Consider the following 56,397-nt stretch of genomic DNA (forward strand, 5'->3'; position numbering starts at 1 on the left):
TTGCATCTGTCTGGCATGGGCATAGCGTCCATGCTTGGTCAGGGCAGCTTTGGATAAGCGTCGATAGCTTTGACGAAGCTCGATACCCATGCCTTTGGCCATTCTCACCAGTGCACTTCGGGCTTTGTGGTAGAGCCTGGCGTCTGTCGGAAATGCGATGGCTTTGTCTTGTACGGTGGTGTCTACATTGACCACGGCAAGCGAGGCGAGGGATACGGCTTGGGTGGCAAGTCCTGTCCGGACAGTGAGGCCAAGCATGAATTCGCAGCCCGCCTCGCCAATCCGGTGCCGAAACCGGGTCATTTGGCTCGGGTCTATCGGCAGGGTGTGGCGGAAGTATTCTTCCCCGCAGAAGTGTTGCCAGTAGGGGTTCTCTACCCAGCGTGCCACAACCGTTTCATCCGATTCGTTGAAGGTGTGTTTGAGGTAGTGCAATCCAACCATGAGCCGGATGGGGATGCCGGGGCGACCTTCCTCTGCGTACAGTCCGCCAAAGCGGGTTTCTACTGTATTCCAGTCAATCTCGCCTGCTAACCGGTACAAGGCGTGACGCTGGTCCAGTATCTGCTCCAGGCGCAGGCGAAACAGGTCATCGCAGGCACTCGTCTCTTGCTTTTTAGGCTTCATGAATTCACCAGAAATCAGAGGGAAATAACTTCAATTCTGGCAATTTCCTCAGACCTTGTATACCCCTCAACGTTAATATCTGTAAGGCTTACGGACGTATTTCAGGGACGACTAATTAGCTATGGTGAGCAGGTGATGAGATCCGGCTGCAGCTAGGATGTAGAAGAACTCATGCGCCCTATTCCATTATTGATAACGTATTTTTATCAATAATAACTGACCGAGGGGTTTGTCCTAATTCATCACACATAAAACATGTTATGGTTATAAATAGATGCTTACAATCTAAAATTAGGCCAAGTGTTCAAACAGTCGCGCGACCGCCTCAGCACCTGGATCAGCGTGACCGACCAAATGCTTGGCATTGACATAGGAAGCGCGGCCCGCATTCGCCTTGCTCATGTGGGCAGTGCGATCGGCACCCGCACGCGCGGCTTTCGCCGCCTCGGGCAGGCTCTCTTCCAGGGCATCAAGGGCCGGCGCAAGGGCATCGACCATGGTGCGGTCACCCGGACGTGCCCCGCCGATCTCCTGCATTCTTCGCAACCCGGCCTGCAACGCTTCGCGCATTGGCAAGCCGCTTGAGGCGGCATCGCCCGCTGCGGCGAAGAAGATCGCGAGGAGCACACCGGACGAGCCTCCCATGGTTTGGGAAAGCTCCAAGCCAATGGCTCGATAGAGCTGGGTATGGTCGGCAAGCGGCAAGCGATCCACGGCACTGATCAGGGCGCGTGCCGCGCCGGCTAGCGTGCTGCCGGTGTCGCCATCGCCTGACTTCGCGTCGAGCGCGTTGAGGTCGTTCTCGGCGGCGATCAGAACCTCGCAGCAACTGGTCAGGAACTCCCTGGTCGGCTTGTGCATCGAGGGCATCGGAGCGACAGCCGTCAGGCCGTCCGGAAGCGCCTGAATCGCGACCTGGCCTAGCCGGGAGACCCGTGGCCATGCCGCCAGCGGCGTGTGCTGCTTGAGCAGGGCGATCTCGGCATCGTCGGCAGGATAGGCCGAAATCGAGAAGCCATGCATGTCGAGCGATGTCATCATGGTCGCCGGCCCGATGACGTGGGTTATCCGCTCGCCAATCGCTGACTGCCGGATTTCGTTGAGGATGATCGACATCTCGATGACCGACGTGCCGCCGAGATTGTTGACCATAGCGACATGCGGCTTTTCTTCCATTGCAGCTGACAGGCGCTCGACCATGGCAGCGACAGCTTCGCTCGCGTCCTTGAACTCGACCTGCTCGACCCCGGCTTCACCGTGGATGCCAAGCCCAAGCTCGGCCATTCCGGGCGGGATGCGATCCTCCTTTGGCGAACCTGGGATGGTGCAGGTGTTTAGCGACATGCCGATGCTTTTTGTCTTTGACACGACCTTGCGCGCGGCCGCGGCGACGTGCGCCAAGTCGGCACCATTCTCGGCCAACGCGCCGGCTATCTTGTGCACGAAAAGCGTGCCGGCCACGCCGCGGGCTTGGGGCAAGTCAGGCAACGCCACATCATCGTCGACGATGACTATCTCGACATTCAAGCCAAACTGGCGAGCACGTTCGGCCGCCAGCCCGAAATTCAATCGGTCACCGGTATAATTCTTGACGATGAGCAGGCAGCCGGACGATCCCGTCACGGCAAGGATGCCTGCCAGTACCGCGTCGACTGACGGCGAGGCGAAGATGTCGCCGCACACCGCAGCCGTCAGCATTTCTTCCCCGACGAAACCCACATGTGCCGGTTCGTGGCCCGATCCGCCTCCCGAGATCAACGCGACCTTGGACTTGTCCCAGTCATTGCGTACGACCACCCGTATATGCGGATAGCCGTCGAGCCGCGCCAGCTGACCGCCAGACGCCGCGACCAGACCATCGACGGCTTCGGTGACGATGCTTTCTTTGGTGTTGATGAACTGGGCCATGTTTTCGGCTCTGTTGCAAAAAATGATTTTTGATAAAAAGTGAATTTAAAAGTATTAAAAAATATTTAGTTAAAAATTAAAATATAGCTGTTTCTTATTTTTTGTAACAGAGCCCCTGCAGATACCGAATTGCCTTTCAATGAGCCAGATTTCTCCTGTGAGGCCTTGGCCCAATTTCCAAACGTCCAGCTGTCCTTTCTTAAGCATCCGCATGAGCTCGAAACCGTTGATGATGGCGTAGGCTGTTTTCATCGATTTAAAGCCGCGCACCGGGTTTATCAAGCGTTTGAGCTTGCCATGATCAGCTTCGATAATATTGTTCAAGTATTTGACCTGCCGGTGCACGGTATCCGGCGGACACTTTACTTCCGTTTTTAATTCGGCAATGGCGGACCTGTAAGCGGGCGCCTTGTCGGTATTGATAGCACCGAGGTGCGCCCAGGGTTTCATGGATTTCAGGGCTTTGCCCCAGAAAACGTTTGGCAGCTTGGGTATTGCGAGTAGCGGAGAGATAGAAATCAATCGTATGGCCTTTTTTATCAAGTGCCCGGTAGAGATACGTCCACTCCCCTTTTACTTTTACGTAGGTTTCATCCATCCGCCAACTGTAGCCCATGGGAGGTTTCCAATACCACCTCAGGCGCTTTTCCATTTCGGGCGCGTAATGCTGAACCCAACGGTAGAGCGTCGTATGATCTACATCAAGACCACGTTCCAGCATCATTTCCGCCAAATCACGATAGCTGATCCCGTATTTGCAATACCACCTGACACAACCCAGAATCAGCTCACCACGGAAATGACGCCACTTAAAATCTGACATTTGAGGATTGTCCTGAAAAATACAATGGTGCACCTCGCTTCTTATTTTTTGCAACAGAGCCGTAGCCGGGAGGCTACACAAATGGGGGTGGGAGGCAGTTGATAAAATATGTTATCAACGGTAAATAGTTATCACCTCAATGCTTGTTTTTATGTAGTTGACAGGCTACTTCATTTTTTATTGCAAAATTTAACCGAAATTTAATCGTTTTATTACAACCCATACTTTCCTTTTCACTGCAATTCGAAGGCTTGCAGCCTTAATAAACCATTTCACGTCAGGTCGCCCGTTGCTCTCGGGCAATCCCACGCGTGCTGAATAGGACCTACCTGTTACCGCTAGCCTTTTTTTCGTTTCGTTTTGCCATTTTGGGATTTCCAAGAGATCCGTCTAATCATCCTGATGATTTATGTAGGACTGCTCGCTATGGGTTTTAACAATTCCCTGCTGTTGTTAGAAGGATCGGCCCGGTTCACGGCTCTATCCACCCTCCATCAAGTGAAGGCGTCGCTAGGCAAAGAACGTGATTGCGCTATATGCGCCGCTTCCCCAATTGGTGTATCTATATCCAGCCAGCGCCACGCATGGCGCAGTTTTTGGCAGGCAATCTTCCAGCTTGGTGAGTCGCTGTGGCTTGCTTGTCGGCAAAGCTATTTATGAGTAGCCATCAGGCTCAATAGGATCAACCAGAGCGGACTTTCCAGGAGGGGAAATAAAACCCCAGCGCATCACGGAACCCTCGCAGCCTCTGTCAGTATCGCGCACGGAGAATATTTCCATGATCCGTGCTCGATCTCAACACTTACCTCGTGAGGAACAAAACCATCGCTGTCTTCGGTGTGACAGCTAAGCTGTCGCTCTCTCGTTAGGGCTAGCCCTAGTGAGAGATAGTTTACTCATCATAAACTATCTATTTCGCTGAGTAATGATTGCAGCTTTTCTATCTCGACCGGCTTGGTAAGGTGATAATTGAATCCAGCAATTAGCGCTCGTCGGCGGTCATCTTCGGATCCCCATCCGGTCAATGCTACAAGGATCAAGCCCTTCATGTTCGAATCAGAACGCAGTTGTTGTGCAACTTCATACCCGCTCAGGCCAGGAAGGCCAATGTCGAGGAACATTACGTTAGGTTGAAAGGTTTGAGCGGCCTTAAGAGCGTCCGGTCCAGTGTGAACCGTCTCTACCGTATGTCCGGACAACATAAGGAGCATGGCGAGTGTCTCAGCACCATCCACATTGTCGTCCACCACCAGAATGCGACGGGGAACAGATAAGCTACAGGAGTCACTTGCCCCAGCAACTTGCCTCTTGATTATTTGCGTTGCGGCAAGGGGAAAGCGGACAACGAACGTGCTGCCTTGCCCTAGGCCTTGGCTTTCCGCCGCGATGGATCCATTATGCATTTCAACAAGGCGCTTGACGAGGGCTAACCCGATGCCCAATCCTCCCTGTGAGCGATCCAGGGTTTTCCCGACCTGACTGAATAATTCAAATACCTCTGGCAGAGCCTCTGACGTAAGACCGGCTCCGTTATCCCGCACCCTGATGATCACTTCGCTGCCGTCTCTCTCGGCAGACAACTTAATTCGTCCTCCTTTGGAAGTGTACTTCGCCGCGTTATTCAGGAGGTTACTTACTACTTGGGCCATACGCGTTGGATCGGCGTCAAGCAGGAGCGACTCTTTAGGACTCGAAATGAACAGCCTGTGCTGGTTTTCCTCAATAAGGGGCCGACTTAGTTCAAGAGCTGCATCCAGTACTGTGCGAACCTCTACTCGCTCCTTCTTGAGTTGGATCTTTCCGCTGGTGATACGGGAAACGTCAAGCAGATCGTCGATGAGGCGGACCATATGTTCCACCTGTCGCTCCATGATCTCCCGGGTCCTCACCGTGGCCTCCATCGAAGGTGCCAGCTTGAGCACGGCAAGTCCGTTACGAACGGGGGCAAGAGGATTTCTCAGTTCATGAGCCAGCGTGGCGAGGAATTCATCCTTGCGTCGATCCTGCTCCCGCACCTGCTCATAAAGATAGGCGTTTTCGATCCCGGCAGAGGCAATCGCGGCAAGCTGTACCAGAATCGCTTCGTCCTCTTCGGTGAATTCGCCTTGAGCCTTGTCGGTGAGTTGGACCAAGCCGAGGTTTTTCCCTCCGTGGCCGATCAGCGGCACGGCGAGCCACCCCCTCATCGGCGGATGATCTTTGGCATGTTTTCCAAACCCTTTCCAAGCTGGGTGGGCTTCCAGCTCTTGTTGAGTCATCCGCATCGGACGATTGGTCCGACATACCTCCATGTAAATGCCCGATCCATCCATCTTCTCCGAATAGGTATGGTAGCCGGCATACTTGTCCGATAGTGATACCGCTCTAATCGCCTGTGTCCAGTTTTCTGAAATAGTCACGGAAGTCACCGCTTGATGGGCTCCAAGCATGGAGCAGGCTTCTTCAGTCAAAATCCGGACAATGCTGTCCACCGACCACTCCACGTTCATCGACTGGCTTGCATTGGCTACCCGTGCCAGAAGTGCAGCACGGCACTTCTCCATTCCCAGGAGAGCGGCCATTTCTTCTTCGGATTGCTTCCGCTCCGTGACATCCCGGTATGTGACGACCGCTCCAGCGGGTCGGCCATCGACCATTATTGGAGCAACAGAGTAGGTAACTGGTAGCGTGCTGCCATCCTTCCGCCAGAAGACATCGTCGTCCACGCGCGCCGGCACACTCTCACGCGCGGCTAAGGCAATAGGGCACTCACTGACCGCGTAATGACGGCCGTCCGGGCGTGTATGGTGAATGGTGTCGTGCAGGTGCCGACCAACGAGCTCTTGGGCCTGATAGCCAAGCATTGCCGCTCCAGCCGGATTCATGTAGGTGCAGCGGAAATCTGGCCCCATTACATAAAGACCATCACCGACGGATTCAAAGATGGCCCGCAAGTGCTCTCGGCTTTCCTGAAGATCCTTCTCGACCTGCTTGCGGTCGGTGATATCAAGCAGGTTTCCGGCATACCCGAGAAATTGGCCTTCAGGGGAGAAGCGAGGGCGGCCTGCGTCGATGATCCACCGGTACACGCCATCGGCCCGCCACAGCCGATACTCGATGGAAAAAGCTTCATTCCGCTCGTTTGCTAAAAGGAAATGTTTGCTTGCTGTCTCCCGATCTTCCGGATGCACGGCATTGAGCCACCCGAAACCCAGGCCTCCGTCCTCGCCTTGGCCGGTGAACTCGTACCACCCGTGAGAGAGGAAAGAGCAGAAACCGTCTGGCTCCGTCACCCAGAGCATGGCCGGAGCGGCGTTGGCAAAACCATGAAATCGCTCTTCGCTTTGCTGGAGAGCCTGCTCGGCCCGGCGCTGCTGCGAAACGACAGCCATCTGGTTGGCAGCAAGCTCCAGCAGCAGCCGGTCTTCCTCCGTTGGAAAGTCTGCGCGTTGGGAACCAGTGATTAAAACGTCATGCTCTTCCAAGCCGGATCGATTGAGAGTCATTCGCAGAGTGCCGGATCCAAACGGATCAGGCACTATAGCAACTGGAATCGAAGCAGCATCGGTCAAGAGCGAAGCGAGCCAGTCCCATGTTTCCGAAATGCAGCGGTCGGCATCAGGACGATGCTTGCTGCATATAGCCTCCGTAAAGCCAGAGCTTTTGGGCTGGAGAAGGCGGATGTAGACCAAGTCAAGATCAAGAGTACTTGAGAGAATCTTAGCGAGCCTCTTGGCAATATCCTCCGGTTCTAGACCAGTCCACGCCCCAGACAGGGTCGAGAGAGCTAGCAAATCCCGCATTGTTCGCCGCAAGCGGCGTACTGCATCAGTATCGTTTTCAGCTACATCCATCGAGTTGTTAGTCCTCCTGGTACATCTCCCGACGTATAGAGCGATTACTCTTCAGTGGTTCGTGCCCGACCCGCGAGAGCCAATTGAAGACGCGGGAGGGAAAGTGAGGAGAAGTTCTTTAAGCACTTTCTCAAAGGGAACATGGAAAAGATTCTCTGGACGCTGCCAATGATAACCATCGGGGGCGACAGGTAAAGACGTTCAATTATTTTACCAATAAGGACCCAGGGACTATTCCCTTATCCAGCGATCCGGCAATGAAAATAATGGGGTTCAAACCGTAAGGCGGCATGGGCCCTAAAAGACTACGCTCATGGCTGAGCTAATTCGTTTATCGGCGCTATCAGCTCTCTCGTATTGTTATTCGGATCGACTCGGTTCACTGCTCTATCTAATCTCCACCAAGTGAAGGCTTCGGTAGGCAGAGAGCGTGTTTGCGCGATATGCGCCGCTTCCTCAACCGGCGTATCGGGGTCCATCCAGCGCCACGCATCCTCCGGTTCCAGCACAACGGCCGGCGGTCATGTATAACCACCGTGCCGCCTTCACAGTCCTCGGTGACAATGACGAACCCGACTTCAACGTTTTGCTCGGTGTAGGGGCGGAAGTTGGTTAGCCCAGCTATGAAAATCGTCGCCTCGACCTTGCGGAACATGTGCCGGAAATAGCGCCCTGTCAGGGCTTTTTCTACACGCGCATTAATCCAGGGTTTTCTCTTCGCAGCAGCCTCGCTAGGTGTCCGATAGCCCCGGTTTTGCCGATGAATTCCACCTTGCGATTGCGCAACATGATCATCCAGGGGCACAGGCCGGGCGCGATGTTGTACGACGCGATATGATCGCCACCGGTCCACTCGCGATCATCGCTGGTATCCGCTCCTAGCGCCCGCGTGTAATACTTGCGCGTTCCAGATTGTTCAAAACGTCCCCCCGTATCTCATACTGCGCCCGGTCAACCGCTTTCGCAATTCGTTGCTTCAGTAAATACGTTGGCTGCGCGCGATTTACATTACCGATTTACTCGCAGTTTATCATCCATGGCACGCCGAATTGATCGATAAGCATGCCAAACCGGGCCGCCCAGAAAGTTTCCTGTAGCGGCATTCGCACTGTTCCATTTTCCGCTAATGCGTGGAAAATACGTTCTGCATCTGCCGGGGCCTCGACATTCAGCGCTACGGAAAAGCCTTTCATCTCCTCAAAGTGATCGGGTGGACTGTCGGAACCCATCAATACCGCGTCTCCCACCGTCAGGCGAGCATGCATGATCTTATTGCGCCATTCAGGTGGTCCTTGCTCCGCCATCGGCGAGCTTCCGTGGGTGAGCATTACCAGGATCTTTCCGCCGAGGCGCTCCTCATAGAATTTGAAAGCTGCCTCGCATTGACCATTGAAAACAAGATAAGGGTTCAGTTGCATGGCACGCTCCTTAAGGTGGTTGATGATTCGAGAAACCAGGCTGTATCGTGTAATATCCTAAATCCGGCAAGTGCCCGCCTCCGATTTTTATAGCTCTGCGTCGGCCATATGCATTATTCTGGCGGAGCGGTTCCGTCACGTTTCAGGTTCGCCCTTTCCCGCCAGTTGCGCTCGCATACGCTCCTCCTGCTCCCTCAGTTCGGGGGTGAACTCCGCACCGAAGTCGCTTGCTTCAAATACTTGGCGAATTTCTATCTCAGCCTCTCCCTCAAGGGGATTGGGACAGCGTTTAACCCATTCTATCGCCTCTTCCCTGGATTTTACCTGGAGCAGCCAAAAGCCGGCAATCAGCTCTTTCACCTCGGGAAAGGGTCCTTCAATTACGGTTCTCTTCCCATCCGAGAATTTCACGCGCGCCCCCTTCGAACTTGGGTGCAGCCCCTCGCCCGCAAGCAATACGCCAGCGTTAAGGAGCTCTTCGTTATACTTGCTCATATCGGTAAGGAGCTTTTCGCTTGGCATAACGCCCGCTTCAGTATTTTTATCGGCCTTGAGCAAGATCATGAATTGCATGGTTATTTCTCCATTTAATTTAGGTTTGGCGAATTCCGGGTTCAGTCTCTATACCGCGTGAGACTTAACGAGGGGTTAACTTAAGTTCAGCTTGGCGGCTCGACTCCGAATATTACTATGCTTGATGCGAGCAATCACTCGGCATTCTCCTGCCGAACGAGACCGAGACGTATTTTTACACATGCTCCATTCTCATTCTCCATTCTGCTTACCGTAACAGATTATCATAAGCATCCCATCCAGCTTATTTTTCCCCGCTTCCTTTTGTTCCCGCCAGAGTGAGTATGCATCCCATCAGTTGCCGGTCGTCGAGATGCGGAATTCGCGGACTGATTCCATTTCACGCATCACATCCGCAAGCGCTGAAGTTCCGCCGAGGTCTGTGGTTCGAATATCCATGCGGTATTCAAACAAGGCCTCCGAAGTGATGCGATAACTCATCGTCACAACTTCAAACCCGTGGTCCACCACGAGTTTTCGGATTTCGCTTTCCGACATGATGTTGCCGCGATCAAAGCTGACATGATATTGAGCATATAGCTGACGGGGGAGTCTGTCCTCAATCAAGCGGAACAAAGAGAGAATACCGAGCGTCAGGATAGTTCCAAGAATGCCGGGAATAAAAAATCCTATACCCATCAAAATGCCGATGCCTGCCGTGATCCAGATCGAAGCGGCGGTGGTCAAGCCGCGAACGCTCAAACCCTCCTTGAAAATCACGCCCGCACCCAGAAAACCTATCCCCGTCATAATTCCCTGAGCCATTCGGGTCGGGTCCATTCTGATGGCGTCGATCGGAACGTCCGGAAGCCATTTCCACTGGTATAGGGTGATCAGCATCAGCAAACTGGAGGCGAGACTGACGAGCGCATGCGTTCTGAAACCGGCAGGATGGCCGTGCAAGCTTCTTTCCATGCCGATGGCGCCCCCTGCCACCAACGCTGCGACAAGATGCATGGCGATTATCAGGAAATCGCCATCAATGTTCATAATGGACTCCACGATTATGATCCTTGACCCGGTCAACCAACTGAGCGAATAGTCACAGCCCTCAGCCTGTACCGGCAGGCATAATGACTGATGTCAATCCTAATGATGCGGATCAGGCCTTAAGTGCTTGAAATGGCTGTTTTGATGAAAACGGAATGAATAACACGATAACAGTTCATTGTATAAAAAAATTTCGACCCATTGCACTCGATCGACGTAACGCGGTCAAACTCAGTATAGGTGAAATTTTTTTGGCAAGGAGATCGCCATGAAAACAATGCATGAAATATTGATGGCCGCGGCGCCAACGCAAGTGACGCGGTGCAAAATTGCCATGCTGGAGATCGCGCATGGTCACTGGGCTGCCGCTGCGTCGACGATGGAAGATGCGGCATACGAATCGGAACCTGGAGAATGGGCCCTCGATTGCATGCAAATGAGGGACTTCTGCATGATGATGGATATGGTTAAATCCCATGGAATCAAGGGAATAGAGGAAGTTGCGATAACAGAAGTAGACCGGCTATTGATGTAAAGAGGTCGCGGTAGCGGTATTTGCAGTAGTGGTATCTGTATCTATAGGTAATTTCTTTACGCACGAGGGGGATTTTTTGGGAATCCTCTTTTTTTGCCTAGCCTGGTTAAGCGTACCCCTGCCGCGGAGGTCACGCAGCTCCGCCGCTGGCGCTGATATTCTGCCCCGTAACCCAGCCCGCTTCTTCGCTGACCAGAAAGAGTACCACGCGCGCAATGTCTTTCGGTTCGCCAATGCGACCCTGGAAGGACATTGCCGCCATCCGTTCGATCGTTTCCTTATTTTTTCCCGAATTAAACATTTCGGTATTGATCGGCCCTGGTGAAACGATATTGGCTGTCACGCCCCGTTCTCCCATCTCCTTCGCAAAGACGCGCGTCAATTGTTCTACAGCGCCCTTGCTTGCCGCATAAGCGCCATAGTTCGGCAGCATAAGCCGGGTAACGGTGCTGGAGAGGCTGACCACGCGTCCACCATCCGCCATCCACTTTGCGGCCTCCCGCAGGGCATAAAAAACGCCTTTTACGTTAATGCTCAGGACGCGGTCAAACTCTTCATCGCTGATGTCGGCAATTTGCCTGGATAGAAGCACGCCCGCATTATTGACGAGAATATCAAGGTGCTTGAAGCGTTCGATTGTGGCATCAAACAGCATTCGAACCTGAGCCGGGTCACTGACGTCTGCTTTAACCGCTAGCGATTCGCCGCCTGCTTCCGCTATCGCAGCGCATACCGCTTCGGCGGCACTCGGGTTCGCGGTAAAGTTAACCACCACCTTTGCGCCCGCGCCAGCCAGCGTACGAGCGATTTCCGCACCGATGCCCCTCGATGAGCCGGTGATAATGGCAACTTTATCCTGAAGCGGTTTTTTCATTTCCGTGTTTCCGTATGAATGCAAAGTGCGCGGTGTTCCGTGCGCGGAGCTTGTTTTCGCTACCTCTGCTATCTGTTGTCGCTTGCATCGGCGGCATCAAGTTAACGACTCATTCAGACGGGCTGGTCTTCGGCGAAGCTCAATTCTATTCCGTTCCCTGCCGGATCCTTGAAAAATAGCTGGGCTATGCCAAGAGAAGGTACTTTACTTCTCCGAAATTCGACATTGTGCTGCTTCAGGCGCTCCTCCATTTCCGGACGATCAGTACAGGTAAACGCCACGTGATCAAAAGTGGTGGCGATATGCGTAAGGCGCACTTCATCCGGGCGTGCCTGGCTCAAGTGGAGAACACATTGATCGCCGGCATAAAGCCAATACCCAGGACTCTCTAAAGATGGACGTTGACCTTGCGCAAGTCCCACTATCTCGCAATAAAAATCCTTGAGCTGATTCATGAGCTCGCGCGGAGCGCGCAAATTGTAATGATTGAATCCAACCGTGCTCATGTCACTCCTGTCAGTTACGGGTCAACTTTCGGAAGACCCGGTTATTTCGTCGCTCCGCCGGCTTTCAACACCTCAGCTATTTGGCCATGATTTTTGCTCAAAGCCCAATCCAATGCCGTTTTTCCCAACTCATTCCTGATATTGGGATCGGCGCCGTTTTTCAGGAGCACTTTTGCAGTATCCACATGATTGCCGCGAGCCGCCATCATTAATGCAGTTGATCCGTTGCTGGATATCGAATTGGCTTCCGCGCCCCCCTCCAGTAATAACTGGGCGATTTTCGCGTGACCGGCGGTTGCGGCATAAAGCAGTGGATTCCACCCCTTATGGTTGATTTCCGCTCCCTTTACATACAGTTTCTCGACGATATCCCCAAGCCCGTTATAGCTGGCGAGCATAATGGCGGTTTCGCCATATTTATTGCGCAAATTGAGCTTTGCGCCAGCCTTTATCAGCAAATCAACGAGCTCGGCATTTTTGTTGCGTACCGCAACCATCAAAAGCGTATTTCCCTGCGCATCCGAAGTGTTAGGGTCGGCGCCTTTGAGTAGCAACTGCCTTATGTCTGTAATGTTATTGTCCTCAGCGGCCCAACGTAGATCCTCATAGGCTCCTGCCAGCGCAACCGGCGGCTGGCACAGGTTGACAGCAAGCATCAGACCAGCCGTGAAAAAGAATTTTCCTGGTAAACTCATCATTCACGCCGCCTTGAATAAGTTGAAAAAATTTTCGGTCGTAGTTGTGCCTACTTCGTCGATGCTGATACCGCGCAATGCGGCTATTTCCCCCGCTACATGTCGCACAAAGGCAGGCTGATTCATTTTGCCGCGATGAGGCACCGGCGCGAGATATGGCGAATCTGTCTCTATGAGCATTCTTTCCAGTTTGATTCTCTTGGCCACATCCTTCAAGGCAATGGCATTCTTGAAAGTGACAATCCCGGAAAAAGAAATATAAAAATTCATTTCCATCGCTTGCTGGGCCACTTCCCAGCTTTCCGTGAAGCAATGCATCACCCCGCCGACCTTATCCGCGCCCTCGTCCGCCATGATACGCAAGGTATCGGCAGCAGCCTCGCGCGTGTGAATAATGAGCGGTTTACCGCACTGCCGGGCGGCACGAATATGCTGGCGGAAGCGTTCCCGCTGCCATTCCAGATCGCCCTTCAGGCGAAAGTAATCCAGCCCCGTCTCCCCGATGGCGACGATTCGCGGATGTTCAGCCAGGGATGCCAGTTGCGATGCTTGCGGCTCGGCCAGATTTTCATAATCAGGATGAACACCCACTGAGGCAAACAGGTTCGGATGGGTTTCCGCCAACGCAAGCACTCGGGGAAAGTCTTCCAGGTTAACGCTCACGCAGAGTGCATGGCTAACATCATTCGCCCGCATTTTCTCCAGCAACTCGTTGAGGTTGCTCGACAGATCAGGAAAATCAAGATGGCAATGAGAGTCAACAAACATGGCTATGGAACCTTTGAACAAGTACTTCCCGTGGACCATCGGCGGTAGTTGACCGCAACCCGGCGTGGAATTGCAAGCGTACGATGAAGGGGTAGCTTAGTCTACGATGCCGACGAGTGCAACGCATGGGGTGGATATTGCCCCAGTCCAAATCAAGCATGGCTCGCTTATGCTTCTACTTGAGATGAGGGTGATGCCGGTGATAGCGCAGCGACATAGGAAAACAGCAACTCTTCCAGGAATAATCGAGTATTGAGGGGATGGCTTGCCAGCAGCTGTGCGCCAGCCAGTGTCCGCGAGTACGTGGCCAGTGAACGCGGCTCAATCCCTGGCGCCAGCAATTCTATGGCGGCGAGTCTGTCAAGATGATAGCGGACCTTGCCGGTCGTGCGAAAGCTCATCAAGTCGTAGCACCATTTCTGCAGCCAGTTGACCACCGTGGACAAGTCTGATTTTTGCAACGCCTCCGCCAGCGCAATCGGGCTGAGTTCGGCGAGTACGCTGATCTGTTCGATGAAGTCGCCGTGCCGCTCCAGATAATCGTCATCGTTGAATTCCAGCGCCGACAATGGTGCATACCCAGCGGAAGCCAGGCATGTTTCCGGATCTTTGATCCCCTGCTGCTTAAGCCAGGCAATGGCGGTTGCAGGATCAGGCACGGGCATTGCAACTTGCAGGCACCGGCTGCGTATGGTCGGCAGCAAATACTGCGCGTGATGGGTAACGAGAATGAACAGCGTTCGGGGCGGCGGTTCTTCCAGATTCTTCAGTAGCGCATTGGCAGCGGCTGCATTCATGGTTTCTGCAGGATGGAGCAAGATGATCTTATATCCGTTCTGATGGCTGGATATATTGATGAAATCGGCCAGATCTCTTATTTGCGCGACACTGATCTGCTTGCTTGGTTTTTTCCTGGATTTTGCGTTGCTGGATTCCGTCGTGGCGCCCGAGACAGACCCAGGCGTGGAGCCCGGCCCGATATCGCTGCTTCCATCCTCCCTGTTATCATCGGGCGATCCTGACATGGCTTCTGGCTCGATCAGGCGATAATCCGGATGACTGCCTTGTTCAAACCAGCGGCAGCTGGCACAAGTTTGGCATGCCTCGCCCTCAGCAGATGGATTCTCGCAGAGCCTGGATTTGGCCAGGTAACGGCCGAATGCAAGCTTGCCCAAGCCCTTTCTGCCCCTCAGCAGCAAGGCATGGACTGATGACCTCCTGCTTCCTTGAACATCCTGGGCCAATCTCCGCCAGGCTTCTTTTTGCCATGAATAAATATTCTTCATCAACAAAAGGATAGGATGATTTTTTCAACTGATTCCTTAACTTCCTCGAGAGTCTGGTTTGCGTCTATTACAGAGATACGCCGCGGAAAACGGCGAGCTCTTTCCAGGTAGGCATTTCGTACTCTCCCGAAAAACTCATCCTGTTCCGCTTCGAACCGGTCAGCTGGCTTGATGGCATCTATTCGTTGCCTGCCCAATTCGACTGTTACGTCGAAATAAAGCGTGAGGTCAGGTTGAAATTCTCCTTGCACCCAATGCTCGAGCTTATCGAGTTTCTCCATTGCCAAACCCCTGCCACCGCCCTGATAGGCGAAGCTGGCATCGGTGAACCGATCTGAAAGCACCCAATCGCCGCGATCCAGCGCCGGCAGGATAATCTTGTCCAAGTGCTCCCGGCGCGCTGCGAACATAAGCAGAGCCTCGGTTTCTGGATGCATGGCCTGGTCACTGTCAAGCAGAAGCTCGCGCAATCCTTCGCCCAAACGGGTGCCGCCCGGCTCGCGTGTCACGACTACGCTTTTCCCCCTGCTACGCAAAAGGCTCGCAAGCCAGCCAAGGTGTGTACTCTTGCCTGCGCCGTCTATGCCTTCCAACGTAATGAATTTACTCATGGACGATCTGGAAACTGTCATTCTTGGGATTTCTGGTCAGGCGGACGATCGGTGTATTAGAGGCTGGTGTATTAGAAAACTGCTTTCCATTTTTGTCCCGCATCATTATTCACCACGAAGTTTAACTTATACTCGCATACGGTAATAGCCTTGACTGATATCCTGAGTTCATCGAACCCAAAGCCAAAACCAATCACTAAACGATAAGCACCAGAAATTGGAGTCCCGCGTTAAACAGGTATACCATCATATTCAACAAAACCAACATATCCAGGAGTTCATCCATGAAACGGCACATAAAGAGCTTATGGACGCAATACGCAGCCATGATTGCTTTGGCTTTGGGACTATCCTTGCCCAATGCTTTCGCAGGACAGGTGGAGCAGGAGTCGGCGGCAAATGATATGTCCGAGACAACTTCGCGCCCTATCGGTGAACCGCTGACCGATTTCGAGAAATTGGAGTTATACCACCGGCGATACAGTCACGCTGCCAATAGTATGGCTCAGTTATTCAAGCAACTGAATCAAAAAATCCAGGAGGTCTCGCTGGCAGTAAAAACTGTCGAAGCAAAAGATAATTCCCAAAACCGACGCCAGCTGGAAACAAAACTACGGCAACTGGAAAGCGCGCGGAGTACCTACAGTACTCAATATTCGCAGTTCCACTCCCAGATGCAGAATGAGTATCGCAACTATATGGCCATGAGCGCCAATCTCAAGGCCCAGCACCATACCGCCGATATTTCAAAGAATCCGCAGGATACAGCCGAAGGCCGTAAAGATGCAAAGACGCAGCCTGCGAAGAAGGCCAAGGCCTCGAAGGTGAAAGACCAGAAAGGAACCAAGGTAAAAACCAGAGAACCCGAAACGCAATATCTACAAGCCGACGACAACGCGGCTAAAGATCCCCGCATCATGGATTTGGATACCACGGAGCTCAGGGAGAGGCGCGATGGGAGCAGTCGTCCGAATACAGGCTTGACTCCGAACCCGGCATCCGGCCCAGCTTTGAACGCCGTGCACTAGCGTTCTGTGGACACCCCTAATAGAAACCCACTCGTCTGATCCCGCAAAGCAGGGTAGGAAAATGAGGGGAGAATTGCCCGTTATTCCAGGAATCCGGGAGGTAAAAGCTTGCGGGCACGCAGCGTGCAACCGAGCCTTTGAAGTGAGTCTAAAAAGTATAAGGCGACAATAAACATAGCGCAGTGCGGCGTGTGGGCATTTTCCTCGATACCTGCCCCTGACTATTTGCGAATACCCCATACCTGGGCTAGACGCGCATCACGGCCACAGCCGTTACGGTAATAAGAATAGCGGACCGGATTTTTTTTGTAATAATCCTGATGATATTCCTCTGCCGGGTAAAATTCCGTGGCGGGCAAAATCTCGGTCACGATAGGTTGCGTAAAACGACCAGAGGCTCCGAGCTCGGCTTTGGATGCCTCGGCCTGTCGCTTTTGATCGGCATTACGATAAAAGATTGCGCTGCGATATTGCGAGCCCTCGTCACAGAACTGCCCATTGGGAGTGAGGGGGTCGATCGTCGGCCAGAATGCAATCAGCAGCTTGGCGAAACTGGTCTTTTCAGGATCGAAGCGCACCTGCACTGCTTCAATGTGGCCAGTTTTTCCTGAAGACACCTGCTTATAAGTTGGGTTTGCCACCTTGCCACCGATATAGCCGGATGTGGTGGATATTACACCGTGGACCTTGTCGAAATCCGCTTCCGTACACCAGAAGCAACCGCCAGCGAAAATGGCGATGTCCGTAACGGAAGATCCGGCGGGCGAACCGGCATGCTGACTCGCTGATGGGCTGGCGGCCGAGGAGTTGATGTGCGCGCCCGGCTGTTCGCATGCGGCTGACATGATCAGCATCATGCCCATCACCATGGCCTCGAACACCCGGCGGAAAGGCTGGGCGCGAGGCATGGCGTAAAATGTAAATGGCTTGAACATAGTCTGGCTGGGGTAAATCAACCTCTGAGTGGCGGCAGCTGTTCACCCTTCAGCACGAACCGGAGCGCCAACCCGTTGTTGCACCAACGCTCTCCCCTGGGAAGGGGTCCATCTTTAAATACATGGCCCTGGTGACCTCCGCAACGCGCGCAATGGTACTCCGTGCGCGGCAGAATCATTTTGAAATCGCGCCTCGTTTCCATATGACCCGCAATGGGCTGGGTGAAACTGGGCCATCCCGTGCCGCTTTCATATTTGTTCGCACTATCGAACAGCGGCAGATAGCACGCGGCGCAAATAAAGGTACCTTCCCGGTCTTCACGATTTAGCGCGCTACTGCCCGGCGGCTCCGTATCTTCTTCAAACAATACCTTATAAGCGGCGGGCGAAACCAGGCCGCGCCAATCTTCATGCGGTTTGTTCAGAGGTTTTACCGTTATCGCAGTTGACGTATTTACCGAGGTTTTGCTGTTTGAGCATGCCGAAATCAACGGCAGCCCGGCCAGCGTGGCGAGACTTTGCAGTACAGCGCGTCGATTCATGGGATCCTCCTTCTCCTTCGGTCATTACAACCTTTGACCGTGTACCCACGGTTATGGTTCTTTGAGGGCCTGAGCAAGCTCTCCCGCTGCATTTCCCGAATAAAATCACGGATTAAAAAAATCGTTATTTCTCGATGGCGCCGATGATGGCATCCCTGCTGCTGTAACGCGGGCGCCATCCCGCGGCTTTCAGTTTTGCGTTACTCAAGGTCGCATCCACCAAAGCTGACCGGATCCAGGATGGGTGTACGGGTGAACCGAGATATTGCCAGCGAACGAATGTTATCAGGTGCGCCAGCCATAATGGGACGGTTATGGGCTTTGCACCGATAATTTCATAGACTTCACTGAGCCGGATGTTGCCGTCTGGAACAGCGTTAAAGACACCCGGCATATCGGCACGCACTGCTTGCCCAAAAGCCTCAGCCACATCCTCTTCATGCACAAATTGCGCGCGGGGATCGCGGCCCGGAAAATTTGCCGCGTTCTCGCGAAATCCCGCCACCGTAATGCGGTTGCGCGGGCCAATGATGTAGCTGAGGCGGAGCGAGGTCAATATGATCCCGGAAGGCTCCAGAATCTCCGTCAGTATCTTCTCCGCAATCGCCTTATTGTTCCAGTAATACATGGAGGAATCGCCTTTTCCGGTAGGAAATTCTTCTTTTACGTCATCTGTTCCTTGTACCAGGATGGGATCGTATGCCGAGATACTGCTGGCATAGATAACCTTTTGAGCATAGCTTTCGACCGCCGCTTGAGCCAGATTCCACGTGCCTCTTAAATTGATGTCATCGCGAACTGCCGCTGGCATTCTGGAGATCCACTGTACAAGGAACGCAGTGTGTACAACGACCTCATGCCCGGCCATTACGCTCGCCAGTTCAGGTGAACGGATATCCATCTTGACGAGATTTACTTTAGGCGAGAGAGGCGCCGGCGGCAATGTGTTGTTGATCAACCCGGTTATATGCTCGACCTCTGGCATATTTGCCAGATAAGCAACCAGCACATTTCCGAGATAACCGCCGGCTCCGGTGACAAAGACTTTCAAGCCCATAGGCAGGCCTTGGGACAACAGTTCTGGTGCCTGGAACAGGCTTTCGTACCTCGAGGGCTGAAAACCTGGTCATATCGATCTCCCCGTCCGGCAATTCGGCCTGCTGCCGGGAATTGACGGGAAAGAGCGTGTTTGCCAAGCCAGCTCATACCTTTGCCCGAGAGGCCGATCGCAGTGGAGGTCGCAGCAGGTTGAGACCGGGCATAGGCTGGGTTGGACGTGCCTAAGGGAAAAAAATAACCCGCTTCGAGCACAAGTTTTATTCGAGCATTGGTTTCGCACTGGTTTCGGCGCTTCATTCGCTTCATTATGAAACAAGTTGCGCAAGAACTCCATGGAAGCTATCGAAATTGCCTTTCGAAAAGTAACCGGATTGAAATTTCACAAAGCTTTTACAGTAAAACAACAATTTCATCACACAGGCTATGTTAAATGAGAACTAGCCTCTCATCCCGGAAAAGGCTGGCCCCAAGCGGTCAAGGGTAGTTTTACGCAGCGTCGATTCTATAAGCCGTAAGCTTTTCTTTTCAAGAGAAAAAAAGTAAGGGACAGAACGGGGTAGAGAAGGATAGAGAGGGAACAAACTAGCGTGGCATCGAGTTCTTATAATTATTTCAGGGGAAATATCATGCGACAAGTTCGATCCTTTTTGCCTTCACTCACAGCAGGGGTAGTAATATCTTTACTCTCTATCCCTGCCTGGGCTGTTCCATTCACGGCAACCGGTCTTGTGACCGATAATCAGGCGTTAAATCCCGCACAACTTACCGATCCCGGCCTCAAGAATGCATGGGGGATGGCATACGCGCCCAACGGTCCGTTCTGGGTCTCCTCGAATGGTGCTGGAACATCGCCTTTATATAGCGTGGACCCGGCAACACACGCTACTGCCAAGCTACAGTTGACAGTTTCGATCCCTGGCGGCGGTGTTACCGGGCAAGTGTTCAACAGCACCGCATCATTCAATGGCAATCGTTTTCTGTTCGTCAGTGAAAACGGCAGTGTTTCCGGTTGGCGCCCGGCGCTGGGTACAACCGGATTGATAAATGCCGAAACCATCGCCCCGGCCTCAACGGATAATATTTACAAGGGCGCAGCCATTGGTAGCGTTGCGGGACAGGATTATCTGTATGCAGCCAACTTCAAAGCCGGCACCGTGGATGTCTACAAGGGCACTACCTCAGCGCCAGCGTTGACAGGCTCATTCACGGACCCGAGCCTTCCCGCGGGATATGCTCCTTTCAATGTTCAAAATCTCAACGGCTCGCTCTATGTTACCTATGCCTTGCAGGATGTAGCGAAGGAGGATGAAGTCGCAGGCTTGGGACTGGGTTTTGTCGACAGATATAACCTGAATGGCGACTTTGCGGAGCGGGTTGCGTCAGGCGGAACATTAAACGCGCCATGGGCAGTAGCTACCGCGCCGTCATCGTTCGGCCCGATGGCAGGCGACCTGCTGGTGGGTAATTTCGGCGACGGCCACATAAACATTTACGACCCGAATACTCACGCGTTTCTTGGACAAGTGCTCGATGCCAGCAATAGACCGCTGGCGGTCGATGGATTATGGGCACTTTCCCCTGGAAACGATATGATGGCCGGGAGCAGCCACCTGTTGTATTTCACTGCTGGGCCCAATGAAGAAGCCCACGGGTTGTTTGGCGTTCTGACACCGGTTCCGGAGCCATCAACCTATGCAATGATGCTCGTTGGGCTTGGGGTATTAGGTCTGCTGATCCGGCGCCGCGCCTTGATTTAAAGAAGGGAAGAGACCTAATTTTTTCGGCTGATCGATACAAATCGACCTGTCCTGGTCTGATTTCTCTGATCGGGACAGGTCGCAAAAATACTTGACTTTATTTCTGATAGTTTTATCATGGAGCCGTTGGATAAGTGATCCCTCCTTTGTAAGCGGAAACTCTAAACCCGAACCCGGCCCGTCCGTTTTCGGGTTTTTTTATGACCGCTAAATTTACCCGAATTTAATCAATGACCTCGCGATGACTGCGGCCTGCAACCCGGGATCGCAGCACCCAAGAGATTGTCTATCAACGCCAACGCGACATAGCAACAATTACCGCTTTTTATTTCGTTATTTGTTGCGCCTGAGCACCAGTCCTGCTATTTCCATGGCGAGACCAAGCATGAAAAGAATGGCGCCGATCCAGATGTTTTCCGGCGCCAGGAACATCAGTATGCCGCCCACGATAAGCAGCAAAACAGATAAAACTCGTTTAGTGCGACGACTTCTGGACATGATTTAGAAACTTATCGCGGATAAGGTGATATATCACTATAGACCGCAGGCCGATAAATGCCATCATTCCAACGAACGCGGGAATCCAGGCGATTGCAACAAGCATACATTTCCACGGTTTTGTACAGCAAGCTCAAATGCCCGGGCATCATCTTCAGCTGACCGCACCTTGCTTGGCCTTCGCCTCCAGCTCCAGCTCAAAGCCCAGCGAATCATTAAGGGATAAAAGCTGCTCAATAACCTGATCAATTTGGGGAGCTATTGACGCCGGAACGATGTTCTGCGCCAGCGATGCCTTAAGTGCTTCCTGTAGGCGCAACGGCTTCTCCATCAACAAGCGGCCCAAGTCCGCCGGAAGCCCCTGGCGAAAAAGACCGTAGGTTACCGCGGGTAACAGCATCCGTTGAAATGACAATTGCGCATCCAGCCGCAAATAATTCAGCTGTTTAGGTGAAATGCCTGTTTTACCGCCCAGGAAATACAGATCCTCCTTCGTTAATTCGTGAATTGGCACGCTTTCAACCAGCGGTTGCAGCTCGGCAAGATATCGCTCGTACTCCGACGGTCCACGAAATTTTTCCAGGTCAACCTCAAGATCGACAGTTTGCTGCGGCGAAACGTTGAATATAATACCCGACACAGCGATTTCGTCCCCCTTCCCCTCTGGTTCGAATGCGCGAACGATCAGATCAGCTCGCACTTTTTCTGGCCGGCGCAGTTGGCCGGTGGTATAAGCAATCTCATAGAACCCTTGGGTATCGGCAATTGCCTGTCCAAGTAATGTCTCTGTCCGGATATCACGATCGAACGCCCGTACGATGACATCCGGCAAAGGGAAGCCATCCGTCTGCCGAACCGTACCTCGGACAATACGCAACTCCCCCCCGGGTTTCGGCAACGTAACCAGGATTTCCACCTCCTGGTTTCCAGGTAGAAGGTTTTCGATAAAGGTATCGGTATCGAGCGCTTGATCATCCTGATGAACCCGGAACAGAACCTCGACAGTATGTCCCGCACCGAAAAAATATTCATCAACCGGGATAAAAGTTACGCCGTCGGCATCTGTCGTGCCTGAGCGAATCAGTTGCTGGCCATTAATCTGGAATACGGCGTCAACCTGTACCCCTGGCAAAGAAGCATCTGTTGCATAGTTTTTAACCGCTATTGTCAGCGCATAAGTTTCAGGTGTGAAGTGGGGGACCGTGATGTCGAGGAATTCCTGGATAGCCGCTGCGGTTTTTCTACCTTCCGCAACGACATTTCCTTCCGGATCAAAGATGTGAACGAGTAGATTGGGCCCTTTTCTGCCGTCTGACTGCCAGGCAAAATCAATGCGATAATTTCCATTGGTCTGAAGCGCAACCGTATTTCCGCGTGGGACAATATTTGTTGGCGACAGCGCATCGAAAGCGCGCGCGGTAAAGCCGACGGTGCTGATCGGGGTGCCGTCTGCCTGGCTGACCTGGCCGCAAACGGTGTAAATATATGGCTGCGGGATGTCGGGTGCAATAACAACGGTAGCAATGGTCTCAAGCCGTTTTTTCAGGTCCTCGGCTTGATGGGTTGGAAGATTCTCAATAGTAAAACCGCGTTCCCAAAAAATTTCCGCAAAGTCGTTTTGTCGACGTCCGATTGGCATCACCAGCCCAAACAAGGTCCGTAATTCACCATTGGCGATCAGCAGGCGAATGGAACTGTCCGTGGCTATATAACTCGAATAGCCCAGTTTTATCAGCGCGTTTTTTAATATCTCCCGATCGTTTTTATTCAATTTGTCCAGTAATACGCCATGCGCCAGGATATGCTGCCGCAAATTACCGATACCTTGAATGATGCCCAGCAGTTTGGTGAGGATAGCCAGTTTCCTGTCCGGATGGATAAACTGAATGGCAGCCCGCATGTTGGATTTTTCCTGGATAAAAAATGAATGCCTTATATAAACATCGCTTCGCTTCGATAACGTCGACAAGACGGCACTCCATGCTCGGCCGGCTGATCTTTTCAGGTTGGCCTGGACAGTTCGGAAAGAATCGCCAGCTCATCGGAAATCAGGACCGACCTTTAGCAGCTCATCGAAGCGTAAATAGTTCGGTCATGCTACCTTATCTATAGTGGTTCAGGTAATTGGCATGCCAGTCGCCTCATCACAAGCCATTTGCCCGGTATAACGTAGACATATATTTACACGTACTATTCTATCGGGTGCGGCCGATCGACTTACCACCCCTTTTTAAACATAGCTGACGAGAATGAGAAATCAAGAATAAATCGCTTTCCGCTGCCCCATCCAGCGTTTCGTACCCGTTCCTTCCGCTGCGTTAAAATACGTGTCTTCTCTTGAACAACCCGCTGATGAAAAAACTTCCTGCCATTTCTGTGATTGATGCTGCGCGGCGTCTTGCCAACCTGCCTAGGCCGGTCTATCCGGAAGATCTGCCTGTGGTTGCGCGACGCCATGAGATAGCGCGCGCGATCCGGGAAAACCAGGTGGTAATTGTGTGCGGTGAGACCGGCTCGGGCAAGACCACGCAGCTACCCAAAATTTGCCTTGAACTCGGGCGGGGGGCTGCCGGCATGATCGGTCATACGCAGCCTCGGCGCATTGCGGCGCGCACAGTAGCAGCCCGCATCGCTTCGGAACTCAAGAGTCCGCTGGGACGCGCGGTAGGCTATAAGGTGCGCTTTTCCGACAAGGTGAGTTCGGAAACTTATATCAAGCTCATGACCGATGGAATTCTCCTGGCGGAAACCCAAGGTGACCATTTCCTGCTGGCTTACGACACTATCATCATTGATGAGGCACATGAACGCAGCCTCAATATTGATTTTTTGCTCGGCTATCTCAAGCAATTGCTACCTGCGAGACCTGATCTGAAGCTGATCATCACTTCCGCCACCATTAACGCGCAACGTTTTTCAGCCCACTTCGATGATGCGCCGGTAGTCGAAGTCTCGGGCAGAATGTACCCAGTGGAAGTGCGCTACCGGCCGATTCAGTCGCACGGCGCCATTGATCCCGAATATCAGGCGAAAAATCGAAGTAAAGATGAAGCCCAGAATGAGGATAAGGAAGAAGACGATATTGAACAATCCATCCTGAACGCATTGGATGAGATTTCCGGCTCCGATACGGGCGATGTGTTGATATTCCTCCCTGGCGAGCGGGAAATCCGCGAGACTGCCGAGGCGCTGCGCAAGCATGGCATAAGCAGGCCCGGCAGTAGCGCCGCCATATCCGGTATGGAAATTCTGCCGTTGTTCGCGCGATTGTCCTATGCCGAGCAGGAGCGGGTGTTCAAGCCCGGCGGCAGCAATTTGAGACGTGTCGTGTTGGCTACCAATGTAGCCGAAACTTCGCTCACCGTTCCCGGCATTCGCTATGTGATCGATACAGGATTTGCGCGGCTCAATCGCTATAGTTATCGCAACAAAGTGGAGCAATTACAGGTCGAGAAAATTTCGCGGGCTTCCGCCAACCAACGGGCGGGGCGTTGTGGCCGCGTAATGAGCGGTATCTGCATTCGTCTTTATTCGGAAGAGGATTACCTTGCGCGTCCGGAATTTACCGATCCGGAAATCCTGCGCTCATCGCTGGCAGCCGTGATTTTGCGCATGAAGTCTCTCAAAATTGGAGAAGTGCAGAATTTTCCGTTCCTTGATCCGCCCCTGCCGCGAATGATCGCGGATGGCTACCAGTTACTGGCGGAACTCGGCGCAGTAGACGACAGCAATTCGTTGACCAGCATAGGCTGGCGATTGGCCAGGTTTCCTATCGATCCCAAGATTGCACGCATGATCCTGGCTGGCAAAGAAGAGAACAGCCTGAGCGAAGTGCTGATCATTGCGTCCGGCTTGAGCATACAAGATCCCCGCGACCGGCCGTTCGAGCAGCAAGAGGCCGCCGACAGGGCACATCAGCGCTTTCAGGATGAGCGGTCCGACTTCATCGGCTACCTGAAGCTGTGGGATTTCTTCGATGAATTGTTGAAGCATAAAAAATCCAATCGCAAGCTCATGGAGCAGTGCCGGGAAAATTTTTTATCCCACCGCAGAATGCGGGAGTGGCGTGAAATTCATGGTCAGCTACATACGCTGGTGGCCGAATTCGGGCTGAGACCAAACGAAATTCCCGCGAGTTATGACGAAATTCATCGCGCACTTCTGGCGGGGTTGCTGGGCAATATCGGCTTCAAGGCCGACGAGGATGGCGAGTATCTGGGAGCGCGCGCCATCAAGTTTTCGATTTTTCCGGGTTCAGTGCTCAAAAAAGCCAAACCTAAATGGGTAATGGCTGCCGAACTGACCGAAACCAGGAAGCTCTACGCACGTAGCGTGGCCAGGATCGATCCCCTTTGGGTAGAAAAAATTGCAGGCAGGCTGTGCAAGAAGCACTATTTCGATCCCCATTGGGAGAAGACACCGGCACAGGTATCGGCATTCGAGCGCATAACACTGTACGGCTTGACGATCATACCGAAGCGGCGGATTTATTACGGCGCAATCAACCCAAAGGAAGCGCGTGAAATTTTTATACGCTCGGCGCTGGTGGCGGGCGAATACCTGACCCAGGCGCCGTTTTATCAGCATAACCGCAAACTTATCGCCGAGGTGGCAGCGCTGGAGCACAAGACACGCCGCCCGGATGTGCTCGTGGATGAAGCAGAGATAGTTGCGTTTTACGACGATCTCATCCCTGACGGGGTATGCAACGGCGCGACATTCGAAAAATGGCGCAGGCAGGCCGAGCGGGAAAACCTGCGCCTGCTCTATCTCACCAGGGAATACCTGATGCGTCATGAGGCGGGCAACGTTACGGAAGAGCGTTTTCCCGATAGTATGGTCGTGGATGGTGTACGGCTGCAGTTTGCCTATCGCTTCGAGCCGGGGCATCTATTGGATGGCGTCACCCTTACCGTACCGTTACCGCTGCTCAACAAGCTTCAGGCTGCCCGGTTCGACAATCTCGTCCCAGGGCTGATCCGCGAAAAAATAACCTGGTATTTGAAAGCGCTGCCCAAACAGATACGCCGCCAGCTGATACCGATACCGGATTTCGTAACGCAGTTCCTGGAACGCCATGAATCAACGGTTACGGCTTCCGCCCCTGTACCCCTACCCAAGCCTCTGACTGAAGCATTAGCGGATTTTATCTCGTTCAAGACGGGGATCACTGTTCCGCGCGATATGTGGCACAACGAAAAACCCCCGCCGCATCTGCTGATGAATTATAACGTTGTGGACGATGCGGGGCGCGAACTGGCGATAAGCCGTGACCTCGCGCAACTCAAGGCGCAACTCGGCCAAGCCGCGCAGATGACATTCGCCCAGCTCGATTCGGGCGAGCGCAGCCCGATCGAGCGTGATGATGTGAAACGCTGGGATTTTGGTGACCTGCCCGAAGAAATCACTTTTATCCGCAGCGGGAAGAAACTGACCGGCTATCCGGCGCTGGTCACACGAGAGGAAAAAGTAGCCATTCATTTGTTCGATACGCGCCATGCGGCACAAGCCAATATGCGCGGAGGCGTGCGGCAGCTGCTGCGCTTCGAACTCAAGGAGCAAATGAAGCGATTGGAAAAAGACCTGTCGGGACAAAATCGATACCAGAGCCAGGCAGTATTGCAATTGCAAACCCTTATCAGTTCCCCGTTACTCAGGGAAGACATGCTGGACGCCATCGCCGACCGCGCTTTTATCGGTGACGATGCACTGCCCCGAACCGAAAAAGAGTTTATTGCCCAGCGGCAGCGGGCGAGAGCGCGGCTACCCGCCGTGACTGAAGCTGTTATCCGGACGGTACAAAATATCGCGGGTGAATGCCAGGCATTGTCGAGCAGTCTTTCTGCAGCGGGATCGGGTACTCCAAAGCTGAAAGACAAGCTGACTGCTCAACTGCGCAGCCTCGTTTATCCAGGGTTTTTAAATGCCACCCCATGGGAGCAGTTGCCACATTTACCGCGTTATTTGAAAGGCATGGTTTTGCGGCTGGAAAAATACGCGGCCAACCCGGAGCGTGACGCACGCCACGGCGCCGTTATTGCCGGGCTATGGAACCAGTATGAGCAGCGGATGGAAAAGCAACTCAAGGCCGGAATCCACGATCCGGCCCTGGCCGGATTCCGCTGGCAAATCGAGGAGCTGCGCATCTCGCTATTTGCTCAAGAGCTGAAAACGCCCTACCCTGTTTCCGCCAAACGGCTACAGAAATCTTGGGAAGAAATAAGCGCATGAAGTAGAAGGAATCGTCTCACTGCCCATCTATGGACGCGTATGCAATATTTGACTCACTAAGCGGCAGATGGAAATTCACTATCCAACTCCGACAAATGGGGTTCTATTCGATAGTTTGCCGCCAATCGCACTTCACTGCCTGAAGCCACTTCCATAATATCCACGCCCGCATTGGCGGTTTCAACGCACACAAAGCGCTCGTAATCGTCATCTTTCAGGTCGTCCATTTCAGCTGATATTTTTTCCCACGGGTTCCACACTACCGCGGTTTTGCTCCCTGTGGATGTGATTCGAATCCTCCGGCCGAAGGCAGCATCATCAATCAGTACCTCGCCGTGTGTGTCCTCATAGATACGGTCAACTTCCGTATCGATCGTTACCGGGCCCGCCTGGAGCTTTTGAAGGCCGTTATCGGTTTTATCGATATACTTGATTCCCTCCAGACCCGATATCGCCACCTGATCGATATGCCCTACTTTGAAGTAAGTGTGCAAAGCCTGAGTTACGTGAAACGTATGGGTTGTCGGATTGTGCGTAATTAATTCCAGGTTCAGCGATTCTCCAACAGTAATTTCCAGAGAAAGTTTGAATGAATGTGGCCATATCGCCTGTGTTTCGGGTGTATCTGCCAGACCCAGTGTAATTTTGCATTCCCCATTTGCGGTGACTTCGGTTTCTATCACATTCCAAAGCCGGTTTCGCACAAAACCATGGGCTGGGCGTCCCCGTTGCTTAGGGTCCGGCCCGAACCAGGGCCAGCAGATCGGTGCTCCGCCCTTGATGCTCTTACCCGCCTGATAATATGCAGCTTCGCTGAGAAACATCAGGTTATGCGGCTCATTGGCGGGCTGAAAGGACAAGACTTGGCCTCCGTAGATAGAGACCAGAGCGCTTGCCTTGACGTTATCTATTTTGATAAAAGGGAATCCTTCCGCACCTTCAATGAATTTGAGCTGGTCGGCAATTCCGTATTCCGCATTTAGTCGTTCGATATTCATGATTTTATTCCATTCGTATTTTATCTGAGTTGAGCTAGATAGAAACAACATTATAATAGCATTACAACAATCTGTTTGAAAGGCTTTTTTTGGATATCATCACTTATTCTAATATCATTAAAATATATGGGAGATCATCGGAGCAGGATCAGCCTGGGGATGGCGTCAGCTCCAGCCCATACTATAGCGTTTTGGCCAAACTCTTTCCCTAGCGCAGACGATTCCTTGAGATCCAGCCCAAGCGCAAGAAAGCTCTTCTCCGCCGGCCACTTCCCGCAGGGATCAAAGCCTTCACCCTCGATAATCCGGCTTGGCCCGACCAGGCTGCGCAGTTTGCCGAAAAGATGCACGCAAGCCTCCTGATTTATCTCGGGGCTCCGAACTTGTCCAAACGGATTGCAAGCAGTGATGAAAGCGGCAGATCGATGACCCGAAGCGGAAAAAAGCTGCGACAACGGTTCGGAATACTGATCTATGCGCAGGATAATTGCGCCAGGAGCAAAGCCTCTTCCGTAGTCAACCTGTTGGTCAACCCGATAGCGCGCTGAGCGGTAAGCGGCGATGAGGCCGCCGTCAATTTTAGACTGTGGCAAATAAAAATCCCGGTATTACCCAGCCTTGTTCCTGATTCTTCGGGCGTATAAGAAGAAACGCTTCAAAGTGGCTTCAAAAGTGTTTATCCGGCAGAAATGCCCATTAGCCAAGATGCCGTATTACTTTGCAAGGGTTCCCGGCAGCGAAAACGTTCGGCGGGATATTTCTGGTTACGACGCTGCCCGATCCAATGGTTGTGCCTCGGCCAATCGTTAAACCAGGATTGATAATCGCACCGCCGCCAATCCAGACGCTATCCCCGACTTCAATGGGTTTAGCCGCTTCCAGCCCTGTATTACGTTCTTCCGCCATCAGTGGATGCGTTGCGGTATAGATCTGAACACTGGGACCCAGAAACACATCGTTGCCTATGGTTACTTCTGCGCAGTCGAGCATCACGCAGTTAAAATTGGCATAGAAGTTATCGCCGATGTGGATGTTATAGCCGTAATCGCAAAAAAAAGGCGGCTCGATCACCGCACGCTGACCTAGCGTACTGAATAGCTCGCGCAGAATAATCGATCGTTTATCAAGGTCATCCGGCAGGGTTTCATTGAATGTTTTCAGCAGTTTTCTGGCGTGCCTTCTTTCCCTGCACAGCAACTCATCGCGGGACCGGTACAACTGCCCGGTGAGCATTTTATGCTTTTCCGACTGATGGGCCATAAATTACCCGGGAGTACAAGAAATGGGCAACCAAAACGAACAGGACATTTTACTGAAGTTTTATGGAGGGATTTTCGCAAGGCCCTGCCACAGAATGCCCTCTCCAAGCATTCTGTAGCGAGCTTGATTTTGCGTCAGTCACTAATTGTGCGAGCTCGTATTCGGGTATTGGCTCAAAAATTCTTGCGCATCACTCGCAGGATCGTGCTTCGAACCCCAGCGTAACAACTCCAGGATCGCGGGCGACAGATCATGGCCTTTCTCGGTAAGTGTATAAATCACTCTACGCGCATTGCCGGGATCGCGCTGGCGTGAAACGATATTAGACTCTTCCAGTTTTCTTAGCCGGTCAGAAAGTATATTGGAAGCGATCTTCTCCGGCGACATCAAAAAATCCCCAAAATACTGCTTGCGCATAAACATGATGTCGCGAATGACAAGCAGGGTCCACTTGTCGCCTAATATATCGAGCGCACAACTAACCGGACAGGAAGAGCGTTTGATCTGATCTTGTTTAACCATAACAGCCTCAACTTGTTATTTTAGTTGCACTATGCAATTAATCAATTATACTTTCCTTGCGCAACTCATATACAGGATAAAATAAACTTACGAGCGGGTCGAATTTTTGCAAATATAGAGCGTCTTAAAACTATCCTGCCAAACCGGCAAAGCAGCTAATGCTGCTGTAAAGGATTCAAAGTGTATTTTACTTTATCCGGGCTTTTCCGGAAAAATCATTACGGCTGGCGCAAGTGAAGTTTCTTCCGCCAGCCAATGGCTTGGCCTCTGCTAAATCGTAACTCATAGAAGAGTTCATTGTAGAGGCGAGCGTTATAAACAGAGAGGAGTAATTCAATGATGATCAAAGAAGTGATACGGGTCGGCGTATCGACTCTTGTGCTCGCCGCAGCGCTTTACAGCGGTGCGGTGGCTGCGCATGGAAGAGTCTCCATGGAAGAAGACACCTGCATGCGTCGGCTTGGCGACAACAGCATGGTGCATCTAAGTGCCTACCAGCCTCAGTACGAGCCCAGCGATCAGTACTGCACGGAAATCCCCAAGGGGGGCGATACTTTTCTGGTAGTAGATCTCGTAGATCCCGCGCTGCGTGACATACCGATAGGTGTGCGAATCGTCAAAGGGAGCCACGAGACAGAAGACGAGACAGTGACTTATTTGCGTCCGACCTACCACCCTGACGGAGTGATCAAGGGAGAGACCAGCCTGGACAAGGGTGAATATACGGTATTCATTACGGGAGAGGCGGTACCTCCCGTGCGCTATCAATATCCATTGCGCGTAGAACTGGTTAATTACGCGAAAACTTTTCGTGCCGCGATAGGTCCGCTGATCGCAGTGCTTCTATTGAGCTTGCTCGGGTATAAAGTCATGCAATCAAAGCGAGTGAAGCAGTGGCGTGCGTCCCGCAACCCGTAGGCGCCATTTTGGCGGCAAAGAGCGGGAATGGAAAAGAAGCTGCTTTTTGTTACATGAGATATGGCTCAGTTAAGGAAACTGACAAACAAGGAAGCCGACGAACGCAAGGTAGAAGCTTCCATTTGGATTCCGCGTTATCGCGTAGCTTTACCGAAAAGTGCGCCAGGATATGCTAACGCAATAAAGCATGAGCTGCGATGACACGGGTAGGTGTCGATGTGCTGGCGAAGTCCTTCATGGGGGAGGCATCAGGCTCCGACGCCAGCTTCGATAGGCTAGCGATGACCTGCTCCGGCAGGCATCGCTAGCCATTCTGTTGCTGGTCGTCGCCAATCATGAGCCTTGTCACTCATTCCGATACTTGCATCCGCACGCCGTCTGGCTTGCGCCCAATAACAAAATACCTATAACAATCCAGCCTGATTCCCACCGGTTTTTATTTGAATTTCCTGTTTGTTATCCGCAGGGGCATGATTGCATCTGGACCGGCGGGCATTTGACAGTCCCAAAAGAACAAAAGACACAGCAATCGCCAGGGATGGGGCGCAGCAGAGATCGGCAACCAGTGCATTCATAATAGAATTGGCATGCGTCCGTCGGCATTATCTCGCGTTTGACGAACCCGCAGCGGGGGCATGTCAGTATCGACTCCAGAATTGGCATGTTATCAGTCCTCATACGCACGAGATTGGGGAAAGCTGTTTCTGCTTCATTCATTAATCCATTAGCCGGCAAATAACAGCAGAGCCTGTCGACGGCATCATCTCGCCTCCTCTGCCATCTCGCGGTGCGCTTTCGCCATGCTCATGTTAGCCTCTGCGGCTTCTTCGTACACGCGCACCAAAGCTTTGGTATGCTCTCTCAGATCTTCAGTTTGCCTGCCGTAGTAATACCCATGCTCCCGGTATTCCGCGAGGCCGTTTTTCTGTTCTTGTGCTCGCGCACGCATTGCTTCCGCTGCAGCTTCATAATGCCTGGCCAGCGCGTTATGGTCTGCTTTGGTCCTGGCGCTGCGGACAGCGCTGCTCATATCCATCGGATGTGGATCGATATGCGTGCAGGCCGACAGGGCGAGAGCACCCAGAATGGTAAAAAAAACACGTGATTTCATGATCGTCTCCATGCTGGTTATCAAATTCTATTTTTTCATCTGCTCGGCCATTTGGCGGTGAGATTTCGCCATGCTCATGTTTACCTCTGCAGCGCGCTTATAATTACTCATTGAGGCTCGGCAGTGTGCTTTCAGATCCAAAGCCCTGGTGCCGTAATATGGGTGCATCTCGTATTCCTCGAGCTTTTTTTCACTCTCTCGCGCTTTTAAGCGCATGCCTTTCGCTACAGCCTCATAGTGTCTGGCTAGTGCAAGATGGTCAGCTCTGGTTTTAGCGTTCCGGATGGCGCTAGCCATATCCATCGGATGAGGGTCCATATGCGCGCAAGAGGCCAATGCGCTGAGAATAGCCAGAATTGAGAAAAATATGCGTGAATTCATATCGATTTCTGTAGTGTTAGAAAAAATAGCGGCGCGATCAAAACGATAGGGCTGGGCGGCTGCAGCAGTCGTGCCCGCTGGCATGCTGCTCTATTCCTTCACTGTAATCACGCTCATTTGTCAGCCAGGCGCTATAACTGAAAAGGATTTTTCATACTTCCTGAGCTTCACCTTTCTTGTGAGCTCACTCCACCCGTCCAACTGCCGGCTATAGGATAAGCAAACTGCTTCGCCAGATTAATCAAGCATACCGATAAATCCGTAAAAAATCGGCGAGCGCATCCATTTCTTCGTAGTATCCGTTTTTTCATAGTTTAATGGCGATTAAGCCGCAAGACATTGGTAACCACGGATACCGAACTCATCGCCATGGCCGCAACGGCAAACATCGGTGAGAGCAACAGACCGAAAGCGGGATAAAACACACTGCTGCAAGCGGGATGCCAAGGGCGTTATAGCAAAATGCAAAGGTAAGGTTCGGACGAATATTTCGCATGGTGACGCGCTCGATACCGCGCAAATCGCCCTTGACAAGCGTAACGCCCGCGCTTCCAAAACAGCACTGGCAAATGTGCCGAACTAAACTGGACTAAACCGGTTTTCCTCTGCCTTGATTCATATTAGGTTAACTTTTTTGATATTTGAATAATTCGAGGGTAATTATTCTGTTGCCGCTTACGTGCACCGAGAACCCCAAGCTGAGCCTTGCTGATGAGGCTACGTCGGCAGGGAAGAGGAATTTCTCGACGTTTTGCTCGACCGCTGCCATGATGAGGATGTCACGCTGATATTTATCGGTTGACGAGCGCCTCGCGAGCCATTTCACACGTTTCATCCCTTTACATGAAACTGTAATCCCTTTACATGAAACTGTATGAACGCTGGGCGGAGTAACAAGGGCCTTAGGCGGTGATGTGTAGCGACTAATCCGAGTTAACCGAAGGGAGAAAAAAAATGTTTATTTCACGTATCGTTAAATTGTTAGGCATGACCGCTCTATCAAGTGCGTTAATCAGCGCTGCCGGCTTCGCAGACGCCGATGCGATTATAAAAATTGACGGTTCGAGTACCATGTATCCCATCACCGAAGCGGTGGCTGAAAATTTCCAGGCAACCCAAAAAAATGCAATCAAAGTAATGGTCGGCGTCTCCGGTACCAGTGGCGGCTTCATGAAATTCTGCCGTGGTGAAATAGATATCGTCAATGCTTCCCGTCCCATTCTGGGAAAGGAAATGAAGGCCTGCAATAAGGCCCGCGTCGAATATGTCGAATTGCCGGTGGCATTTGATGCACTAACAGTGGCGGTGAATCCGAAGAATAACTGGGTCAAAACCATGACTGTCGCCGAATTGAAGAAAATATGGAGCCCCGCCGCCCAAGGTAAAATCACCAGATGGAGCCAGGTAAATCCGGCATGGCCAGATGAGCCGTTCAAGCTCTACGGCGCTGATGCGAATTCCGGGACGTTTGATTATTTTTCGCAAGCCATCATCGGCAAGGCGAAATCCATCCGTGGCGACTTTACGGCATCTGAGGACGACAACGTGCTGGTCCAGGGCGTCGCAAGCGACAAGAACGCGCTTGGCTTTTTCGGTTTTGGATATTATGTAGAAAATCAGGAGAAAGTCAGAGCTGTCGCCATAGATGATGGCAGAGGTGAAGGAGTCATTCCCTCCGTCGAGACTGTGGAAGACGGAACCTATCGGCCTTTGTCCCGCCCCATTTTCGTCTATGTAAACATGAAGGCGGCAGAGAAACCCGAAGTCAAGGAGTTTGTTACGTTCTATATCAAAAATGCGTCCGCTCTTGTGAGAGGCGCCCAATATTTCCCACTGCCGCCCAGAGCTTATAGAGCCGATATGGAATTCTTCAAGACGAAGAGGTTGGGAACAGTATTCGACGGCTTTTTGCCGGTAGGCATCACAATCGACGATCTGCTCCAGCGAGAGGCCCGTTTTTATGAAAACTGATCCTGAATCCAGCCGTTAGTGCCGCTTTCGAAACATCGATAGCAGATCAAGCTGTTATCGACCCCTGCCCCATCCGCAGCCAATCAAGGCCGTGGATGGGACAGGATCACAAGCCGTCTGGTCAGAAAACTTTGCTGAAATGCGCGCCTTGCGGATGGCGAGAAATTTGGATGAGATGAGAAGTGAGTCACCTCAACCGAAGGGGGATGATCTTAGCCCCGGTCCAGGTAGCACGGGTTACAATGGTGTAACCGACAGGAGGAAATCCATTGATGATTTCCGCCTATGCTCGTTCTTGTTACGCCGTTGTTACCTCATGTCCATCAGGATTGATTGCAACTGGGTTATCTCTCGGTTCCATGCCGTTGATTTTCGTTTTTTCTCGCGTTGTTTGTACTGCCGATTAATAACGCTTTCTCTTGCTTTCCTTCGGGAAGCATTCGACTGTCCCTTGTCCCACGGCCATTGCTAATGAATGCCAGAAGATGAACGGAACAGTTCTCTAACAGGCAGAAACCGCTATAGGAGTGCTTGGTGCGCGTATGTTTCGTGTCTCATACGGCTGAAAAATATGGAGCAGAGCTCGCTCTGCTCGAACTGTTGCAGGGGTTGGTCGCAGAGGGCGTCGATTGCAAGGTACTGGTTCCAAAAAAAGGTCCGTTGCTGGCAGCGCTGGATCAATTGCATATCGAGTGGAAAATCATTGGTTACCCTTTTTGGGTGGCGGGCGCGCGACGACGATGGATGTCAGGCCGTATTCTCCGCACAGCAAGGACGCTATTGCTTGCGATTCCTATGGCACACATCATTGCCAAATGGCAATGCGACCTGGTTTGTTCTAATACAATGACTATTGGCGCTGGAGCGTTGGCCGCGCGGTTGGCGAAGCGTCCGCACGTCTGGCACCTGCATGAGTTCGGGTACCGGGATCCCAATCTGTTATTCGACCTGGGCGAGCGCCGCACGGCGCGCTTGATGGACCGGCTTTCCGCGATTTTTATCGCCAACTCCCATGCGGTGGTTAAACATTATGGCCGATATATTAACCAGGAAAGAATAAAGGTCATTTATCAGGCGGTGACATTACGCGACGGGATTGAAAGTTCGCCAGGTAATCACGCTACTACTGATAAACCATGTTTTACGTGTGTCATCGTTGGCTCGCTGCACATTGCAAAAGGCCAGGACGAAGCCATCCGTGCCTTGGCCGAGGTAGTGCGCCGGGGAGTCGATATGGAGCTGTTTTTTGTAGGGGCAGGTAGTAAGCGATACCGCAAAGTGCTGGGCCAGCAAGTTCGCGATTTTGGTCTGGAACAGAGAGTCAAATTTATCGGATATGCTGAAAACCCCCTACCCTATATTCGAATGGCAGACGTTGTGCTGGTATGCTCTCGCTGGGAAGCGTTCGGACGAGCCACGGCGGAAGCCATGCTTTTGGGTAAACCCATTATCGCTACAGCCAATAGCGGCGGTACCGCGGAATTGATTCATGAAGGAGAAACAGGGCTCCTGTACGAAGCCGGCAATCATGTCGAACTTGCCGACAAGATTCAGCGCCTATATCAGAGCCCAGAGGAAGGAGCAAGGTTGGGCACAGCTGCGCACGTATGGGCAGCAGGGCGCTTTACTCAACAAAGATATGCGAAGGAAGTGATTGACGTATTAAATGAAGTGCTGACAGAAAAAAAACGGCAACCACTTTAGGTTGGAATGTGAAAGTAACAATCTCATTGGATAATGCAAGTTTCCATAGCCACTTGCAGAAGCAGACGTAACCCAAAAATGTGCTGGACGTAGCGGCGACGATCTCAACCTTTAGCAAGTAAATGAATAAACGGCTTTCATTGTCTGTCGCGCTAGCAAGTTATAACGGCGAACGTTATATCCGGGAGCAACTGGATAGTATCGCACGCCAAACCCGGCTACCAGATGAATTGATAATCTCTGATGATGCTTCGACTGATGCAACAGCGAATATCGCGCTTTGTTTTGCCCAGAATGCGCCTTTTCCAGTACGATTCCAGAGAAATAGCGAACGCCTCGGGTCGACTCGCAATTTTGAGTCTGCTATTCGCGCCTGTAATGGCGATATCATCTTTCTATGCGATCAGGATGATGTTTGGTACCCAGACAAGATAGCAGTCATTGAGGAGCGTTTTAACAACGCATCCAACATAGGCGCAGTATTCACCGATGCTGATATAGTGGATGAGAACTTGCATTCGCTCGCACAACACCTTTGGAAAGCCTCTGGATTCAGTCAGCAGGAACAGGCAGAGGTCACAGCCTCAGATGCGCTCGGCGTATTACTCAGGCACCCCGTAGCCACCGGCGCGACCATGGCTTTCCGGTCCATTTATCGTGACCTCATTCTGCCAATACCGGAAATAACATGGCATGACGCATGGATCTCGTTACTTATCAGTACTACATCACGCCTAAGTGCAATATCGACCCCGCTGATTGCCTATCGGCAACATAGCTCCAATCAGATCGGCATACGCCGTGACCAACCGGGCAAGAGTTGTGCTGCAATCTATGGACCGCGCGTTTTATTCTACGAGTTAGCTCGTAGCCGGCTGCTAGACTCCGTGGGGTGCTTTTGCAATGAAGAAGAAATTCATCGGCTTAATGAGGCGTTACTCTTTTTCCGTGCCCGTGCCGCTCTACCAGATGCCCGATTGCATCGGTTACCGGCCGCGCTATATGAGCTCCTGGCATTGCGTTACCATCGGTACGCGCGTGGATTGGGAAGTTTCTTCAACGACCTGCGGCGGTAAGTTTGTGCCAAAAACCTATGGCATGCTGTTCGACAATCTATTTGCTCAGAATAGATATCAGTAAGGTACTAAGGAATCGCGACCATAAAATACTTTACAGTGAATTCGTAAGACGTAATTTCAAACTGGCAAACAAGCACCTCTCACATTTATCCGTGGATGTCATCTTGAAAGCCTTCTTTTTAAGAGCAGGAGGTACTTATCAAAGTTTCTGTGCAATTTGAAACACCAGGTCCTTCTTTGTTCAGGCGATGAATAGCCGATCCCAAGCTTAGATGCGGCAATTGATTGTGCCAGCACCTCATCCACATACTGAAATTTATGCAGCAATAATAGTGCTAGATCATCAATTGTTCTCACTTTTGCAAGTTGTAGACGTTCAATATGGTCAACAAACTTGCCAACATTGTCTTCGTGAATCAAAAGGAGGCCACATTCCGCTGCCGGACCAAATATATTTTTTTTGGCTCCGTTAAAATTGAAGGGATTAAAGGCGTCACCTATTAGCCCATAAGTAAGATAATTCCGATGCCTTGCCCATCCGAGAATTCCTGCCGAATCCTCAAGAGAATTAACTTCCAAAAAGATAGTGGGAGTATGATTATTGATAGCTTCTTCACCTCCCATAAGCACCTCCAATTCCATTCCTTCTACATCTACTTTTATGAAATCGATAGGGCCTATATCAAACGAGTCCAATAGCTTTACTTCAACACCTTTCTGATCATTTATGTCACTTGGAGTATCTAGGTGAGTTGCGCCTTGGTTGTTGTGATAAGGTTCGTTGGCAATACACATTTTGCATCCTCGTGCCCCAAGGGCAAACGGGAGAGTAATAATGTTACGCAACGAAGCTTTTTTTGCGTTTTCTTCAAGAAGAAGATATATCGAACTATTCGGCTCGAAAGCATAAACTTTACCACTCGTGCCAACTATGCCTGAGAACGCTCTCGAATGTGTTCCGATAAATGCACCGACATCGACGACAACACTGCCTTCTTCGATGAAATTGCCTAGCGCATCGATCTCTGTTTGCGCCCACTCCCCGTAAAGACGAAGTGAATTTGCAACCAAATCCTTTTCGTCGGGAATTTCAAAACTACCATAACGACCCGCTACTAACATTCTTTGTTCCTCGAAGATGGTTTCAGCGGAAATAACGTCGACTAATATTTTGATATTATTCCTATGTATCCTTCCATGCTTCATAAGTTAATGAGCTAGCACGAAACTGAAATATTGTAACATTCGTAACGTATCGTCCTTGTCGAGCACTTTTTGTAATTCTCCAGATTGGTGAAATAGGCGTCTGTTCAAGCATAACTCCCCTGTCTATACGCCGTAATAACCTTCTTAACCTTTGGGAAAAAATTTGACGGCTAGCTGCTTTAGATCGATGTCCTTTTTCGCGCCTTCCGAAAAACTGAATCTCCAGAGATGTCCGAGTTTATCTTTATGATATGCCGGCACCGGATCAGCGGATAATTTTACACCCCCTTTTTCCAAGATTTCCCTGGCTCCTTTCGCATCTCCACTCAACAAGAAATGCAACGCATCAGGGATACGACTTTTCTTGGCTGCGTAGACTTGGTTCATCCATGGCGCCATCTCTTCCAGAAGGCCATATTTCTCATAAACGCCTGCCATCCGAGTCAGCTCATCCCGGTCTTCCGGAAGATTGCTGGTCAACATGCGCATGCCGATCATTTCATCGGATGACATCGTTGGCCGCGCCCCCGGCTTGTTCAGGCCGGAAAGCCCTGCGGACCTTGTGTCAACAACCACGGGTATTTGTGCGGAAATCTCGCTCAGCCCCGGCGCTCTGGATTGCAATGGCTGAGCAGTTGAGCCCTGCTGATTACGCTGCCAGCCGGCAACTATTTCATCGTTGGCGTTCCGCAACCGGTTCCGCTTTTCGCTTTCGAAACCAGCTTGTTCCATTTTTACCTGATGCAATTCTGTTTTGCGCTGACCGGATTCTTTCCGTTCACGGAGATATTGTCGCCGCAAATTGATATCCTGCCCCGCGCCCAAACCTTTCGCGAGTCCACCCGCAAATGCACCCAGTCCGTTAATCATGCCCGACCTCCCCGTTTTTTTTATCGACAGCGCGGTTGCGCTTCAGCATGGCCAAACTTCCGCTATTGATTCGATGGATAAAATCCTCCCCTACCAGCTCTATGGCTTCCTTGTTCAATACCGCTTCGCCGTTGGATAAACGGATAGGCTTGATCCCTTCAATGCTTGCCAGGATGGAATCGCTCGTGCCGGTGCCCGGGCCTTTTATCATACCGCCCTTCATATAGCCCTTGCGCTTCAGTAATCCAGGGCCATAAGGGGTTCCATTTTTTATGATGCCGCCTTTGCGAAGCCCAGGCCCCATCATATAAGCGCCCCCTAGCGTTCCAACAAGGCTTCCTAATCCTTCCAGCGCGGCTGCCTTGTTTTGCTGCTGTTGCTGCCATGCGCCAAGCTGGCCCTGGTACTGATTCAGCATTGTATTGCCCGCTGAGTTGTTGGCCCCGGTAGCTCCACCGAACCAGCTCTGTGCCGCGTTCAGGCCGGCATTATGCAGCCCCGCCTGGGTGGCGAGGTTTCCTGTGGCTGAGTTACCGGCGTTCAAAGCGGCTGCATCCGTCGCTATCCCTGTGGTGGGCATATTGCGCCCGAATTGCGCCGTGCCTTGCCGCATGGCCATGCCCTGCAGCTCAGTATCCCGGCGCGCCTTGTTCATGGCGCCTGCCGTATCTTTGGCCAGCCCCAGATTGGTTTCGTGGGCCAATGCCTGAAATCTGCCCGAATTCGGGTTGATGCCCATGCGCTCCATCGAGCGCTGGCTGGCATCCCGCGCAGCCTGATAGCCGCGCACGACATCGCCGCCCGCCTCTGCCGCCATCCGGTCTTTGCGCGCCTGCGAGTCGAACTCATTGGCATCCTTGACCATGCGCTCCTCTACAGGCGCGAACAGATCGCGGTAAACCTGCCATTGCGACTCCGCCCTGGCGGCATTGGCATCGCCCGATGCAATCTGCTGATCAACAATCTTTTGAATGAGCGGGTCTTGCACGCTGGCTCTATCCCTTTCCCACTCGAGCTGTTGTTTCGCTACATCGAGCTGCTGCTGCGCGATATCGGCATTCTGCTTCGCTGTCTGGCCGATCAGTGGATCGGGTTTCGGCGGTTTCGAGCTACACATTTTCAACCTCCAGTATTTTATTCAATCCATTTTCCACATGGCGATAGCCGAGCAGGCGGAAGAACCGCGCAGCCTTGTTGGCCGTCTTCACGGTAATATTGATCTCGCTTGCGCCGATGAGCCGCATCGCATTTTCCACATATGCCACGAAATGCCGGGCAGCCCTCCCCTTGCGCGCTTCAGGCAACAAATAGAGCGTGTCTTCCGTGGCAATGATGGTTTGCGTATGTGCGCTCCTATCCAGGTACATGGCACAGTTGCCCAATAATCTCCCTCCGCGTCTCAGGGTCAAGAGAACATACCGCCCGGCACGTTCATAACGGATGAAGGTCTCGTAATCCGGATTGAACGGCAGCCCATGCCGATGCGCCTCCGTCTCGTCCCAATGCGCCCGGTGCAGCGGCTTTATCTCCTCGCCAATGTTCTCGATACGCTCCAGTGAAAATATGAAATCCTCATGACCTTCGGGCTCGATCCGTTCAATTACGCTTGCCGGTATCAACGTGCCAATCCGGCTGGCTGCAACGCAAATGTCTGCCGCCAACCCGGGTAGCAAGGGCAAGCCCATGTTTGTCTTGAGCAAAGCAATCAGTTCTGTATTCATCAGCTATCCAGTCTGGTGATTATGCGTTCTACCGCAATGCGGACGTCATTGGTATAGGCATAGAGAGCCTCACATTCCGCTCGGGTAGGTACGGCAGAGAATGTAAGCGCGCGAAACGCTGGTGGCATTATTCTGTTTCCCCGTCGCCCGATCAGTAGCTCAATCATGGTTTTCAGCCATTCCGGCGTTCCCGCAGGTATGCCCGGTTTCTTGATGCGTAGCGTTGCCACCATGCCTGTACTCAGCGCGGATTCGACGATAATCCCATCGCTGACGGCGCCTGTGCCGGCTTTGTTACCCTGATTGGAAAAGGAGACAATGAGGATGTGCGTCTGCGTAATGATCGCGGCGCCTGCAGAATTTCCCTGAACCACCGGTTCCGCTTCGAGCCCGCCCCGGCCGATATACAGAAAGCCAGTGGTACTCGTGTTATCCTGGGTAGGCGCAGCGGCAACGATGATGTGAGCTTGGGTTATGGCAGGCGCAAAGCATGCCTGTCCCTGTGTTCCCCCTGGCACGATCAACATTCGTGCCTGTGTTACCACGCCGGTGCCGGACATATTGGTCTGAGCATTCGATACAGCGGCAAGAATCTGATTCTGGGTAATCCGCCCATCCGCATTTGACGCGCTGGTTTGAACGGCTGGTGCAGCGGCAAGAGCTTGATCCTGGATGAGCGTCCCGGCTTTGGCCGTGCCATTTTGCGTTAATGCGGCCCCAACCAGCGCGTGGTCCTGCGCTACTGCTCCCATATCGACAAAATTCGCCTGAGCCGGAGTTTCAGCAGTCAAATAACATATCGTACTGTTCCACAACTTTTTTGGGGAAGCCTTGAATAGCAGCCATGGATTGTTGTATAGGGCGATACTCTCTGCGCGACCGATGGCGCGGTTATAGAAATACCCGTAAGCAATTCGCCCCGTAAGTAACCCGCCGGTGCCGCCCGTTCTTGCGCCAAAAACAATGTTTTCCGATTCTTGACCCGCCGCGCCCACAACAAGGGTGACTTCCCTGCCGTAATCTCCGTAGAGTTTGGCAATCGATCCATCCCAAGTGATCGTGTATTGATGCCAATCGGCGTTCCCCCATCCCCAGTTCGGAATAGTTTGAGCGCCGCGCAGCCAGATTCCAGGGTTATGATTGGCAGCAGCATCACAGTAAATCTGGAAGGTTCGGCTTGCGCCAGTGGCGCTGGCTTTGCCTACAAATGTGCCGGTATTTCCGGTACCCTCAAGCCGCGCATAAATAACAACCGACCACTGGCTGGTTGAGTCAGCAAAAAGATTTACACCGCCGAGGCTCTGCTTCCCCGTATTGACGTAGCCCGCTCCAGCGAATGAAGTAACGCGCCCAGGTTTGTCCGCGCGGTATGCGCCATTCGTTACCTGATATTTGACTCCGGTTACGCGGTCAAATACCGCGCCTGCAGTATCAAATACGGTTGCCGCCGCCAAGCCGAATGCTAGCGGGTTTGTCCAGTCTATCGGCGCGGGCGCCTGCGGCTGCTGCTTAAACCGGCGCGGCAGGATCAATGCAGACACTTACGCCGACACTCCGGCAATCTCGGCGAGGTAAATATTGCCGGAAGTCAGTGGCACGCCCATGTCGTTTTTTGCGACCAGCTTCAAATAGCGGGCAGTGGGCAGCCCTTGCAGGCTGAAGAATTTTCGGTGCGTATTGGTATCATTGCACGGCAATGTTCCAATCCAATGCAAATCAGCTTCTTCAGTTGCCGTTAGGCCGGTTTCAGGCCCGCTGCCAAAATTGATATTGTCCAGCGATAGCTTTGCGAACAGGATGAGTTGCCTGTTGGCGGCAGGGGTCCCGCTCGGGTCGCATTCAACTTCCAAAGTAACGTCCAGTGGAATAGCGGCGCCCAGGTCAATTGCTGCCGATGCTATATAGGCTGCGTTCGCCAGTGTTCCCAAATTCAATACGGATGGGCTGCGAGCGCCCTGAGTCTGTGTGAAGATTGCCATGATCTGTGTTCCTCAAGAGTTTTTTCCGGGAAAGCCTCGCTTAGGCAGATTTAGGTACTTAAGCAGGCTAAGCGGGTTTAGGCAGGCTGTGAACTGGTATAAGTCAGGCTCGGGAAATTGATGGTATTTCCGCTGGTAATCACCTGGTCGCTGGTCTCATCCGTTACCAGCAAAACCTTGCTGACGCTATCGGTAAAAGCAATATGCAGATCCGGCGTTGCACCCGAGTTGGCGAAAGCCGCTCCGCTTTTGGCCGACACGCTCAAGACACGAGCCGCGCCATCGGAGCCGGTCAGCGCATAGTCGCCAGAAGCCATGGTAACTTCACAGATCGCGTTTCCGGTTACTGTTGCGTAGCTGTCCGCCGGCATGTAGGTCTTGAGCAAAAGCATGCGGACTGCGCCATTTCTGATTGCATTGAGGCCGCCGTCCAGTACATCGGAATGAACGTATTTTGCCACTCGATACTCCTTTTTCCATAAACCAAAAAAACGCCCAGACGAACTGGGCGAACCAAGCTAACTGAGCAGGTCACTTCAATATTTGCTATGCCTGCTTTAACCCATCCATTGTCTCGGCCAGCACCACTCCGGTAACCTTCACATTGCCGGATAGCACAATCTCCACGTTATCGGATTTGTACCCGGCGGGAAGCCGGAAAGCGCGGCTGTTACGCACCTGCCTGGTGAATTTCAGCGCACCATCCGCCCATAGCTGAAATTGCAGGGAATCGATGGCAAGCGGCGGAATATCCTGCATGGCATCGCCTCCAATCTCATATTCGGCGAGACAGGAGTCTGCTAATCCGTCATTCATCATGCCAACGGTAATCAATGCCTGGTTTACTGCAATGGCTGCATCGTAAGATGCCTGCGCGGACGCCGCCTCCGTTTCCGTCATATCGAAGTCAGCGTCTATCTTCGCCGCTCCATAATTAAGGGGAGGCGCAGTGATGAATTTCCTGCTTTTCCACTCGTAGGCAAGTTTGGCCCCGGCATCACCTTCCCATTCGTAAATTTTCCTGTCCACTGCCACATAGAGTTTGCCTGTAGCCGGGTCCGCCCATATTGCGGTGATATTCTGGTTGACCTTGATAAAGGATGCGCTCTCGGCCTTGTCGATCACAAACATGAGCGAACTATCGTTAGCGGTATAACCCGCGTAGTAGCGGTTATCGGCAGAGGCGCCGATGAATGTGGCAGGGTTCAGCTCTGCCCATTCTCTTTGCGTGAACAGGTTTTTGGTAACGATGTCACTATTCGTTCCAATAATTACCATGCCTTGCGGGGCGGGGTAGCCTATGCCGAATGCGAAGCTCGCCACACCGCGCTTCGCCATACAGGGCCACGCAACGCCCAATTTTTCCATGCCGCCGCCCATTGTCACCGGGTCAACCCCGGTAATGGTAAATGGGTTGCCTTCGGTCATTCCGACCAATGTGGTGCCGGTAACGGCAATCGCAACGATGTCCTGGTCGTAGGTCTGGCGGTAAGAAGTCGGCCAGGCATAGGGCTTGAATGGTTCGGAGAACAGGACTTCGTTGCCGGCGAAACCAGCGGCAACCCCGTTTGCAAGGATCGTAATACCCTTCATGTTCGCAGGCGGCATATTCCAGGTTGTGGAAGGCAGCATTTCACCCAGGGCAACTTCCTCATCGCGGGTTGAATCATCGTACGTGGTGGTAATTGCAGATACCGTGACGACATAGTGATACTCCGCGCCGCCCGAAGTGGTGAGTGTGCGGTAAATACGCTTGGCCATGCCGCTCGTGTTGTGCCGCGCCACCCGTACCCATGCCCCGCCGGTGGTGTAAACCTGAGTTGTCGACAGCGACACGACGACCTTATTTGTGGCTGCATCAACACGCACCAGCGCAAACTCGCCATTGAGATCCGCCATACCCTCCACGGATGCAAACCTGATTTTCTCGTGCGCCCGAAGCCCATACACCGTATCCAGCGTGATCTCTACCTGTCCCTCAAACGGTATATCCTTCACTGCGCCGGTTATTGACCCGGTATTGGGCGGTGCGGTATCCATGCCTGATAGCGCCCAGGTATCGTCATCCTTGCCGGTTGTTACCGAGGATGCCGGCGACGGCGCGGATTCTTCGCCCCATTGTGTGACAAAGGTATAAACGTAGGAACGGGTAACCGTCGATCCGGCGCCGCCGGCGGGCATGACAGCAGGCGGATTAAGCGGTTGTGCCACGCCCAGCACATAGCAGCCCGATGGATAAGGCCCGGCGCCCGCAGTTGCCATGTCATATTCCGATGCGCGCGGTTCGCCATCGCCGGTGTAGTAAAAGCGTCGCGATGTATTTCCGGCAACAGGAGAACGGGCAACATCCACATCCTTGTCCCACGCCAGCCATTTTTCATTCCCATCCTTCTCCATGCGAAACATGGAAACGATGTCATTGGCGATGACCGGTGCAAATACCAGACGCGGGCCGTTTATCGGGCGTAAATCGCCGCTTGTCAAATTACAGTTGGTCGCAACCTGAGCCTGGCTGGCCCCAAGCAATTGCTTTGCCAGCCTTGGCACCAACCCGGAAAATCCAGTGATTCTGAAAGCGCTCACTCTGGCAAAGCCTCAATTTTGGGATAATGTTACATATTGCTGGCCTGATTTCTTTCCTTCGCATATCGCACGCTCTTCGGCCCGCCTTTTTACCAGGCCCGGCAATACTTTTCTGCCCGGTCCGTACTTGAACGCCTCTATACGTGCGCATGCTTCCGCATATTTTTCCGCGTTGATCAAGTCGATCAGGTTGGGCGATTTTCCCGGCAAAGCTTTTCGGCAGAATGTCGGGATGCCAACGCTATACGCCAGCCTGACAAACGCCTCGTACTCATACTGGTACAGCGGTACGGTCACGCAGCGTTTCACGCCCGCGGCATAGACGCCCTCGATCTCATCAAGCAACCGCACCAGCGACCGCACCGGCGTGGTCCTGTCGCCCATCCTGACCCCGGCAGTCGTGCCGTATCCAATAGTCGGCACATCGCCGGGCACAGGAATATATGCCTCATCCTTGTAGCCTTCATGCACTGCGATCCCCACGAGCGTGGAGGCCGCCAGCACCAATACCGCCATTGCAGACCGGACTTGCGTCGCGGATGATTTAATCATTTCTCGATCCTCGGATTTTTACTGCATTTTTTCACGGCACTCTTGCCGATTGCGGCGGATCTCGTCTGGCATTTTCCGTAATGCAGTCGAGCTTCGCCTTTATCGTCTCTTTCATATCGCCCGCATCCAGGGTGGCGCAGGACGCAATTTCGGATGAGGGTGAGGGTGAGGGTGAAGACGATATCCTGGGTTTCGGCTTGCGCGTCTCCGTCCCGTTTCCCAGCTCGGGATGAATGGCGGTTGCGGGCTCCTCGGCCATCTGATGCTCCGCCTGATGCTCCGCCGGCAGTGGCGCCAGCATGGAACATGACGCCAGAAACAGGGCTCCAAGCGGATATCTCATTGCTTCCTCCCGCGTGCCCACTGGTCAATGATCCGGTCGAGCTTCTCGTTAAATTCTTTCATCGTTTCCCGTTGCTCCACCCGTACCGATTTGAGCTCTTCGCCCAGGCGCTCATTGGTTCTTTCCTGATAAAGTTCTCCCCGCTTCAAGCTTGCAATATCGTTTTGCACCGCGTTATAGGTCGCAACGCCCGACGCGAGTAGACCCGCTATTGCAATAATCCCGCTAAAGGATAATGTAGAGGTGGACGGCCCGCGCCGCCGCTCGGTCTTGTGATCGCTATCATCGTCCGCCATGATCAGGACAGGATCCACAAGAGTGCAATGGCAAACAGGGCAGCGCCCAGCAGCATCGCCGCCGTCCATTTGGATGCCTTCAATTTATCGAGCAGCTTATCGGCGCTTGCGTCGACCGCGGCATTTTGCTTTTCCATCTCGTCCTTGATGATCCTGATGCGCTTGCGCTGAAACATGGTCATGGTGAATTCTCCAAAAAATAAATCTGAACAAACAGGCAAAGTGGTCCCAGTGATCCCTGTGGGACAAGTGGTTCTATGCTGGTGAGGAGCAAAAAAAAACGCGGCAAAGCCGCGTCATATCCGACGAATCTGATCAACTGAATCTGATCAGCTGTGTTACAGGTGGGTTAAGCGTTTTATACGTGCCTGTTTTATACGTGCCCGCGTGCTTACCATTGAATTGCATCCGGCCGTTCCTGGGTCGCATGGTCGCCTAGTGCGGCGACCTGGTCGCGCAATTACTGTCGCTTACCCGCGATGACCATGGGCAGGTGCGAACAGCGCGGCATTGGCAATGATCTTGCCAGCCAGTTCAGCCCTGCTTTTGCCCTGCCCGGCTGCCGCGCTATCCAGCTACGGCCTTGCAGCATCTGGATCCAGCAGCCAGGCATTGGCTTTTGCTTCCTGTTTGGGCTAACTGCCGACTTCGCCCGACGGTAATCTGCGCTCATTGCATCGATAGCGGCCTGATAGGCTGCATTGATGCGTATCAGCACGGCCACTTTCATCTGGGTGCCTGAAGGCGGCGCAGGTGGAGGAGGCGGAATAAATAATTGCGAGGTAGCGGCAGTTGCGGCAGTCCATCGTTCTATAAATGGCTTGAAGTCCGTTATGCTGTCCAGAGCCGTGTTGCAGCGCCGTCATACTCCATGTGCCCGCTTATGCCATTCACTGTACGGCCACGTATGCCGATGGGTAACGCCGACAAGTTAACCAGCCTGAATATCCCGGCAACTCCGATGACGCCGTCGTCTCGAATAATTGTTATTCGCATACGTCTGCTTGCTCCAATGGTTTGATGTCCGGTTTCCTGTTCGCCGATTGCGCCGCTACCAGCAGCACCTGCTGCGTCTGCGCTCCCTGCTTCACCATTTCGTTGCGGAACGATTCGGTGGCCGCCACGCCTTTGCGCGATTCGTTGGCCGTGTTGATCATCAGGGTGGGAAGCCATGCAATGGCGCAGCCCCAGGCGCCGCTTTCCCGTCCGGTATTCGTGTCGACGCCGAGAATCTGCACATACCAGGGGCAGCGGTACAGGATAGGCTTCCTGTCTTCGGTTTTGACCTCCTCGCACTTCGCCCCGAGCGGGCAATCGGCAACCCTGGTTTCCATCAGTCTTTACTCGCTATGATCATGTCGATATATTGAACGGCCAGGTTGATGGCTGTGCCAGTAAAAGTGTGGTTATGGGAGCCGCCGCCTCCGACGTATTCTGTATATCCCATCGTATCTGGCTTATTACCATCTTGCGGATCATAGTCTGGACGAGGTGACCCAGAAGAGCCACCACCAATATAAATAGCGTGTCGGTGAGACGGAATCTGCGCTTCGGTAAGGGTGGTGGCACTGTTCGATCCATTAACTGCTTGCAGCGCGAAGGCGTTCGCAAATGTGACTGAACCGCCCGAGTTTCCGCCGAGGCCGCTGACTATTCGTATGGCCTTATTGTCATGTGTGGTTATTTGTGTCCAGCCAACGGGGGCGACAGGCTGAAAAAATGACATGACCGTGCCGGATGGAATAAGCGCGGCAATCGCGGCGGGAATTCCCAATGTTGCCCGTGCCGCCTCCGCCTCTGTATCATCCAGTAACGTTCGGGCAAACGAGCTCAGGTCAGCCAGTGCGGTTGTGCCCACCCCCGTAAAATACGGCAACTTGTCGGCCGATGCGGCCAACCCGCCCAGCGCGATGAGATTCGCGTTTGCAAGCGACTCCTGCAGGGCAACGTTGGTCACGCCAGCCAGAAAATAATCACCGGCCGCCCAGGTTCGGGCGGCGGTGCCGTCCAGCCCACGTCCGCCCGCGGAGATCGCAAGACTATCTGTGCTGCGCGCCTCGACCTTTACGATTTCCCGATTGCCCGAGGCGTCCTTGAAAATACCATAAAAATAATCGCCGGCGCCAAGCACCGGGAAGAGAATCCCTTTTCCGGCCTCAACCGTGAAGCTCAACCCCGCTGTGCCGCTTGGTGCGGAACTGACGATAGCCTTGCCGAAATTCGAGAACTTGAGTCCCATGCTTTACCCTTATTATTTGAGCCAGCAGCCTATAGCGGCCTGACATCTCTCCTTCAAAGCCGGAAATCCGGATGTCTTCATGTCCTCTGCATAACCGGAAATCAGAATGCTTGGGCGTCCTCATTCCCCAAAAACGAGAATCCAGACCGTTTCCCTTATTACTTGATGGTCGGCTCTATACCCCTGGCCATGATTCTGGTTTGCAACCGCGCACGCGTATAACCTCTCGCCACCCGCTGGCCTGCCGCCGCTGTCTTTATTGCGAATTGCTGTTGATGGTATTGTGCGAGTTGGGTGCTGGAGTATGGCTTCTTGGGCGACAGCATCAGCCGCACCAGTGCGCCGTGGACAATCGCTTCGCGGTATTCGTTGAATTGCCCATCTACTATCCCCATGCTGGCCGGTGAAGGTTTGAAAGCAACAGTCATCGACAACGTACCGGGTGCGGCAGGTGCTGGCACAAGCATCAAGGAAGCGGCCTCGGCAAGAATGTATGCCGGAGCGCCCTTCCGCCCGTGCCGGTTCATGCTGCCCATGCTCGGCTCACCTGGATACAATGCGATTTTTTCTCCATCCAGTGCCGCATGGATAATTAAATGCACCACCGCATCCGCCGGTGGGGTAAAAGCGTATTCCGCCACGCCCGCAGCTACTGAAACATCCGGATGCGTTCCTTGCCAGGCAAGAGATTGCTCGAAAAATGCAATGGCGGATTGGCGCAACGCGCTATCGGCAGCAGCGGATGGGCAACCGGGCAGATCCGGCATCATCAGATCGTAGAAATCACGCCACAGTTTCATGATTGAGCCTCGGCGCTGAATAGTTGGGCGAACACGGCAGCGCGGCCTGAACTGGCGTGCTCGTCGTCAGTCATTTCCGCTCTGGCCGTGACATAATCCGCCACGGTTTGTACGTACGCGGCAGATATTGGAAAGACATCGCTCAACATCCCCTCTCCGTCCGGCAGGCTGGCGAACTGACCCACGAACAAGTCAGGCCGGCGCTTGAGGATTTGTAGCACTGCATGGTTGGCTAATGACAGCAACGTAGCGTCTGAATACCTGGCTTTATCCTCATCGTTGAGCGGTATGCGCGCCAGATCGATAACCGATTGGTAGGTGAAAGCCATCTGTCATCCCTCATTCGGCCATTTCGTGTCTGGAAAATAAGGCGATGACCTTGTGTCGCACCGCTTCTTCACTCTGGCGCTTGCCCAGCCGTTCGTTATAGTGACGTTCGGCATACTCGATCAGCGTATTTTTATCCATCGCGTGGAAGTCGATGACGGGCAGCGGCTCCTCCGCTGCTTGGGATTGCTCAGCGAGCCCGATGCGTTCATTGCTTCCGTTCGCTTCGTCGGCAATCTGCCAGGTATCGGTAAAGACGAGCAGTCGTTCGGCCACCTCGGCGGTGACATTACGAACCTGCCCCGGCTGCCAGTTCAATCCGACGCCGTTGATGCTGTCTGTTTTAACTGTAGCGGCAATGTATTTCAGATGCGGCATGTAATGCTCCATAAAAAAGGCGGCCACCTCGCGGTAGCCGCCTGAAATCACGCCCTTACTCGCTTACTGCTGCCTGATGTCTACTTCACTCCCACTGCATCGCCCTTGACGATTGCCGTTACCTTGCCTGGCGCAAAAGACGCCGCCGCTGTTGTAAGCGTGATAGTCAGATATACCGGCTTCTCGAATTTGACCGGCTGAAACGCGAGCGAAGCGCGGCCGGCATTGCGAAGCACGGTATTGCCGGCGGCTGTGAAGTACGCATCGCTCGCAGCGGGGCCCTCGTCCGGGTAGACCGGCGCATAACCTGCCTTGAAGGCTATTGCAGGGGTTGCGTTGCTGTCCAGCTTGTCGTTCACGATGTCCACATCGGTTACCTCTATGCCTGCCGGAATAATCAATGGGCGGTAGATGTCGCCTGAGGCCCCTGCTGTGGGCGCCACTAAGCCCCAGGCAACAACGGTATTGCCATAGCCGCCCATGTGCCGGGCTTTGCTGCTCAAATCTGCTGCACTAAAAGTAGTCATTCATAACCCCTTTTGTAATAATGATGAAGCGGTGCGTTTATAAGGCCTGCATTGCATGGAGAAGTCCTCGCTCCTGCGAAAACGGGAACTGTTCTTCTCCAACTATTGAATACAGATCTATCGCACCGCCTGCACTTCGTTTCGAGCCTGAGTTAGAGAGGTATCGCGGAATCGACCGCGATGACGCCGAAGTCTGTCGGCACTTTGGTACCCGTGCCATCATCGACCGAAAAACGCACCTTGCTCTTTCCGCATACTTTCTCACCCATGACTTCCAGGTTGCTTTCAAAGTTATACCAGTGCTCTTTCCAGCCGAACTGCATGCCGCTGACCTTGGTCTTGCCGTAAGCGACGCCCAGTGCCTGGGCACCGAGCAGCAATCCGCGCTCCACGGCGTAACCCGAAGTGAGGCTGCCGTTGACGGCCTGGCTGGTTTCGGTAGCGGTCGGCGCATTCGCGGCAGTAACGATACTGGTGTTCTCGCCGGGCATGAAACGGATTGCCCGTTCATTCTTGATCACCAGTATGCCGTTCCACATGCCAACCTCGCCGGCAAAAAGCGGATGGCGGGTGTCCAGATAAGCCGAACGATTCATTGCGTTCTGTTGAAATGCGCGTAGCGAACCTTCGGTCAGCAGTACCGAGTACTGGTTCGGTGTGGCAAGGAATATCCACATCTTCGAGGTCTGTGCGGCGCGGTCGCCTGGCAGCTTCACCGATTGCAAGGGCTGATCCATGTCGTCCAGGCGCTTGCGCAATACATCCAGGTGCGAGAGTTTCAGCATATCGGTGGAGACGATCGAGCCGAGCTGCTGGCCGCCCGCAGTCAAATTTGCCCCGTTAACGACGAAATGCCGGTTGTAAGTCGGCGCTTTCACGGGGTTAACCATAATGTCGGCAAATTTGTTGCTGGTCTGCAGCGGTATCGTCCAGTCTGTTCCCGTTTGCGAGCCACGCGCGCCTGCCAGGTGAACCAGTGACTCCTGCGTATCCAGCCGCGGAAAGTAGCCGGATAATTGCGCCAGGGCAATTTCGCGCAACTGGTGCTTGGTGCGTTGCTGTGACATGCTGCCGCCCGCATCGATCACCTTGCTGGAAAGGTTGATCTTGATTTCCATCGAAGAGAACGAGAGAGGGTCACCCTTGCCCTCGCGGTTGACGTCGCCCATCAATGGTTCGCCGCTTACGGTATCGACCAGATCCAGCGAGACGATGTCGCCTGCGCTTTTCATCAGATTGTCGATGCGGACAATAGGCATTCCTGGCTCGGTTTGACCCGCAATCTTTTCCATCGCGGCGGATGGCTCCACTGGTCCGGAAAGATTTTCGATCGATGATGCCCCTTTCAGGGTGTTGGCGAAGAGTGCGGCGCTATAATGTTTTACAGCGACCGAGCTTCCGCTTGCTACGTTTGTTTCAGCCATTTCATTATTCCTTAATCAAGTTCGGCTCTCAGGGCGGCGGCTTTTTGCGATGGCATTTGCATCAACTTTCGAGCCAGTTCATGCGGGCTCAGATTGTCGATCTGCTCTCGCTCGGACGCCGGATTTGCACCGCCTTGAATATCCGACAGGGTTGTGGGTTTCCGTACTGGAGCGCTCTCAAGCCTTGCTTTCGCGTCGGCTTTCGTTTGCTCGTGGCCGGAATGCTTTGTTGGTAAGGAAGCTTCCGGCATGATTGCCCTGACGCGGCGGACGACTTCCTCGAACCGTTCGGAATAAGGCTTTCCCGACCATCTGGTACTGGTTCTCAAAATCTCATCCTGCTTCAGGGCTTCATCCCAGGCTTGCGGATCGTTGCTTTCCCAATGGACCAGGTCAGGCGTATTTTCCTTGGCTTCGGCGACCTGCTCCTGGATACTCAACTGGGCTGCGCGATCAGACTCCTCCTTTTCGCGCTTCAGTTCTTCGAGCGTTTTTTCCAGTTTCTCGCCTTGCTTCCGGCTTCCTTCAAGAACCGCGCTGATTACCTTGTGCAGCTCGGGCATATCGCTTCTGATAAGCTCCAGGTGTTTTTCGATGGCATCGTCCGCCACAGCAGCATCTGTACCTGTCGCGTTATCTTTTTTCTTCAAAAGCGCCCCAAGCTTCTCGGCAACCTTGCTGTTTTCCATCTGTGCGAATTTCAATTGCTCGCGCAGCGCCGAGTTTTCCACGCGCAATTCCTTGTGTTTCTCGTAAGGAATGATTCCCTTGCCGCTCTTGTTCAGAACGACGGGCTCAACTTCATCCATGATGCTGCTTCTGCCACCGGGCACCCCTGTTCCCTCTTCCTGGCTGGGCTCATCTGCTACCGTTTGTTCGCCCAGAATTTCAACAAGAAGACCTGGTTCGTTCTCCAGCATCTCGATCTGTTCGGGCGTAAGGTTTGCAATTTGCTCATCCGTAAGCTGATCTACTTCCATTACCGTTTCCTCCAACTGCTTAACCCAGTGAGCGGGCTGCCCGTACTAACCCGGGCAGGGTTGATAAAAACTACGGTATCGCCGTTAGCGCGTGTTCCAGTTGATTGGAATTTTTTAATCGCTGAATATGAAAATCAAAAAAAAGCCGCTCGAAAGCGGCCTGTCCTCAGGGAAGAGAAATTACGGTTCCGTCGCCAGGTAGCGAGGTGTTGCCGTTACGTCATCCACCGCACCGATATTGGGCGGGTTATAGAAACGTTTGCCGTTAAAATCCATCCCGCCCAGGTAAGTCCCTTTACGCACAAGCGCCACCGACCGGGGCCGGCAGTTCCCGTCCAGCTGAGGATCGACAGTGTTAGTTGTGGCGTGTAGCGTGTGCCTTGAAGCATCGCCGAAGCCATGGAAGCAGTTGCTCGCCTCCCCGGTCCAAATAGCCGCGTTATTTTTCACTGAGGAGATTGTGTTGCGTGTGGCGGTGAATATGTTGTTACGAACCAGATTGCCTTTAACTTCAGCCCCACCGGTAAGATAAGCGCCTGATTGCGAACAATTGAGAAAACTATTGTTAAATATATTTGCTGATTGCCCGCCATCCTTGTTGCCGAATGCGACCCCGGTAACGCAGCCGTCTATCAAGTTGCCGTAGGCTTTGCAATTCGTGGCATCAAGCACCAGGATGCCAAATCCACCGTCGTAGTAACCTTCCGCTCGCGTGCCGCGAATATTGCGGAATTCGTTTCCAAACGCCTCGCAGTTATCGCAACCGTGGTCGAATAGAACGCCGTTACCGTCGATAGTAGGTGTGCTAATGCCATCGGCGTAATTGTCGAACACCTTGTAAGTCCCATAAAACAGGTTCACAAATCCGCTCATCCCGTTCAGTTCATATGCCTTGTTGTTGCGAACAACGTTTTCCCCAAAGTCAGCCGTGAGCGATTGGGCGAAACCGCCAAGAACGATCCCGCCACCAATGATTCCCACCAGCGTCTGATTACGGATAATGTTGTTGTAAACCTTGATTCCGGTATTCCTTCCATATACATCCGGCCCATAAACCTCCATCATTACTGCACTGCAGGCGATAAACGTATTGCCGTATACGACGATGTCGGCCATCTTTGTGGCAGCTGCGACGGCGTTTAGCGCCTTTAGCAGAATAGTTGCTCGAGCAGCTGAGCAGCCAATAAACGTATTATTGCTGATTTGGAGGTTTGAGAGGCTCGTTACTGATCCGGTTGATGTCGCGTACCATTGGATAGCTGAACCCCCTACTGCGCCTGCGCCACCTAAAAATGTGTTTCCGTCAATGATGCAATCGATATAAGACCATCCATTGAATGCAAGAAACAGCACCATCGAGTTTCCGCCGCCTTTCAACGTGCAGCGTCTGACATGGACACCAGTAAGCGGCGCCCCGCCAAGCGCGATACATGAATAATTAGCCGCAATAATCGTTAAATTCTGGACGGTCGTATATGAACGATTGACATTGAGGTAGAAATTACCCGTAGTAAACGTAATGGAACCGGAATCGCCAGCATAGTCCCCTCTGATCGTTACACGACTGCTTACAGTTGCGCCATGCGCGCCAATCTCGAGGATTACACCGGCTGAGTGTGCGCCGCATACATACAGCGTATCCCCGGCAACAACGCCAACGCCACCCCAGACGACAGACGACCATCCGCCCCAGGCGGTTGCATATGACGTACCGTTGCGTATAGCTGAGTGGCTCGCGTCGGGCCTAACATACCAGGTAGTCATTTTAATCGCCTATAAAATGCAGGATTCGGTAATACTCAAGTGTCAAAGTGTCTCCGCTATTTGTCCGGAGACCGGTAATCTCAACGGTTTGCGCGTTCGCGAAATTAATTGCCGAGGTAACCGGTGTATCCAACCCCCCCACGACGTAGTTGTTGTCATAGGGGTGTATCTGCGAGGCAAGAGAATTCCGGTTTGCGAGCACGAACAACGGTGCCTCTTTAACCGACGTAGTGCGCGTGGCACTGTAAACCGTCATTCCCCCAATCTTGATCTTGAGGACCTTGTTGTTCGCACTACTGGCAAATGTCCATAGCGGCTCTATTTGCAGGACGCTGTTGACCCCAAGTATTCCGGCAGCAATGGTAAACGAAGCCAGCACTTCATCAATGGCGGTTAATGCACAAGATGTCGCCACCGCCGATCCGGACAGTATTTCAATCGGGCGCGAAATCAGCGGATAATTTTCCGCATCCGCCACGGCAATAAGCTGCGCCTCCGTTGCTGAATCGAACCGCGCTATCGCGCCTTTCCCGAACCTGTGCCCTGCAACGGTTTCATCATTTAAAAACCTGATCATGTTTTCTCCTTCACTAAAATGCGCTATCGGTATGCTTTAACTGTAGCTCTTCGATCTTCAGCCGGCATCCACCTCAAACTTCTCTTCTTCAATATCCAGGTTCCGCTCTTTAAGGTCCAATTCACGCGACTTGTCAGTCAGTGCCTGTTGCGCCTTTATCAATTGCTCCCGCAATCCGGCCATAGCCAGTTGCTGTTGCTGCATTGCGGCCTGAAACTGCTCCCGCATGAGCTGGGTCCGCTGGTCCGCTGCATCCACGCCACCGACCTTTCGCAGCTGATCCGCCAGTTCATGCCGGTTAGGTACATCGGACAGTTCCAGCATGGCGGGATAAAGCACGGCTTGGTAAGCTGGCGGAGCCGACTGTACGATCTGGCTGAATGATCGCAA

58 protein-coding genes and 2 pseudogenes (1 of these 60 only partly in view) are annotated in these 56,397 nt (G+C 52.8%); 9 read left to right on the forward strand and 51 right to left on the reverse strand.

The window, feature by feature from the left end; translation table 11 throughout:
* From BUA28_RS07560 to BUA28_RS07575, 4 genes and pseudogenes are all read right to left on the reverse strand, one after another.
* The coding region (locus BUA28_RS07560; RefSeq protein WP_143148463.1) for a transposase at positions 1-627 on the reverse strand (627 nt) is incomplete at its 3' end.
* A gap of 291 nt (positions 628-918) precedes the next feature.
* Positions 919-2,535, reverse strand: coding sequence for a dihydroxyacetone kinase subunit DhaK (locus tag BUA28_RS07565; RefSeq protein ID WP_072767518.1), 1,617 nt, complete (start codon positions 2,533-2,535; stop codon positions 919-921).
* A 69-nt stretch (positions 2,536-2,604) separates the two neighbouring features.
* A pseudogene (locus tag BUA28_RS07570) lies at positions 2,605-3,358 on the reverse strand (IS6 family transposase).
* An 899-nt stretch (positions 3,359-4,257) separates the two neighbouring features.
* On the reverse strand, positions 4,258-7,191 hold the full coding sequence (locus BUA28_RS07575; RefSeq protein ID WP_072767519.1) for a PAS domain S-box protein: 2,934 nt from the start codon (positions 7,189-7,191) through the stop codon (positions 4,258-4,260).
* Positions 7,192-7,926: 735 nt separating this feature from the next.
* Here BUA28_RS07575 and BUA28_RS15850 point away from each other — a divergent pair.
* Positions 7,927-8,073 (forward strand): hypothetical protein, encoded by a 147-nt coding sequence (locus BUA28_RS15850; protein ID WP_178297946.1) that lies wholly within the window; start codon positions 7,927-7,929, stop codon positions 8,071-8,073.
* A gap of 134 nt (positions 8,074-8,207) precedes the next feature.
* On the opposite strand, the gene BUA28_RS07580 is transcribed toward BUA28_RS15850, so the two are convergent.
* From BUA28_RS07580 to BUA28_RS07590, 3 genes are all read right to left on the reverse strand, one after another.
* Entirely contained in the window at positions 8,208-8,609 is a 402-nt protein-coding gene (locus tag BUA28_RS07580) for a VOC family protein (RefSeq protein WP_072767520.1), read from the reverse strand.
* 135 nt (positions 8,610-8,744) lie between these two features.
* Positions 8,745-9,182: a YciI family protein gene (locus BUA28_RS07585; RefSeq protein WP_072767521.1), complete on the reverse strand. Its 438-nt coding sequence runs from the start codon at positions 9,180-9,182 to the stop codon at positions 8,745-8,747.
* Positions 9,183-9,476: 294 nt separating this feature from the next.
* Entirely contained in the window at positions 9,477-10,172 is a 696-nt protein-coding gene (locus BUA28_RS07590; RefSeq protein WP_072767522.1) for an MgtC/SapB family protein, read from the reverse strand.
* Positions 10,173-10,440: 268 nt separating this feature from the next.
* Here BUA28_RS07590 and BUA28_RS07595 point away from each other — a divergent pair, with 268 nt between their 5' ends.
* Positions 10,441-10,707, forward strand: a complete 267-nt coding sequence (locus BUA28_RS07595) for a hypothetical protein (protein ID WP_072767523.1) — start codon at positions 10,441-10,443, stop codon at positions 10,705-10,707.
* Positions 10,708-10,837: 130 nt separating this feature from the next.
* On the opposite strand, the gene BUA28_RS07600 is transcribed toward BUA28_RS07595, so the two are convergent.
* The 6 genes from BUA28_RS07600 to tmk all read right to left on the reverse strand — a co-directional run bounded on the left by BUA28_RS07600 (position 10,838) and on the right by tmk (position 15,447).
* Positions 10,838-11,581: an SDR family oxidoreductase gene (locus tag BUA28_RS07600; RefSeq protein WP_072767524.1), complete on the reverse strand. Its 744-nt coding sequence runs from the start codon at positions 11,579-11,581 to the stop codon at positions 10,838-10,840.
* A 113-nt stretch (positions 11,582-11,694) separates the two neighbouring features.
* Complete coding sequence (locus BUA28_RS07605) at positions 11,695-12,087, reverse strand: VOC family protein (protein WP_072767525.1); 393 nt, start codon at positions 12,085-12,087, stop codon at positions 11,695-11,697.
* 41 nt (positions 12,088-12,128) lie between these two features.
* Positions 12,129-12,785: an ankyrin repeat domain-containing protein gene (locus BUA28_RS07610; protein WP_256598263.1), complete on the reverse strand. Its 657-nt coding sequence runs from the start codon at positions 12,783-12,785 to the stop codon at positions 12,129-12,131.
* Positions 12,786-13,550 (reverse strand): TatD family hydrolase, encoded by a 765-nt coding sequence (locus BUA28_RS07615; protein WP_072767526.1) that lies wholly within the window; start codon positions 13,548-13,550, stop codon positions 12,786-12,788. It lies immediately after the preceding gene.
* A gap of 167 nt (positions 13,551-13,717) precedes the next feature.
* A complete protein-coding gene (gene holB / locus BUA28_RS07620) occupies positions 13,718-14,836 on the reverse strand; it encodes a DNA polymerase III subunit delta' (protein WP_072767527.1) in 1,119 nt (372 codons plus the stop codon).
* Positions 14,836-15,447, reverse strand: coding sequence for a dTMP kinase (tmk, locus tag BUA28_RS07625; RefSeq protein ID WP_072767528.1), 612 nt, complete (start codon positions 15,445-15,447; stop codon positions 14,836-14,838). Before tmk ends, holB begins: the two co-directional genes overlap by 1 nt.
* 284 nt (positions 15,448-15,731) lie before the next feature.
* Between tmk and BUA28_RS07630 the strand changes: the two genes are divergently transcribed.
* Positions 15,732-16,475: a hypothetical protein gene (locus tag BUA28_RS07630; protein WP_143148464.1), complete on the forward strand. Its 744-nt coding sequence runs from the start codon at positions 15,732-15,734 to the stop codon at positions 16,473-16,475.
* A 221-nt stretch (positions 16,476-16,696) separates the two neighbouring features.
* Here the strand turns inward: BUA28_RS07630 and msrA are convergent, their stop codons facing one another.
* The 3 genes from msrA to BUA28_RS07645 form a co-directional block, all read right to left on the reverse strand.
* Positions 16,697-17,410, reverse strand: coding sequence for a peptide-methionine (S)-S-oxide reductase MsrA (gene msrA / locus BUA28_RS07635; protein WP_256598264.1), 714 nt, complete (start codon positions 17,408-17,410; stop codon positions 16,697-16,699).
* Positions 17,411-17,427: 17 nt separating this feature from the next.
* Entirely contained in the window at positions 17,428-17,952 is a 525-nt protein-coding gene (msrB, locus tag BUA28_RS07640; RefSeq protein ID WP_072767530.1) for a peptide-methionine (R)-S-oxide reductase MsrB, read from the reverse strand.
* 124 nt (positions 17,953-18,076) lie between these two features.
* Positions 18,077-19,009, reverse strand: coding sequence for an NAD-dependent epimerase/dehydratase family protein (locus tag BUA28_RS07645; RefSeq protein ID WP_072767531.1), 933 nt, complete (start codon positions 19,007-19,009; stop codon positions 18,077-18,079).
* 628 nt (positions 19,010-19,637) lie between these two features.
* Between BUA28_RS07645 and BUA28_RS07650 the strand changes: the two genes are divergently transcribed.
* Positions 19,638-20,768: a TIGR03118 family protein gene (locus BUA28_RS07650; RefSeq protein WP_072767532.1), complete on the forward strand. Its 1,131-nt coding sequence runs from the start codon at positions 19,638-19,640 to the stop codon at positions 20,766-20,768.
* Positions 20,769-21,101: 333 nt separating this feature from the next.
* On the opposite strand, the gene BUA28_RS15855 is transcribed toward BUA28_RS07650, so the two are convergent.
* Positions 21,102-21,266 (reverse strand): hypothetical protein, encoded by a 165-nt coding sequence (locus BUA28_RS15855; RefSeq protein ID WP_178297949.1) that lies wholly within the window; start codon positions 21,264-21,266, stop codon positions 21,102-21,104.
* A 154-nt stretch (positions 21,267-21,420) separates the two neighbouring features.
* A complete protein-coding gene (locus BUA28_RS07655) occupies positions 21,421-23,166 on the reverse strand; it encodes a hypothetical protein (protein ID WP_072767533.1) in 1,746 nt (581 codons plus the stop codon).
* A gap of 452 nt (positions 23,167-23,618) precedes the next feature.
* Between BUA28_RS07655 and hrpA the strand changes: the two genes are divergently transcribed.
* Positions 23,619-27,497 (forward strand): ATP-dependent RNA helicase HrpA, encoded by a 3,879-nt coding sequence (gene hrpA, locus BUA28_RS07660; protein WP_072767534.1) that lies wholly within the window; start codon positions 23,619-23,621, stop codon positions 27,495-27,497.
* A 56-nt stretch (positions 27,498-27,553) separates the two neighbouring features.
* On the opposite strand, the gene BUA28_RS07665 is transcribed toward hrpA, so the two are convergent.
* The 4 genes from BUA28_RS07665 to BUA28_RS07680 form a co-directional block, all read right to left on the reverse strand.
* Entirely contained in the window at positions 27,554-28,495 is a 942-nt protein-coding gene (locus BUA28_RS07665) for a D-hexose-6-phosphate mutarotase (RefSeq protein ID WP_072767535.1), read from the reverse strand.
* Between the two features lie 134 nt (positions 28,496-28,629).
* Positions 28,630-29,088 carry a DUF3293 domain-containing protein gene (locus BUA28_RS07670; RefSeq protein WP_072767536.1) on the reverse strand — a complete coding sequence of 153 codons (459 nt, stop codon included), beginning with the start codon at positions 29,086-29,088 and terminating at the stop codon, positions 28,630-28,632.
* 103 nt (positions 29,089-29,191) lie between these two features.
* Entirely contained in the window at positions 29,192-29,755 is a 564-nt protein-coding gene (locus tag BUA28_RS07675; protein ID WP_072767537.1) for a sugar O-acetyltransferase, read from the reverse strand.
* Between the two features lie 141 nt (positions 29,756-29,896).
* A complete protein-coding gene (locus tag BUA28_RS07680) occupies positions 29,897-30,277 on the reverse strand; it encodes a winged helix-turn-helix transcriptional regulator (RefSeq protein ID WP_072767538.1) in 381 nt (126 codons plus the stop codon).
* A gap of 339 nt (positions 30,278-30,616) precedes the next feature.
* Between BUA28_RS07680 and BUA28_RS07685 the strand changes: the two genes are divergently transcribed.
* The gene (locus tag BUA28_RS07685; RefSeq protein WP_072767706.1) at positions 30,617-31,195 is read left to right on the forward strand and encodes a hypothetical protein; all 579 of its coding nucleotides are present in this window, start codon (positions 30,617-30,619) and stop codon (positions 31,193-31,195) included.
* Positions 31,196-31,651: 456 nt separating this feature from the next.
* Here the strand turns inward: BUA28_RS07685 and BUA28_RS16250 are convergent, their stop codons facing one another.
* The 4 genes and pseudogenes from BUA28_RS16250 to BUA28_RS16255 all read right to left on the reverse strand — a co-directional run.
* Positions 31,652-31,858, reverse strand: coding sequence for a GDCCVxC domain-containing (seleno)protein (locus BUA28_RS16250; protein WP_072767707.1), 207 nt, complete (start codon positions 31,856-31,858; stop codon positions 31,652-31,654).
* A 97-nt stretch (positions 31,859-31,955) separates the two neighbouring features.
* Complete coding sequence (locus BUA28_RS07695) at positions 31,956-32,306, reverse strand: hypothetical protein (protein WP_072767708.1); 351 nt, start codon at positions 32,304-32,306, stop codon at positions 31,956-31,958.
* Positions 32,307-32,333: 27 nt separating this feature from the next.
* A complete protein-coding gene (locus BUA28_RS07700; protein ID WP_256598265.1) occupies positions 32,334-32,771 on the reverse strand; it encodes a hypothetical protein in 438 nt (145 codons plus the stop codon).
* Positions 32,772-33,001: 230 nt separating this feature from the next.
* Positions 33,002-33,237 (reverse strand): annotated as a pseudogene (locus tag BUA28_RS16255) (heavy metal translocating P-type ATPase); the annotation flags it as partial.
* 404 nt (positions 33,238-33,641) lie between these two features.
* On the opposite strand from BUA28_RS16255, the gene BUA28_RS07715 reads away from it, so the two are divergent.
* From BUA28_RS07715 to BUA28_RS07725, 3 genes are all read left to right on the forward strand, one after another.
* Positions 33,642-34,658 (forward strand): PstS family phosphate ABC transporter substrate-binding protein, encoded by a 1,017-nt coding sequence (locus BUA28_RS07715; protein WP_072767540.1) that lies wholly within the window; start codon positions 33,642-33,644, stop codon positions 34,656-34,658.
* Between the two features lie 534 nt (positions 34,659-35,192).
* Entirely contained in the window at positions 35,193-36,362 is a 1,170-nt protein-coding gene (locus tag BUA28_RS07720) for a glycosyltransferase family 4 protein (RefSeq protein WP_072767710.1), read from the forward strand.
* A 122-nt stretch (positions 36,363-36,484) separates the two neighbouring features.
* On the forward strand, positions 36,485-37,438 hold the full coding sequence (locus tag BUA28_RS07725; RefSeq protein ID WP_072767541.1) for a glycosyltransferase family 2 protein: 954 nt from the start codon (positions 36,485-36,487) through the stop codon (positions 37,436-37,438).
* Positions 37,439-37,600: 162 nt separating this feature from the next.
* Here BUA28_RS07725 and BUA28_RS07730 read toward each other — a convergent pair whose 3' ends face one another.
* The 25 genes from BUA28_RS07730 to BUA28_RS07845 all read right to left on the reverse strand — a co-directional run.
* Positions 37,601-38,563: an FkbM family methyltransferase gene (locus BUA28_RS07730; RefSeq protein ID WP_072767542.1), complete on the reverse strand. Its 963-nt coding sequence runs from the start codon at positions 38,561-38,563 to the stop codon at positions 37,601-37,603.
* 228 nt (positions 38,564-38,791) lie between these two features.
* Positions 38,792-39,517 carry a hypothetical protein gene (locus BUA28_RS07735; RefSeq protein ID WP_072767543.1) on the reverse strand — a complete coding sequence of 242 codons (726 nt, stop codon included), beginning with the start codon at positions 39,515-39,517 and terminating at the stop codon, positions 38,792-38,794.
* Complete coding sequence (locus BUA28_RS07740; RefSeq protein WP_072767544.1) at positions 39,510-40,634, reverse strand: hypothetical protein; 1,125 nt, start codon at positions 40,632-40,634, stop codon at positions 39,510-39,512. Before BUA28_RS07740 ends, BUA28_RS07735 begins: the two co-directional genes overlap by 8 nt.
* Entirely contained in the window at positions 40,627-41,238 is a 612-nt protein-coding gene (locus tag BUA28_RS07745) for a GNAT family N-acetyltransferase (RefSeq protein WP_072767545.1), read from the reverse strand. The genes BUA28_RS07740 and BUA28_RS07745 overlap by 8 nt, the downstream gene beginning before the upstream one ends.
* Positions 41,238-42,779 carry a hypothetical protein gene (locus tag BUA28_RS07750; protein ID WP_072767546.1) on the reverse strand — a complete coding sequence of 514 codons (1,542 nt, stop codon included), beginning with the start codon at positions 42,777-42,779 and terminating at the stop codon, positions 41,238-41,240. The genes BUA28_RS07745 and BUA28_RS07750 overlap by 1 nt, the downstream gene beginning before the upstream one ends.
* Entirely contained in the window at positions 42,780-43,217 is a 438-nt protein-coding gene (locus BUA28_RS07755) for a hypothetical protein (RefSeq protein ID WP_072767547.1), read from the reverse strand. It abuts the gene before it with no gap.
* Positions 43,218-43,294: 77 nt separating this feature from the next.
* Positions 43,295-43,678, reverse strand: a complete 384-nt coding sequence (locus BUA28_RS07760; RefSeq protein ID WP_072767548.1) for a hypothetical protein — start codon at positions 43,676-43,678, stop codon at positions 43,295-43,297.
* 85 nt (positions 43,679-43,763) lie between these two features.
* Positions 43,764-45,800 (reverse strand): hypothetical protein, encoded by a 2,037-nt coding sequence (locus BUA28_RS07765; RefSeq protein ID WP_072767549.1) that lies wholly within the window; start codon positions 45,798-45,800, stop codon positions 43,764-43,766.
* 12 nt (positions 45,801-45,812) lie between these two features.
* A complete protein-coding gene (locus BUA28_RS07770) occupies positions 45,813-46,352 on the reverse strand; it encodes a glycoside hydrolase family protein (protein ID WP_072767550.1) in 540 nt (179 codons plus the stop codon).
* Positions 46,353-46,383: 31 nt separating this feature from the next.
* Positions 46,384-46,695 carry a hypothetical protein gene (locus BUA28_RS07775; RefSeq protein ID WP_072767551.1) on the reverse strand — a complete coding sequence of 104 codons (312 nt, stop codon included), beginning with the start codon at positions 46,693-46,695 and terminating at the stop codon, positions 46,384-46,386.
* Positions 46,692-46,991, reverse strand: coding sequence for a hypothetical protein (locus tag BUA28_RS07780; protein ID WP_072767552.1), 300 nt, complete (start codon positions 46,989-46,991; stop codon positions 46,692-46,694). Before BUA28_RS07780 ends, BUA28_RS07775 begins: the two co-directional genes overlap by 4 nt.
* A 2-nt stretch (positions 46,992-46,993) precedes the next feature.
* Entirely contained in the window at positions 46,994-47,173 is a 180-nt protein-coding gene (locus tag BUA28_RS07785; protein ID WP_072767553.1) for a hypothetical protein, read from the reverse strand.
* 278 nt (positions 47,174-47,451) lie between these two features.
* Positions 47,452-47,721 carry a hypothetical protein gene (locus BUA28_RS07790; RefSeq protein WP_072767554.1) on the reverse strand — a complete coding sequence of 90 codons (270 nt, stop codon included), beginning with the start codon at positions 47,719-47,721 and terminating at the stop codon, positions 47,452-47,454.
* Positions 47,722-47,822: 101 nt separating this feature from the next.
* A complete protein-coding gene (locus BUA28_RS15865) occupies positions 47,823-47,987 on the reverse strand; it encodes a hypothetical protein (protein WP_178297952.1) in 165 nt (54 codons plus the stop codon).
* The gene (locus BUA28_RS07795; protein WP_083569927.1) at positions 47,978-48,325 is read right to left on the reverse strand and encodes a hypothetical protein; all 348 of its coding nucleotides are present in this window, start codon (positions 48,323-48,325) and stop codon (positions 47,978-47,980) included. Before BUA28_RS07795 ends, BUA28_RS15865 begins: the two co-directional genes overlap by 10 nt.
* Positions 48,325-49,230, reverse strand: a complete 906-nt coding sequence (locus BUA28_RS07800; protein ID WP_072767555.1) for a hypothetical protein — start codon at positions 49,228-49,230, stop codon at positions 48,325-48,327. Before BUA28_RS07800 ends, BUA28_RS07795 begins: the two co-directional genes overlap by 1 nt.
* A gap of 158 nt (positions 49,231-49,388) precedes the next feature.
* The gene (locus BUA28_RS07805; protein ID WP_072767556.1) at positions 49,389-50,030 is read right to left on the reverse strand and encodes a phage adaptor protein; all 642 of its coding nucleotides are present in this window, start codon (positions 50,028-50,030) and stop codon (positions 49,389-49,391) included.
* Entirely contained in the window at positions 50,027-50,359 is a 333-nt protein-coding gene (locus BUA28_RS07810; protein ID WP_072767557.1) for a DUF6682 family protein, read from the reverse strand. Before BUA28_RS07810 ends, BUA28_RS07805 begins: the two co-directional genes overlap by 4 nt.
* 10 nt (positions 50,360-50,369) lie before the next feature.
* Positions 50,370-50,786: a hypothetical protein gene (locus BUA28_RS07815; protein ID WP_256598266.1), complete on the reverse strand. Its 417-nt coding sequence runs from the start codon at positions 50,784-50,786 to the stop codon at positions 50,370-50,372.
* A 29-nt stretch (positions 50,787-50,815) separates the two neighbouring features.
* Positions 50,816-51,262 carry a hypothetical protein gene (locus BUA28_RS07820; protein WP_072767558.1) on the reverse strand — a complete coding sequence of 149 codons (447 nt, stop codon included), beginning with the start codon at positions 51,260-51,262 and terminating at the stop codon, positions 50,816-50,818.
* Positions 51,263-51,414: 152 nt separating this feature from the next.
* Positions 51,415-52,686 carry a phage capsid family protein gene (locus tag BUA28_RS07825; RefSeq protein ID WP_072767559.1) on the reverse strand — a complete coding sequence of 424 codons (1,272 nt, stop codon included), beginning with the start codon at positions 52,684-52,686 and terminating at the stop codon, positions 51,415-51,417.
* A gap of 11 nt (positions 52,687-52,697) precedes the next feature.
* Positions 52,698-53,666, reverse strand: coding sequence for a hypothetical protein (locus tag BUA28_RS07830; RefSeq protein WP_072767560.1), 969 nt, complete (start codon positions 53,664-53,666; stop codon positions 52,698-52,700).
* Positions 53,667-53,846: 180 nt separating this feature from the next.
* On the reverse strand, positions 53,847-55,430 hold the full coding sequence (locus tag BUA28_RS07835; protein ID WP_072767561.1) for a right-handed parallel beta-helix repeat-containing protein: 1,584 nt from the start codon (positions 55,428-55,430) through the stop codon (positions 53,847-53,849).
* A gap of 1 nt (position 55,431) precedes the next feature.
* Positions 55,432-56,007, reverse strand: coding sequence for a hypothetical protein (locus tag BUA28_RS07840; protein ID WP_072767562.1), 576 nt, complete (start codon positions 56,005-56,007; stop codon positions 55,432-55,434).
* A gap of 57 nt (positions 56,008-56,064) precedes the next feature.
* Positions 56,065-56,397, reverse strand: partial view of a portal protein gene (locus tag BUA28_RS07845; protein WP_178297955.1) — the 3' end only. It continues 1,620 nt past the right edge of the window; 333 of the gene's 1,953 nt are visible here — the last part of the coding sequence; its start codon lies off the right edge, out of view — the gene reads right to left on this strand; the stop codon is at positions 56,065-56,067.

Origin of the sequence: Nitrosospira sp. Nsp11 (genome assembly GCF_900142705.1) — a bacterium.
Taxonomy (GTDB): Bacteria; Pseudomonadota; Gammaproteobacteria; order Burkholderiales; family Nitrosomonadaceae; genus Nitrosospira.

What these genes read in the sequence shown, in the direction of transcription:
- BUA28_RS07565 (WP_072767518.1), bottom strand. Translation starts at nt 2,535, where the DNA reads ATGGCCCAGTTCATCAACACCAAAGAAAGCATCGTCACCGAAGCCGTC.
- BUA28_RS07575 (WP_072767519.1), bottom strand. Translation starts at nt 7,191, where the DNA reads ATGGATGTAGCTGAAAACGATACTGATGCAGTACGCCGCTTGCGGCGA.
- BUA28_RS07580 (WP_072767520.1), bottom strand. Translation starts at nt 8,609, where the DNA reads ATGCAACTGAACCCTTATCTTGTTTTCAATGGTCAATGCGAGGCAGCT.
- BUA28_RS07585 (WP_072767521.1), bottom strand. Translation starts at nt 9,182, where the DNA reads ATGCAATTCATGATCTTGCTCAAGGCCGATAAAAATACTGAAGCGGGC.
- BUA28_RS07590 (WP_072767522.1), bottom strand. Translation starts at nt 10,172, where the DNA reads ATGAACATTGATGGCGATTTCCTGATAATCGCCATGCATCTTGTCGCA.
- BUA28_RS07595 (WP_072767523.1), top strand. Translation starts at nt 10,441, where the DNA reads ATGAAAACAATGCATGAAATATTGATGGCCGCGGCGCCAACGCAAGTG.
- BUA28_RS07600 (WP_072767524.1), bottom strand. Translation starts at nt 11,581, where the DNA reads ATGAAAAAACCGCTTCAGGATAAAGTTGCCATTATCACCGGCTCATCG.
- BUA28_RS07605 (WP_072767525.1), bottom strand. Translation starts at nt 12,087, where the DNA reads ATGAGCACGGTTGGATTCAATCATTACAATTTGCGCGCTCCGCGCGAG.
- BUA28_RS07610 (WP_256598263.1), bottom strand. Translation starts at nt 12,785, where the DNA reads ATGATGAGTTTACCAGGAAAATTCTTTTTCACGGCTGGTCTGATGCTT.
- BUA28_RS07615 (WP_072767526.1), bottom strand. Translation starts at nt 13,550, where the DNA reads ATGTTTGTTGACTCTCATTGCCATCTTGATTTTCCTGATCTGTCGAGC.
- holB (WP_072767527.1), bottom strand. Translation starts at nt 14,836, where the DNA reads ATGAAGAATATTTATTCATGGCAAAAAGAAGCCTGGCGGAGATTGGCC.
- tmk (WP_072767528.1), bottom strand. Translation starts at nt 15,447, where the DNA reads ATGAGTAAATTCATTACGTTGGAAGGCATAGACGGCGCAGGCAAGAGT.
- BUA28_RS07630 (WP_143148464.1), top strand. Translation starts at nt 15,732, where the DNA reads ATGAAACGGCACATAAAGAGCTTATGGACGCAATACGCAGCCATGATT.
- msrA (WP_256598264.1), bottom strand. Translation starts at nt 17,410, where the DNA reads ATGTTCAAGCCATTTACATTTTACGCCATGCCTCGCGCCCAGCCTTTC.
- msrB (WP_072767530.1), bottom strand. Translation starts at nt 17,952, where the DNA reads ATGAATCGACGCGCTGTACTGCAAAGTCTCGCCACGCTGGCCGGGCTG.
- BUA28_RS07645 (WP_072767531.1), bottom strand. Translation starts at nt 19,009, where the DNA reads ATGGGCTTGAAAGTCTTTGTCACCGGAGCCGGCGGTTATCTCGGAAAT.
- BUA28_RS07650 (WP_072767532.1), top strand. Translation starts at nt 19,638, where the DNA reads ATGCGACAAGTTCGATCCTTTTTGCCTTCACTCACAGCAGGGGTAGTA.
- BUA28_RS15855 (WP_178297949.1), bottom strand. Translation starts at nt 21,266, where the DNA reads ATGTCCAGAAGTCGTCGCACTAAACGAGTTTTATCTGTTTTGCTGCTT.
- BUA28_RS07655 (WP_072767533.1), bottom strand. Translation starts at nt 23,166, where the DNA reads ATGCGGGCTGCCATTCAGTTTATCCATCCGGACAGGAAACTGGCTATC.
- hrpA (WP_072767534.1), top strand. Translation starts at nt 23,619, where the DNA reads ATGAAAAAACTTCCTGCCATTTCTGTGATTGATGCTGCGCGGCGTCTT.
- BUA28_RS07665 (WP_072767535.1), bottom strand. Translation starts at nt 28,495, where the DNA reads ATGAATATCGAACGACTAAATGCGGAATACGGAATTGCCGACCAGCTC.
- BUA28_RS07675 (WP_072767537.1), bottom strand. Translation starts at nt 29,755, where the DNA reads ATGGCCCATCAGTCGGAAAAGCATAAAATGCTCACCGGGCAGTTGTAC.
- BUA28_RS07680 (WP_072767538.1), bottom strand. Translation starts at nt 30,277, where the DNA reads ATGGTTAAACAAGATCAGATCAAACGCTCTTCCTGTCCGGTTAGTTGT.
- BUA28_RS07685 (WP_072767706.1), top strand. Translation starts at nt 30,617, where the DNA reads ATGATCAAAGAAGTGATACGGGTCGGCGTATCGACTCTTGTGCTCGCC.
- BUA28_RS16250 (WP_072767707.1), bottom strand. Translation starts at nt 31,858, where the DNA reads ATGCCAATTCTGGAGTCGATACTGACATGCCCCCGCTGCGGGTTCGTC.
- BUA28_RS07695 (WP_072767708.1), bottom strand. Translation starts at nt 32,306, where the DNA reads ATGAAATCACGTGTTTTTTTTACCATTCTGGGTGCTCTCGCCCTGTCG.
- BUA28_RS07700 (WP_256598265.1), bottom strand. Translation starts at nt 32,771, where the DNA reads ATGCCAGCGGGCACGACTGCTGCAGCCGCCCAGCCCTATCGTTTTGAT.
- BUA28_RS07715 (WP_072767540.1), top strand. Translation starts at nt 33,642, where the DNA reads ATGTTTATTTCACGTATCGTTAAATTGTTAGGCATGACCGCTCTATCA.
- BUA28_RS07725 (WP_072767541.1), top strand. Translation starts at nt 36,485, where the DNA reads ATGAATAAACGGCTTTCATTGTCTGTCGCGCTAGCAAGTTATAACGGC.
- BUA28_RS07730 (WP_072767542.1), bottom strand. Translation starts at nt 38,563, where the DNA reads ATGTTAGTAGCGGGTCGTTATGGTAGTTTTGAAATTCCCGACGAAAAG.
- BUA28_RS07735 (WP_072767543.1), bottom strand. Translation starts at nt 39,517, where the DNA reads ATGATTAACGGACTGGGTGCATTTGCGGGTGGACTCGCGAAAGGTTTG.
- BUA28_RS07740 (WP_072767544.1), bottom strand. Translation starts at nt 40,634, where the DNA reads ATGTGTAGCTCGAAACCGCCGAAACCCGATCCACTGATCGGCCAGACA.
- BUA28_RS07745 (WP_072767545.1), bottom strand. Translation starts at nt 41,238, where the DNA reads ATGAATACAGAACTGATTGCTTTGCTCAAGACAAACATGGGCTTGCCC.
- BUA28_RS07755 (WP_072767547.1), bottom strand. Translation starts at nt 43,217, where the DNA reads ATGGCAATCTTCACACAGACTCAGGGCGCTCGCAGCCCATCCGTATTG.
- BUA28_RS07770 (WP_072767550.1), bottom strand. Translation starts at nt 46,352, where the DNA reads ATGATTAAATCATCCGCGACGCAAGTCCGGTCTGCAATGGCGGTATTG.
- BUA28_RS07775 (WP_072767551.1), bottom strand. Translation starts at nt 46,695, where the DNA reads ATGAGATATCCGCTTGGAGCCCTGTTTCTGGCGTCATGTTCCATGCTG.
- BUA28_RS07780 (WP_072767552.1), bottom strand. Translation starts at nt 46,991, where the DNA reads ATGGCGGACGATGATAGCGATCACAAGACCGAGCGGCGGCGCGGGCCG.
- BUA28_RS07785 (WP_072767553.1), bottom strand. Translation starts at nt 47,173, where the DNA reads ATGACCATGTTTCAGCGCAAGCGCATCAGGATCATCAAGGACGAGATG.
- BUA28_RS07790 (WP_072767554.1), bottom strand. Translation starts at nt 47,721, where the DNA reads ATGAAAGTGGCCGTGCTGATACGCATCAATGCAGCCTATCAGGCCGCT.
- BUA28_RS15865 (WP_178297952.1), bottom strand. Translation starts at nt 47,987, where the DNA reads ATGCGAATAACAATTATTCGAGACGACGGCGTCATCGGAGTTGCCGGG.
- BUA28_RS07795 (WP_083569927.1), bottom strand. Translation starts at nt 48,325, where the DNA reads ATGGAAACCAGGGTTGCCGATTGCCCGCTCGGGGCGAAGTGCGAGGAG.
- BUA28_RS07800 (WP_072767555.1), bottom strand. Translation starts at nt 49,230, where the DNA reads ATGGGACTCAAGTTCTCGAATTTCGGCAAGGCTATCGTCAGTTCCGCA.
- BUA28_RS07805 (WP_072767556.1), bottom strand. Translation starts at nt 50,030, where the DNA reads ATGAAACTGTGGCGTGATTTCTACGATCTGATGATGCCGGATCTGCCC.
- BUA28_RS07810 (WP_072767557.1), bottom strand. Translation starts at nt 50,359, where the DNA reads ATGGCTTTCACCTACCAATCGGTTATCGATCTGGCGCGCATACCGCTC.
- BUA28_RS07820 (WP_072767558.1), bottom strand. Translation starts at nt 51,262, where the DNA reads ATGACTACTTTTAGTGCAGCAGATTTGAGCAGCAAAGCCCGGCACATG.
- BUA28_RS07825 (WP_072767559.1), bottom strand. Translation starts at nt 52,686, where the DNA reads ATGGCTGAAACAAACGTAGCAAGCGGAAGCTCGGTCGCTGTAAAACAT.
- BUA28_RS07830 (WP_072767560.1), bottom strand. Translation starts at nt 53,666, where the DNA reads ATGGAAGTAGATCAGCTTACGGATGAGCAAATTGCAAACCTTACGCCC.
- BUA28_RS07835 (WP_072767561.1), bottom strand. Translation starts at nt 55,430, where the DNA reads ATGACTACCTGGTATGTTAGGCCCGACGCGAGCCACTCAGCTATACGC.
- BUA28_RS07840 (WP_072767562.1), bottom strand. Translation starts at nt 56,007, where the DNA reads ATGATCAGGTTTTTAAATGATGAAACCGTTGCAGGGCACAGGTTCGGG.